58 protein-coding genes, 1 tRNA gene and 1 riboswitch (2 of these 60 cut by a window edge) are annotated in these 54,621 nt (G+C 60.6%); of the genes, 27 read left to right on the top strand and 32 right to left on the bottom strand.

Going from position 1 to position 54,621, the window contains the following annotated elements; all coding sequences use genetic code 11:
• Positions 1–58 carry the 5' portion of a sigma-E factor negative regulatory protein gene (locus tag ACMDB8_RS06230; RefSeq protein WP_056720668.1) on the bottom strand. It extends 530 nt beyond the left edge of the window, so the window shows 58 of its 588 coding nt (coding positions 1–58); it begins with the start codon at positions 56–58; the stop codon falls past the left edge of the window.
• Positions 59–89: 31 nt separating this feature from the next.
• Positions 90–671: an RNA polymerase sigma factor RpoE gene (rpoE, locus tag ACMDB8_RS06225; protein ID WP_003172477.1), complete on the bottom strand. Its 582-nt coding sequence runs from the start codon at positions 669–671 to the stop codon at positions 90–92.
• Positions 672–1,223: 552 nt separating this feature from the next.
• On the opposite strand from rpoE, the gene nadB reads away from it, so the two are divergent.
• Positions 1,224–2,840 carry an L-aspartate oxidase gene (gene nadB, locus ACMDB8_RS06220; RefSeq protein ID WP_056720670.1) on the top strand — a complete coding sequence of 539 codons (1,617 nt, stop codon included), beginning with the start codon at positions 1,224–1,226 and terminating at the stop codon, positions 2,838–2,840.
• Here nadB and ACMDB8_RS06215 read toward each other — a convergent pair.
• Positions 2,809–3,261 (bottom strand): protein YgfX, encoded by a 453-nt coding sequence (locus tag ACMDB8_RS06215; protein WP_056720671.1) that lies wholly within the window; start codon positions 3,259–3,261, stop codon positions 2,809–2,811. The genes nadB and ACMDB8_RS06215 overlap by 32 nt on opposite strands.
• Positions 3,245–3,499 carry a succinate dehydrogenase assembly factor 2 gene (locus tag ACMDB8_RS06210; RefSeq protein WP_007898624.1) on the bottom strand — a complete coding sequence of 85 codons (255 nt, stop codon included), beginning with the start codon at positions 3,497–3,499 and terminating at the stop codon, positions 3,245–3,247. Before ACMDB8_RS06210 ends, ACMDB8_RS06215 begins: the two co-directional genes overlap by 17 nt.
• Positions 3,500–3,648: 149 nt before the next feature.
• On the opposite strand from ACMDB8_RS06210, the gene ACMDB8_RS06205 reads away from it, so the two are divergent.
• Positions 3,649–4,590, top strand: a complete 942-nt coding sequence (locus ACMDB8_RS06205) for a YgfZ/GcvT domain-containing protein (protein WP_409079373.1) — start codon at positions 3,649–3,651, stop codon at positions 4,588–4,590.
• A 34-nt stretch (positions 4,591–4,624) separates the two neighbouring features.
• Positions 4,625–5,446 carry an HDOD domain-containing protein gene (locus tag ACMDB8_RS06200; protein ID WP_056720675.1) on the top strand — a complete coding sequence of 274 codons (822 nt, stop codon included), beginning with the start codon at positions 4,625–4,627 and terminating at the stop codon, positions 5,444–5,446.
• A gap of 41 nt (positions 5,447–5,487) precedes the next feature.
• Here ACMDB8_RS06200 and ACMDB8_RS06195 read toward each other — a convergent pair whose 3' ends face one another.
• Positions 5,488–6,876: a sensor histidine kinase gene (locus ACMDB8_RS06195; protein WP_056720677.1), complete on the bottom strand. Its 1,389-nt coding sequence runs from the start codon at positions 6,874–6,876 to the stop codon at positions 5,488–5,490.
• The gene (locus ACMDB8_RS06190; protein WP_056720678.1) at positions 6,869–7,540 is read right to left on the bottom strand and encodes a response regulator; all 672 of its coding nucleotides are present in this window, start codon (positions 7,538–7,540) and stop codon (positions 6,869–6,871) included. The genes ACMDB8_RS06195 and ACMDB8_RS06190 overlap by 8 nt, the downstream gene beginning before the upstream one ends.
• Positions 7,541–7,982: 442 nt before the next feature.
• Here ACMDB8_RS06190 and ACMDB8_RS06185 point away from each other — a divergent pair, with 442 nt between their 5' ends.
• The 4 genes from ACMDB8_RS06185 to ACMDB8_RS06170 are packed head-to-tail and all read left to right on the top strand — an operon-like array spanning position 7,983 to position 12,028.
• On the top strand, positions 7,983–8,960 hold the full coding sequence (locus ACMDB8_RS06185) for a Bug family tripartite tricarboxylate transporter substrate binding protein (RefSeq protein WP_056720680.1): 978 nt from the start codon (positions 7,983–7,985) through the stop codon (positions 8,958–8,960).
• A 60-nt stretch (positions 8,961–9,020) separates the two neighbouring features.
• Positions 9,021–9,479 (top strand): tripartite tricarboxylate transporter TctB family protein, encoded by a 459-nt coding sequence (locus tag ACMDB8_RS06180; RefSeq protein ID WP_007979809.1) that lies wholly within the window; start codon positions 9,021–9,023, stop codon positions 9,477–9,479.
• A gap of 1 nt (position 9,480) precedes the next feature.
• A complete protein-coding gene (locus ACMDB8_RS06175) occupies positions 9,481–10,995 on the top strand; it encodes a tripartite tricarboxylate transporter permease (RefSeq protein WP_056720684.1) in 1,515 nt (504 codons plus the stop codon).
• Positions 10,988–12,028, top strand: a complete 1,041-nt coding sequence (locus ACMDB8_RS06170; protein ID WP_056720686.1) for an AbrB family transcriptional regulator — start codon at positions 10,988–10,990, stop codon at positions 12,026–12,028. The genes ACMDB8_RS06175 and ACMDB8_RS06170 overlap by 8 nt, the downstream gene beginning before the upstream one ends.
• 157 nt (positions 12,029–12,185) lie before the next feature.
• Here ACMDB8_RS06170 and ung read toward each other — a convergent pair whose 3' ends face one another.
• Entirely contained in the window at positions 12,186–12,878 is a 693-nt protein-coding gene (gene ung / locus ACMDB8_RS06165) for a uracil-DNA glycosylase (protein ID WP_007979816.1), read from the bottom strand.
• Between the two features lie 132 nt (positions 12,879–13,010).
• Here ung and ACMDB8_RS06160 point away from each other — a divergent pair, with 132 nt between their 5' ends.
• A complete protein-coding gene (locus ACMDB8_RS06160) occupies positions 13,011–14,123 on the top strand; it encodes an enoyl-CoA hydratase/isomerase family protein (RefSeq protein ID WP_056720689.1) in 1,113 nt (370 codons plus the stop codon).
• A gap of 66 nt (positions 14,124–14,189) precedes the next feature.
• Here ACMDB8_RS06160 and ACMDB8_RS06155 read toward each other — a convergent pair whose 3' ends face one another.
• On the bottom strand, positions 14,190–14,645 hold the full coding sequence (locus tag ACMDB8_RS06155) for a hypothetical protein (protein WP_082562875.1): 456 nt from the start codon (positions 14,643–14,645) through the stop codon (positions 14,190–14,192).
• Between the two features lie 167 nt (positions 14,646–14,812).
• Positions 14,813–15,061 (bottom strand): hypothetical protein, encoded by a 249-nt coding sequence (locus tag ACMDB8_RS06150; RefSeq protein ID WP_082562876.1) that lies wholly within the window; start codon positions 15,059–15,061, stop codon positions 14,813–14,815.
• Positions 15,062–15,343: 282 nt separating this feature from the next.
• A riboswitch (guanidine-I (ykkC/yxkD leader) is annotated at positions 15,344–15,444 on the top strand.
• Positions 15,445–15,504: 60 nt separating this feature from the next.
• Between ACMDB8_RS06150 and ACMDB8_RS06145 the strand changes: the two genes are divergently transcribed.
• The 14 genes from ACMDB8_RS06145 (at position 15,505) to ACMDB8_RS06080 (ending at position 32,052) form a co-directional block, all read left to right on the top strand.
• Positions 15,505–16,572: a putative urea ABC transporter substrate-binding protein gene (locus ACMDB8_RS06145; protein WP_223541829.1), complete on the top strand. Its 1,068-nt coding sequence runs from the start codon at positions 15,505–15,507 to the stop codon at positions 16,570–16,572.
• A gap of 15 nt (positions 16,573–16,587) precedes the next feature.
• Positions 16,588–17,403: an ABC transporter permease gene (locus ACMDB8_RS06140; RefSeq protein WP_056720695.1), complete on the top strand. Its 816-nt coding sequence runs from the start codon at positions 16,588–16,590 to the stop codon at positions 17,401–17,403.
• Positions 17,400–18,188, top strand: coding sequence for an ABC transporter ATP-binding protein (locus ACMDB8_RS06135; protein WP_056720696.1), 789 nt, complete (start codon positions 17,400–17,402; stop codon positions 18,186–18,188). The genes ACMDB8_RS06140 and ACMDB8_RS06135 overlap by 4 nt, the downstream gene beginning before the upstream one ends.
• 13 nt (positions 18,189–18,201) lie before the next feature.
• A complete protein-coding gene (locus tag ACMDB8_RS06130) occupies positions 18,202–18,927 on the top strand; it encodes an urea amidolyase associated protein UAAP1 (protein ID WP_056720698.1) in 726 nt (241 codons plus the stop codon).
• 11 nt (positions 18,928–18,938) lie between these two features.
• On the top strand, positions 18,939–19,580 hold the full coding sequence (locus ACMDB8_RS06125; protein WP_223462980.1) for an urea amidolyase associated protein UAAP2: 642 nt from the start codon (positions 18,939–18,941) through the stop codon (positions 19,578–19,580).
• A gap of 303 nt (positions 19,581–19,883) precedes the next feature.
• Positions 19,884–23,543 (top strand): urea carboxylase, encoded by a 3,660-nt coding sequence (uca, locus tag ACMDB8_RS06120; RefSeq protein ID WP_409079374.1) that lies wholly within the window; start codon positions 19,884–19,886, stop codon positions 23,541–23,543.
• A 25-nt stretch (positions 23,544–23,568) separates the two neighbouring features.
• Positions 23,569–25,347 carry an allophanate hydrolase gene (atzF, locus tag ACMDB8_RS06115; RefSeq protein ID WP_409079375.1) on the top strand — a complete coding sequence of 593 codons (1,779 nt, stop codon included), beginning with the start codon at positions 23,569–23,571 and terminating at the stop codon, positions 25,345–25,347.
• Positions 25,348–25,567: 220 nt separating this feature from the next.
• Complete coding sequence (locus tag ACMDB8_RS06110; RefSeq protein WP_409079376.1) at positions 25,568–27,061, top strand: sensor domain-containing diguanylate cyclase; 1,494 nt, start codon at positions 25,568–25,570, stop codon at positions 27,059–27,061.
• Positions 27,048–27,263 carry a cysteine-rich CWC family protein gene (locus ACMDB8_RS06105; protein WP_409079377.1) on the top strand — a complete coding sequence of 72 codons (216 nt, stop codon included), beginning with the start codon at positions 27,048–27,050 and terminating at the stop codon, positions 27,261–27,263. The genes ACMDB8_RS06110 and ACMDB8_RS06105 overlap by 14 nt, the downstream gene beginning before the upstream one ends.
• Positions 27,264–27,300: 37 nt before the next feature.
• Positions 27,301–27,993 carry a pseudouridine synthase gene (locus tag ACMDB8_RS06100; protein WP_409079378.1) on the top strand — a complete coding sequence of 231 codons (693 nt, stop codon included), beginning with the start codon at positions 27,301–27,303 and terminating at the stop codon, positions 27,991–27,993.
• A 312-nt stretch (positions 27,994–28,305) separates the two neighbouring features.
• Positions 28,306–29,190 carry an alpha/beta fold hydrolase gene (locus tag ACMDB8_RS06095; RefSeq protein ID WP_056720712.1) on the top strand — a complete coding sequence of 295 codons (885 nt, stop codon included), beginning with the start codon at positions 28,306–28,308 and terminating at the stop codon, positions 29,188–29,190.
• A gap of 179 nt (positions 29,191–29,369) precedes the next feature.
• Positions 29,370–29,443 (top strand) — tRNA-Gly (locus tag ACMDB8_RS06090).
• Positions 29,444–29,774: 331 nt separating this feature from the next.
• Positions 29,775–31,319: a Fic family protein gene (locus tag ACMDB8_RS06085; protein WP_409079379.1), complete on the top strand. Its 1,545-nt coding sequence runs from the start codon at positions 29,775–29,777 to the stop codon at positions 31,317–31,319.
• A gap of 463 nt (positions 31,320–31,782) precedes the next feature.
• Positions 31,783–32,052 carry a hypothetical protein gene (locus tag ACMDB8_RS06080; RefSeq protein ID WP_007997797.1) on the top strand — a complete coding sequence of 90 codons (270 nt, stop codon included), beginning with the start codon at positions 31,783–31,785 and terminating at the stop codon, positions 32,050–32,052.
• 391 nt (positions 32,053–32,443) lie between these two features.
• Here the strand turns inward: ACMDB8_RS06080 and tam are convergent, their stop codons facing one another.
• Positions 32,444–33,214, bottom strand: a complete 771-nt coding sequence (gene tam, locus ACMDB8_RS06075; protein WP_056720718.1) for a trans-aconitate 2-methyltransferase — start codon at positions 33,212–33,214, stop codon at positions 32,444–32,446.
• Between the two features lie 155 nt (positions 33,215–33,369).
• Here tam and ACMDB8_RS06070 point away from each other — a divergent pair, with 155 nt between their 5' ends.
• A complete protein-coding gene (locus ACMDB8_RS06070; protein WP_056720722.1) occupies positions 33,370–33,780 on the top strand; it encodes a low affinity iron permease family protein in 411 nt (136 codons plus the stop codon).
• Between the two features lie 55 nt (positions 33,781–33,835).
• Here the strand turns inward: ACMDB8_RS06070 and ACMDB8_RS06065 are convergent, their stop codons facing one another.
• The 5 genes from ACMDB8_RS06065 to ACMDB8_RS06045 all read right to left on the bottom strand — a co-directional run bounded on the left by ACMDB8_RS06065 (position 33,836) and on the right by ACMDB8_RS06045 (position 37,748).
• On the bottom strand, positions 33,836–34,339 hold the full coding sequence (locus tag ACMDB8_RS06065) for a DUF4142 domain-containing protein (RefSeq protein ID WP_056720724.1): 504 nt from the start codon (positions 34,337–34,339) through the stop codon (positions 33,836–33,838).
• A 72-nt stretch (positions 34,340–34,411) separates the two neighbouring features.
• On the bottom strand, positions 34,412–34,570 hold the full coding sequence (locus ACMDB8_RS06060) for a KGG domain-containing protein (protein WP_082562877.1): 159 nt from the start codon (positions 34,568–34,570) through the stop codon (positions 34,412–34,414).
• 118 nt (positions 34,571–34,688) lie between these two features.
• Positions 34,689–36,035, bottom strand: a complete 1,347-nt coding sequence (locus ACMDB8_RS06055) for a sensor domain-containing protein (RefSeq protein WP_223541824.1) — start codon at positions 36,033–36,035, stop codon at positions 34,689–34,691.
• Positions 36,036–36,114: 79 nt separating this feature from the next.
• Complete coding sequence (locus tag ACMDB8_RS06050) at positions 36,115–36,753, bottom strand: LysE family translocator (RefSeq protein WP_056720727.1); 639 nt, start codon at positions 36,751–36,753, stop codon at positions 36,115–36,117.
• A 59-nt stretch (positions 36,754–36,812) separates the two neighbouring features.
• Entirely contained in the window at positions 36,813–37,748 is a 936-nt protein-coding gene (locus tag ACMDB8_RS06045) for a LysR family transcriptional regulator (protein ID WP_056720729.1), read from the bottom strand.
• Between the two features lie 77 nt (positions 37,749–37,825).
• On the opposite strand from ACMDB8_RS06045, the gene ACMDB8_RS06040 reads away from it, so the two are divergent.
• Positions 37,826–38,314, top strand: a complete 489-nt coding sequence (locus ACMDB8_RS06040) for a DMT family transporter (RefSeq protein WP_056720731.1) — start codon at positions 37,826–37,828, stop codon at positions 38,312–38,314.
• Between the two features lie 78 nt (positions 38,315–38,392).
• Here the strand turns inward: ACMDB8_RS06040 and ACMDB8_RS06035 are convergent, their stop codons facing one another.
• The 4 genes from ACMDB8_RS06035 to ACMDB8_RS06020 all read right to left on the bottom strand — a co-directional run bounded on the left by ACMDB8_RS06035 (position 38,393) and on the right by ACMDB8_RS06020 (position 43,171).
• Positions 38,393–39,724 carry an MFS transporter gene (locus ACMDB8_RS06035; RefSeq protein ID WP_409079380.1) on the bottom strand — a complete coding sequence of 444 codons (1,332 nt, stop codon included), beginning with the start codon at positions 39,722–39,724 and terminating at the stop codon, positions 38,393–38,395.
• Between the two features lie 185 nt (positions 39,725–39,909).
• Entirely contained in the window at positions 39,910–40,836 is a 927-nt protein-coding gene (locus tag ACMDB8_RS06030) for a hydroxymethylglutaryl-CoA lyase (RefSeq protein WP_409079381.1), read from the bottom strand.
• The gene (locus ACMDB8_RS06025; protein ID WP_056720737.1) at positions 40,833–42,026 is read right to left on the bottom strand and encodes a CaiB/BaiF CoA transferase family protein; all 1,194 of its coding nucleotides are present in this window, start codon (positions 42,024–42,026) and stop codon (positions 40,833–40,835) included. Before ACMDB8_RS06025 ends, ACMDB8_RS06030 begins: the two co-directional genes overlap by 4 nt.
• A 236-nt stretch (positions 42,027–42,262) precedes the next feature.
• On the bottom strand, positions 42,263–43,171 hold the full coding sequence (locus ACMDB8_RS06020) for a LysR family transcriptional regulator (RefSeq protein WP_056722260.1): 909 nt from the start codon (positions 43,169–43,171) through the stop codon (positions 42,263–42,265).
• A gap of 130 nt (positions 43,172–43,301) precedes the next feature.
• Between ACMDB8_RS06020 and ACMDB8_RS06015 the strand changes: the two genes are divergently transcribed.
• Positions 43,302–44,321, top strand: coding sequence for a DUF4917 family protein (locus tag ACMDB8_RS06015; protein WP_409079382.1), 1,020 nt, complete (start codon positions 43,302–43,304; stop codon positions 44,319–44,321).
• A 158-nt stretch (positions 44,322–44,479) separates the two neighbouring features.
• Here ACMDB8_RS06015 and ACMDB8_RS06010 read toward each other — a convergent pair whose 3' ends face one another.
• The 6 genes from ACMDB8_RS06010 to ACMDB8_RS05985 form a co-directional block, all read right to left on the bottom strand.
• Positions 44,480–44,824 (bottom strand): YegP family protein, encoded by a 345-nt coding sequence (locus tag ACMDB8_RS06010; RefSeq protein ID WP_056720740.1) that lies wholly within the window; start codon positions 44,822–44,824, stop codon positions 44,480–44,482.
• Positions 44,825–44,909: 85 nt separating this feature from the next.
• Complete coding sequence (locus ACMDB8_RS06005; protein ID WP_008051823.1) at positions 44,910–45,215, bottom strand: ribbon-helix-helix domain-containing protein; 306 nt, start codon at positions 45,213–45,215, stop codon at positions 44,910–44,912.
• Between the two features lie 13 nt (positions 45,216–45,228).
• The gene (locus ACMDB8_RS06000) at positions 45,229–45,810 is read right to left on the bottom strand and encodes a DJ-1/PfpI family protein (RefSeq protein ID WP_008051822.1); all 582 of its coding nucleotides are present in this window, start codon (positions 45,808–45,810) and stop codon (positions 45,229–45,231) included.
• A 134-nt stretch (positions 45,811–45,944) separates the two neighbouring features.
• Positions 45,945–47,162, bottom strand: a complete 1,218-nt coding sequence (locus tag ACMDB8_RS05995; RefSeq protein ID WP_223541820.1) for a class I SAM-dependent methyltransferase — start codon at positions 47,160–47,162, stop codon at positions 45,945–45,947.
• A 132-nt stretch (positions 47,163–47,294) separates the two neighbouring features.
• A complete protein-coding gene (locus tag ACMDB8_RS05990) occupies positions 47,295–47,657 on the bottom strand; it encodes a hypothetical protein (RefSeq protein WP_056720744.1) in 363 nt (120 codons plus the stop codon).
• A 2-nt stretch (positions 47,658–47,659) separates the two neighbouring features.
• Positions 47,660–47,938 (bottom strand): ogr/Delta-like zinc finger family protein, encoded by a 279-nt coding sequence (locus tag ACMDB8_RS05985; RefSeq protein WP_056720750.1) that lies wholly within the window; start codon positions 47,936–47,938, stop codon positions 47,660–47,662.
• A 300-nt stretch (positions 47,939–48,238) separates the two neighbouring features.
• Between ACMDB8_RS05985 and ACMDB8_RS05980 the strand changes: the two genes are divergently transcribed.
• Positions 48,239–48,667 (top strand): helix-turn-helix domain-containing protein, encoded by a 429-nt coding sequence (locus tag ACMDB8_RS05980; protein WP_223541819.1) that lies wholly within the window; start codon positions 48,239–48,241, stop codon positions 48,665–48,667.
• 16 nt (positions 48,668–48,683) lie between these two features.
• On the opposite strand, the gene ACMDB8_RS05975 is transcribed toward ACMDB8_RS05980, so the two are convergent.
• The 6 genes from ACMDB8_RS05975 to ACMDB8_RS05950 form a co-directional block, all read right to left on the bottom strand.
• Positions 48,684–48,965: a phage holin family protein gene (locus ACMDB8_RS05975; protein WP_056720752.1), complete on the bottom strand. Its 282-nt coding sequence runs from the start codon at positions 48,963–48,965 to the stop codon at positions 48,684–48,686.
• The gene (locus tag ACMDB8_RS05970; protein ID WP_056720754.1) at positions 48,962–49,321 is read right to left on the bottom strand and encodes a putative holin; all 360 of its coding nucleotides are present in this window, start codon (positions 49,319–49,321) and stop codon (positions 48,962–48,964) included. The genes ACMDB8_RS05975 and ACMDB8_RS05970 overlap by 4 nt, the downstream gene beginning before the upstream one ends.
• Positions 49,318–49,611 carry a helix-turn-helix domain-containing protein gene (locus tag ACMDB8_RS05965; protein WP_409079383.1) on the bottom strand — a complete coding sequence of 98 codons (294 nt, stop codon included), beginning with the start codon at positions 49,609–49,611 and terminating at the stop codon, positions 49,318–49,320. Before ACMDB8_RS05965 ends, ACMDB8_RS05970 begins: the two co-directional genes overlap by 4 nt.
• Before the next feature lie 131 nt (positions 49,612–49,742).
• Positions 49,743–50,360: a TPM domain-containing protein gene (locus tag ACMDB8_RS05960; RefSeq protein ID WP_409079385.1), complete on the bottom strand. Its 618-nt coding sequence runs from the start codon at positions 50,358–50,360 to the stop codon at positions 49,743–49,745.
• Between the two features lie 28 nt (positions 50,361–50,388).
• A complete protein-coding gene (locus ACMDB8_RS05955; protein ID WP_056720758.1) occupies positions 50,389–51,144 on the bottom strand; it encodes a TPM domain-containing protein in 756 nt (251 codons plus the stop codon).
• Positions 51,145–51,279: 135 nt separating this feature from the next.
• Positions 51,280–51,885, bottom strand: a complete 606-nt coding sequence (locus tag ACMDB8_RS05950; protein ID WP_056720761.1) for a LemA family protein — start codon at positions 51,883–51,885, stop codon at positions 51,280–51,282.
• A gap of 262 nt (positions 51,886–52,147) precedes the next feature.
• On the opposite strand from ACMDB8_RS05950, the gene bglX reads away from it, so the two are divergent.
• A complete protein-coding gene (gene bglX, locus ACMDB8_RS05945) occupies positions 52,148–54,439 on the top strand; it encodes a beta-glucosidase BglX (RefSeq protein ID WP_056720762.1) in 2,292 nt (763 codons plus the stop codon).
• 75 nt (positions 54,440–54,514) lie between these two features.
• Here bglX and ACMDB8_RS05940 read toward each other — a convergent pair whose 3' ends face one another.
• A protein-coding gene (locus ACMDB8_RS05940) for a phospholipase D-like domain-containing protein (protein WP_056720764.1) crosses the window boundary here: on the bottom strand, positions 54,515–54,621 show its final stretch. The gene runs 1,051 nt beyond the window's last position; the window shows 107 of its 1,158 coding nt (coding positions 1,052–1,158); its start codon lies off the right edge, out of view; it ends in the stop codon at positions 54,515–54,517.

The raw sequence follows: 54,621 nt of genomic DNA, 5'->3' as shown, positions 1-54,621 counted from the left end.
CGTCCGCTTCGTTATCCATCACTGCGGACAGCGATTCCTGCAGGGCTTCACGACTCATGGCGTTCCTCTCTTGGCTGTCGCCGCTGTCTTTAGTTTTCCTGCAACAACGGCTGCAGGGCTTTGTCGATGGCCTCCCGGGCGCGGAAGATCCGGGAGCGCACGGTGCCTACCGGACATTGCATGACGCTCGCAATGTCCTCGTAACTCAGACCATCAAACTCACGTAAAGTTAAAGCCGTACGCAAATCTTCCGGCAGTTGCTGAATGGTTCGATGGACGGTGCCCTCGATCTCATCCCGCAGCAAGGCCCGCTCTGGCGACTCGAGATCCTTGAGGCCATGATCGCCATCGTAGAACTCTGCATCCTCGGAACTGACATCGCTATCCGGCGGCCGACGGCCGCGTGAAACCAGATAGTTTTTCGCCGTGTTGATGGCGATGCGGTAAAGCCACGTATAAAACGCGCTGTCTCCGCGAAAATTTCCAAGTGCACGGTATGCCTTGATAAAGGCTTCTTGTGCCACATCCTGGGCTTCATGGGTGTCGTGCACGAAACGCACGATCAACCCGAGAATTTTGTGCTGGTATTTCAGCACTAGCAGATCGAAAGCACGCTTGTCGCCGCGCTGAACGCGTTCGACCAGTTGCTGATCCTCTTCCTGGGTTAGCATGAACACTCCTCGATGAGCTCGGAGGAGGATTGCAGAAGTAAACCACCAGACTTGCAAACATAGACTCGGTCTTTTCGCAAAAGTTCTCCCCCTCCAGGCAAGTTTCCTGCGGGCTCTGATTTGGCACGCACGAAAAGCGCAGCACGAGTTGACCCGGCTGCGCGGATAATCTTGTCATCGGACTCTTCAGCGAGGATCGAACTGCAATCCCGCACTGAAGCCGACACTGTCCCTTGTTTCAGGCAACCGTCTATTGATCTTGGCCCTTTGGCAAAAGTTCCAAATATTTATAGCCGTGCCAACCCGACATTGTGCAACCGTGAAGGGAAAAAGACTGTTAAATCGGCGATACAGTCATTCTCGCGCCCAACGGGCAGAAAAACATCCGACGAAGCGACCGATATTTTGCGTCACGGTAGTTTCACAATGCCATGTCAGCTCGGGTATTGTGCCGCTCCCCCCCTCTATATACTAGTGGGCTGTGCGGCTGCATCGACTCGACAGTCCAGTTGCGCCACCCCCGACCCGGGTCGCTTTGAGCGGAATCCTGAAATGAGCCAACAGTTTCAACACGATGTTCTGGTAATTGGCAGCGGTGCTGCCGGCTTGAGCCTTGCGCTCACCTTGCCCGGTCATTTGCGCATCGCCGTTCTGAGCAAGGGCAACCTCGCCAATGGCTCGACTTTCTGGGCCCAGGGCGGCGTTGCGGCCGTGCTGGATGACACCGACACCGTTGAATCCCATGTCGATGACACTCTCAATGCCGGTGGCGGCCTGTGCCATGAGGACGCAGTGCGTTTTACCGTCGAGCACAGCCGGGAGGCGATTCAATGGCTGATCGACCAGGGCGTGCCCTTTACCCGCGATGAACAGTCGAGTACCGAAGATGGCGGGTTCGAGTTCCACCTCACCCGCGAGGGCGGTCACAGCCATCGGCGCATCATCCATGCCGCCGATGCCACCGGTGCGGCCATTTTCACCACCCTGCTCGACCAGGCAAGGAAACGACCGAACATCGAACTGTTGGAGCAACGGGTTGCGGTTGACCTGATCACCGAGAAACGCCTGGGACTCGAAGGTGATCGCTGCCTCGGCGCCTATGTGCTCAATCGCGGCACTGGCGAAGTCGACACCTACGGCGCCCGTTTTGTGATCCTCGCCTCCGGTGGCGCGGCCAAGGTTTACCTCTACACCAGCAACCCTGACGGCGCCTGCGGTGACGGCATCGCCATGGCCTGGCGTTCGGGCTGCCGGGTGGCGAACCTGGAATTCAACCAGTTCCATCCTACTTGCCTGTATCACCCGCAAGCCAAGAGCTTCCTGATCACCGAAGCCCTGCGAGGCGAAGGTGCGCACCTTAAGCTGCCCAATGGCGAGCGCTTCATGCCGCGCTTCGACCCACGGGCCGAGTTGGCACCACGGGACATCGTCGCCCGGGCCATCGACCATGAAATGAAGCGCCTGGGTGTCGATTGCGTCTACCTGGACATCAGCCACAAACCCGAAGCCTTCATCAAGACGCACTTCCCGACGGTGTACGAACGCTGCCTGGAATTTTCCATCGACATCACCAAACAGCCGATTCCGGTGGTTCCGGCGGCGCACTACACCTGTGGCGGCGTAATGGTCGATCAACAGGGCCGTACCGATGTGCCGGGGCTATATGCCATCGGCGAAACCAGTTTCACCGGCCTGCACGGCGCCAACCGCATGGCCAGCAACTCGCTGCTGGAATGTTTCGTCTATGCCCGCTCGGCGGCCGCGGACATTCTCGAGCAGCTGCCCCGGGTGCCGATGCCGGCCCCCCTTCCCGCCTGGGATGCGAGCCAGGTCACCGATTCCGATGAAGACGTGATCATTGCGCACAACTGGGATGAACTGCGGCGATTCATGTGGGACTACGTTGGCATCGTGCGCACCAACAAGCGCCTGCAACGGGCACAACACCGCGTGCAACTGTTGCTGGATGAAATTGACGAGTTCTACAGCAACTACAAGGTCAGCCGAGACTTGATCGAACTGCGCAACCTGGCCCAAGTGGCAGAGCTGATGATTCTGTCAGCCATGGAGCGCAAGGAAAGCCGTGGCCTGCATTACACCCTCGACTACCCGGACATGCTGCCGGTCGCACTGGACACTATTCTGGTGCCGCCCACCTACGTCGGCTGAATTTGAGCCGGACCCGCAGGCGTCGGTGCACATCCGCCGCCTGCGCATCCCGGGGCACACAAATGGCCCGGACCCGGCGCTCGCCACGCAGTCGAAAACGCAGTACCACCACCATTGGCAGCGCCAGGCTGTCCGGCCTCAGTTGCACGGGCTGCCACCCCCTGGCCCGACTCCACAGCTGCCAGCCATCGGCATCGCGCCGCAAGCCGCAAAAGGCCTGCGGGTGGGTCAGCAGGATTTGCCGGGGCAACAGCCAGACTCCGTGAGCCACGCACAGCACGACGCCGAGCGCGCTGGCCCAGACCGGAATTGACAGTAAAAACAAGGAACCCAACGCGAACAGCTGGGCCAGAAGATATGCCGCCAGCAACTGCCGTGAGGCATGCCAGCGGCATTCGAACCCGTTACTTGGGCTGGACACGATCCAGGATCATGCGAACCATGCGTTGCAGCTCGGGATCTTCCGATTCGGCGCGTTCCATGAACCAGCCGAACATGTCCTGATCTTCGCATTCGAGCAGCCTGACGTAGCAGGCGCGATCCACTTCGTTGAGGTGCGGATAAACCTCTTTCACAAACGGCACCAGCAACACGTCAAGCTCAAGCATGCCGCGGCGGCTGTGCCAGTAGAGGCGATTCAGTTCAACATCTTCGACCATGGAGCGCTCCTCAAATAGGCCGCAAGTATACAGGCCCGCGCCCTATCGAACAGTCGGCTTTGGTCGGCCACCGACGAGCCTTTGTTAACTACCCATTTCGAAGACGGGCCCTTATGATGTCCACCAGACTTTTTATCCTGCGATGACCCATGGCCGATTCAGCTTTTTTCTGCACCCTTTCTCATGAAGGTGTTCTCGCGGTCCGCGGCGCGGACGCCAGCAAATTCCTGCAAGGCCAACTGACCTGCAACCTCAACTACCTGAGCGATTCCCGGGCCAGCCTCGGTGCCCGCTGCACGCAAAAAGGCCGGATGCAATCGAGTTTCCGCATCCTGCTCGAGGATGACGGCGTGGTCCTGGCCATGGCCACCGAATTGCTCGAACCGCAACTGGCGGACCTGAAAAAATACGCGGTGTTTTCCAAGTCGAAATTGACCGACGAAAGTGCCGCCTGGGTCCGCTTCGGCGTTGACCATGGCGACGCCGCACTGGTCAGCCTCGGCCTGGACCTGCCGGCAGAAACCGACAGCGTCGTGCGCAGCGATGGGCTGATCGCTATCCGCGTCTCGCCTGACCGTGCCGAGCTGTGGGTCGCCGCCGGTCAAGCCGGCGCGATCAAAGGCAAGCTTTCGGCGCTGCTGAGCGAAGGCGACCTGAATCAATGGCTGCTGGGCCAGGTCCGCGCAGGGATCGGGCAGGTCATGCCCGGCACCCGCGAGTTGTTCATCCCGCAGATGCTCAACCTGCAAGCGGTTGGTGGCGTGAGTTTCAAGAAAGGTTGCTACACCGGGCAGGAAATCGTCGCGCGGATGCAGTACCTGGGCAAACTCAAGCGCCGCCTGTACCGCCTGCAACTGGCTGCCGACGAACTGCCTGAGCCTGGTACACCGCTGTTTTCCCCGACTCACGGCAGCTCCATCGGCGAAGTGGTGCTGGCGGCCCGCGCCGGGCAGAACATTGAACTCCTGGCTGTGTTGCAAGCCGAAGCAGCAGAAAGTGGAGACATCCACCTGGGCGAGCTCGAAGGGCCGTCCTTGCAGCTGCTCGACCTGCCTTATGAACTGGACCGCGACCGCGAAATCCAGCAATAACGGCAGTATTTGACGCAACAGCTAGAGAGACTAAATGAGCGAGCTGGCGGAAAAGGTCCAACAGGATTTGGTTGAGGCCATCAATAACGATGACCTGGTTCTGCCAACGTTACCGGAAGTGGCCCTGCAGATTCGCAAGGCCGCGGAAAACCCGGAAGTCAGCGTCAGCACCCTGAGCAAAGTGATCGGCCGTGATACCGCGCTGTCGGCACGCCTGATCAAAGTGGTCAACAGCCCACTGTTGCGCGCAGCCCAGGAAGTGACCGACCTGCATACCGCGATCACCCGCCTGGGCATCAACTACAGCTGTAACCTGGCGATCGGCCTGGTCATGGAGCAGATATTCCATGCCCGCTCCGACGTGGTGGAACAGAAGATGCGCGATGTCTGGCGCAAAAGCCTGGAAATCGCCGGCGTCAGCTACGCCTTGTGCCGCCGCTACACCCGACTCAAGCCCGATCAAGCGGCCCTTGGTGGGCTGGTGCACCAGATCGGCGTACTGCCGATCCTGACCTACGCCGAAGATCACTATGAGCTGCTGTCCGACCCGGTCAGCCTCAACCATGTGATCGACCAGATTCATCCGCTGATCGGCGAAAAACTGCTCAAGGTCTGGGAATTTCCAGACATGTTGGTGCAAGTGCCGCGGCTATACCTGGACTTCAAGCGCCAGTCTGCGCAGGTCGACTATGTGGATCTGGTGCAGGTGGCCAGCCTGTATTGTCTACAGGACAGCGATCACCCGCACACCCGTGCCGATGCGCTGAATGTACCGGCCTGCAAGGCACTCGGGATCGACTTTGACGACAAGGCGATGCGTGCCGATCTGGAAGAAACGCGCACGATGTTTTACTGATCAAAGACCGCGTTGCCCCCTTCGTCGGAACAGACGCTGCATCAATCCCCCGCAACAAAACTCACCCGCACCTTCAACCCCGCGGGCTCACCATCGTGCAGACTGATCTGCGCCAGATGCGCGCGGCAGATCTCACCGACAATTGCCAGACCCAATCCGGAACCGGCCACTTGCTGATTGCGTCGGTAAAAGCGCTCGAATACCCGATCGCGTTCTTCAAGCGGTATGCCCGGGCCATCATCTTCGACTTCCAGCACGGCGGGCGCCGAGACCCGCAGAATCACGTTGCCACCTGGCGGCGTGTGGGCCAGTGCGTTATCCACCAGATTGCTCAGCAGCTCGTTCAATAACGTCGGCTCGCCCCGCAGCCAGACCGGTTCATCCGCCTCCAGCGCCAGCGCGATACCACGTTTGTGGGCCAACGGCGCCATGGCCATGCCCAGTTCCCGGGCCAATTGACTCAGATCGAGTAACTGCGCGCCGCCCTCGGCAATCGCCCGGGCGCCATTTTCGACCCGTGCCAGGGAAAGCAACTGATTGGCCAGATGGGTCAAGCGATCGGTGCCTTGGGCGGCGGTTTCCAGCGTGCTGCGCCAGGTATCGGGTTCGGCCGAGCGCATGCCCAGCTCCAGGCGCGCCTTGAGTGCCGCCAGCGGCGTGCGCAACTCGTGAGCGGCATCGGCAATGAATTGCGCCTGCTTCTCGAACTGGCCGCGCAAGCGCTCGGTAAAGTGATTGAGTGCGCGCACCAGCGGCCACAATTCGCGCTGCACTTCCACCAGAGGCAAGGGGCGCAGATCGTCCGGCTGGCGCTCTTCCACCGCCGTGCGCAAACGCTCCAGCGGGCGCAACGCGGCACTCACCGCAAACCACACAAGCATCAACGCACCGATGGCCAGCATGCCCAGGCGCAGCAAGGTGTCGGCCGCCAGGCTGCGGGCCATGCTCACCCGCGCCTCATCGGTTTCCGCTACGCGAATTTCCGCCATGCCGTTCATGTTCGGCTCGCTCACGGGTTTGAGCAGGCTCACCACACGCACGTTCTGCCCACGGTACTGCGCGTTGTAGAAACGTGCCAGCGCCGGATAGTCATCGGTGCGCGGCGTTCCCGGCGGTGGCGCCGGCAGGTTTTCGTAACCGGAAATCAGCTTCTGATTGATGTCGTTGACCAGGTAGAAAATTCGCCCGGCACTGTCGTAGGCAAACGTATCGAGGGCCACGTAGGGCACGTCGGCACTCAGGGTGCCGTCGCGTTGGGAGACGCCGGCAGCGATGGTTCGCGCCGAGGCCAGCAGCGTCCGGTCATAGGCCGTGTCGGCGGCTTCGCGGCCGTTCCAGTAAGCGCTCAAACCACTGGCCAGCATCAACACCACCAGCAGCAGCGCCAGGTTCCACAGCAACCGCCAGCGCAGGCTGCTGGGCTTATGCATCGCGGCTTTCCAGCAAGTAACCGAGGCCGCGGAAAGTCACGATGGCGACCGGCTGGCCGTCGAGTTTCTTGCGCAGGCGGTGCACGTAGATTTCGATGGCATCGGGACTGGCCTCTTCATCGAGACCGAATACTTGAGAAGCCAGTTGCTCCTTGCTCATCACCCGACCGGGGCGCGCAATCAGGGCTTCGAGCACGGCCTGTTCGCGGGAAGTCAGGGTCAGCAATTCTTCGCCAAGGCTGAAACGCCGGGTTTCCAGGTCGTAGGCCAGCACACCGCAACGCTGAATGCGCTCACCGCCCAGCACGCTGCGGCGCAACAAGGCTTTGACCCGGGCTTCGAGTTCGGTCAATTCGAACGGCTTGGCCAGGTAGTCGTCGGCGCCGAGGTTGAGGCCGTGGACCCTATCCTTGACGTCGCTGCGGGCGGTCAGCATCAACACCGGCAGGTTCTTGCCCCGCGCCCGCAAACGCGCCAGCACTTCGAAACCATCCATGCGCGGCAAGCCGACGTCGAGGATCGCCATGGCGTATTCCTCGCTGCCCAGCGCCAGGTCGGCTGCCACGCCATCGTGCAGGACATCCACGGTCAGCCCGGTGCTCTTGAGCGCCTGGGCGACACTTTCGGCGAGCTGCAAATGGTCTTCGACGAGCAGGACACGCATGGATCTTTACCTCGTTCAGGGATGGCCGACGCCATTCTTTGGCGCGGAGTTTACAGCCGCAATTGCCGCTGTGAAGCCCAAAAAACCGTGAAAGCCCGATGAAAGGTTAGCGAAAGGTTGGGGCGTTAGAGTCGCCCCACGGATGGTTTCGACTGCCAACCATCGAATCGTAGTTTGAAAGCGTGCTTTGACATGTAACTACCGAAAAACGCCTCGAAGCGTTTTCGCCAATAAGAACAATAACCGAGGTACTGCATCATGCTGTCCATACAGCTTCAGGCTTACCCGTCCCACCCCTTCTCTCGCTCCCCGATGTTTATGCTTGCCAGCGCCGAAGCCGGCTGCTCGTCGTTCAGTCCGTACGGATTCGAACGCGCCAGCGCCGTGCGAAATCGTCGCACCTGAATCATCCCGAAAAACAAAAACTCCAGTGGAGACAAAAATGAATCGTTCAATGCGCCGTTTCGCCCTCGCCGCCAGCTGTGTGCTGTTCGCCGGCCAACTCATGGCCGAGCCAAAACGCCCGGAATGCATCGCCCCGGCCTCGCCCGGCGGTGGTTTCGACCTGACCTGCAAACTGGCGCAAAGCGCGCTGGTCAACGAAAAACTGCTGAGCAAACCGATGCGCGTGACCTACATGCCCGGCGGTGTCGGCGCGGTGGCGTACAACGCGGTGGTCGCCCAGCGTCCGGCCGATGCCGGCACCCTGGTGGCCTGGTCCAGCGGTTCGCTGTTGAACCTGGCCCAGGGCAAGTTCGGTCGTTTCGATGAAACCAACGTGCGCTGGCTCGCTGCCGTCGGCACCAGCTACGGTGCCATCGCAGTGAAAAGCGATTCGCCCTACAAGACCCTCGACGACCTCGTACAGGCACTGAAGAAAGATCCGAGCAAAGTGGTGATCGGTTCCGGCGGCACCGTCGGCAGCCAGGACTGGATGCAAACCGCGCTGATCGCCAAGGCCGCCGGGATCAACCCCCGTGACCTGCGTTACGTCGCCCTCGAAGGTGGCGGCGAAATCGCCACCGCCCTGCTCGGCGGTCACATTCAGGTCGGCAGCACCGACATTTCCGACTCCATGCCACACATCCAGAGCGGCGACATGCGCCTGTTGGCAGTGTTCGCCGACAAGCGTCTGGACGAGCCGGAAATGAAGGACATTCCGACCGCCCGCGAGCAAGGCTACGACATCGTCTGGCCAGTGGTCCGTGGCTTCTACCTCGGACCAAAAGTCAGCGACGAAGACTATGCCTGGTGGAAATCGGCCTTCGACAAGCTGCTGGCTTCCGAAGACTTCGCCAAGTTGCGCGATCAGCGCGAGCTCTTCCCGTTTGCCATGACCGGCCCGGAACTGGACACCTACGTGAAGAAGCAGGTTGCGGACTACAAAGTGCTGGCCAAAGAGTTCGGCCTGATCCAGTGATCGTCTCTGTCTAGCGGCTGCGGCTCCCCTTTCACGGAGTCGCGGCACAGGAGTTCTCCCATGCTCTTACAACGCATTTTTGCTTCGGTGCTGTTGCTGGCCTGTCTCGGCCTGGCATTGATGGCGTGGCCGTATCAAGCGGCTTTTTCCTACGAACCGGTGGGGCCTCGGGCCTTTCCGCTGTTGATGCTTGGCCTGATGGGCTCGGCGCTGTTGTACATGGTGTTCCGTCCGGCGCCGATCAAGCACAGTGCTGACGAGCCGCCGCTGGATCGCGAAACCCTGACCAAAATCGGCATCTGCGTGGTGCTGTTGCTGGTGTTCGCCGGCACATTCGAACCCCTGGGTTTCATCGTCGCCAGCATCCTGATCGGCGTGCCCATGGCCCGTCTGTATGGCGGTCGCTGGGTGCCAAGCATCGTGATCATCAGCCTGATGGCCGTCGGCCTCTACCTGCTGTTCGACAAGTTGATGGACGTTCCACTGCCGCTGGGCGTGCTCGACGTTCTGGAGAACTGATATGGATACTCTTGGCTATTTGGGTCAGGGTTTCGGCGTCGCGCTGAGCCCGTACAACCTGGTGACCGCGCTGTGCGGCACACTGATCGGCACCGTGGTCGGCCTGTTGCCGGGCCTGGGGCCGATCAACGGCGTGGCACTGTTGATCCCGATCGCATTCGCCCTCGGCCTGCCACCGGAGTCGGCACTGATCCTGCTGGCGGCGGTATATCTGGGATGCGAATACGGCGGCCGGATCAGCTCGATCCTGCTGAACATCCCGGGCGAAGCGTCCACCGTGATGACCACCCTCGACGGTTACCCGATGGCCCGTAAAGGCCTGGCCGGTGTAGCGCTGTCGTTGTCGGCATGGAGCTCGTTCATCGGTGCCTTTATCGCGACCTGCGGCATGGTGCTGTTCGCCCCGCTGCTGGCGAAATGGGCGATTGCCTTCGGCCCCGCGGAATACTTCGTACTGATGGTGTTCGCGATTGTCTGCCTCGGCGGCATGGCCGGCGACCGTCCGCTGAAGACGTTCATCGCGGCACTGATCGGCCTGTTCCTGTCGACCGTCGGCATCGACGCCAACAGCGGTGTGTACCGTTTCACCGGGGACAACATCCACCTGACCGACGGCATCCAGTTCGTCGTGCTGGTGCTGGGCCTGTTCTCTATCAGCGAAATTCTTCTGCTGCTGGAAAAAACCCACCACGGCCAGGAAGCGGTGAAAGCCACCGGGCGCATGATGTTCAACTTCAAGGAAGCGGCGTCGGTGTTCGTGGTGAACATCCGTTGCGGCGTACTGGGTTTCATCATGGGCGTGTTGCCGGGTGCCGGTGCGACCCTGGCCAGTGCCGTCGCCTACATGACCGAGAAACGCATGGCGGGTGCCAAGGGTACTTTCGGGCAAGGTGACATGCGCGGCCTCGCGGCGCCGGAAACCGCCATCGGTGGCGCGGCCTGCGGTGCGCTGGTGCCGATGCTGACCCTCGGCGTTCCAGGTTCCGGCACCACGGCGGTGATGATCGGCGCCCTGTCGCTGTACAACATCACTCCGGGCCCGCTGCTGTTCCAACAGCAGCCGGACATCGTCTGGGGCCTGATCGCTTCGTTGTTCATCGCCAACGTGATGCTGGTGATCCTCAACATCCCGATGATCCGCATCTTCACCCGCATCCTCGCCGTGCCGAACTGGGCACTGGTGCCGGTGATCGCGATCATTACCGGGATTGGCGTCTACGCGGTACACGCGACAACGTTCGATCTGTTCCTGATGATCGGCATCGGCATCTTCGGTTATATCCTGCGCAAGCTGGACTTCCCGCTGTCACCGGTATTGCTGGGCTTCATCCTCGGCGGCCTGATGGAACAGAACCTGCGCCGCGCCCTGTCGATTTCCAACGGTGCGCTGGAAATCCTCTGGTCGAGCCCGATCACCTTCGGTTGCTGGGTGCTGACGGCGATCATGCTGCTGATGCCGCTCATCCGCATCTGGCGCAAACGTTCGGCCGCGCAACGCGTTATTGCCGATGTCTGATCGGTCCCCCCTCAAACTCTGGTGGGGAACCCCGCTGGTCGGCCTGCTGGGCGGTTTCCTCGCCAGCCAGGTCGGCTGGCCTTTGCCGTGGATGGTCGGCTCGTTGCTGGCGATCATCCTCGTGCGCTGCCTGACACCCTGGCAATTGGCCGAAATCCCTGGCGGCCGCAAGTGCGGCCAGTGGATCGTCGGCATCGGTATCGGCCTGCATTTCACTCCAGTGGTGATGGAGCAGGTACTCAGTCATTTCGGCCTGATCTTCTTCGGTGCGTTGGTCACCAGCCTGTCGGCGGTCGTCGGCGTGTGGCTGATGCGCCGCACCGGTGAAGATCGCGCCACGGCGTTCTTTTCCAGCATGCCCGGCGGTTCCGGGGAGATGGTCAACCTCGGCGCCCGCAATGGCGCGGTGCTCAGCCGCGTGGCGGCGGGGCAGAGTCTGCGGGTGTTGGTGGTGGTGCTGTGCGTGCCGGCGGCTTTCAAGTACTTACTGGGCGATGGTGCCCCGGTTTTACATGCCACCGTTGTGGACTGGCGCTGGCTGGCCTTGCTGTTCCCGGCAGGCGCATTGGCCGCCTGGATCTGGGAACGCCTGCGTCAACCCAACCCCTGGCTGTTCGGGCCCTTGCTGGTCAGCGCGGCAGTCAGCATCGGCTGGGATCTGCACATCGGTTTGCCCAATGGTGGCAGCCAGATTGGCCAATGGCTGATCGGTAGCGGTCTGGGCTGTCACTTCAACCGGCAGTTTTTCCGGCGTGCGCCATCGTTCATGGGGCGCACTTTGGTCGGCACGGTGTTGACCATGCTGATCGCCACGGCAGCGGCGTTGGGCTTGAGTGCGCTGACCCATCTGGATCTGCGTTCGCTGACCTTGGGCATGATGCCCGGCGGTATTGCCGAGATGAGCCTGACGGCGGAAACCCTGCAACTGTCGGTGCCGCTGGTGACGGCGATGCAGGTGATGCGGCTGTTGTTTGTGTTGTTTCTGGCGGAGCCGTTGTTCAAGTATTGGAACCGGAATCCGGATTCAGCCTGATAGACCTGTGGCGAGGGAGCTTGCTCCCGCTCGGCTGCGCAGCAGTCGTAAAGCCTGTATGCACGGTGTGTCAGAAGAAATCAGGTTGCAGAAATTGGGGCTGCTTCGCAGCCCAGCGGGAGCAAGCTCCCTCGCCACAAAAATCAGCACACTCCCATCAAACCGGCGGCAACCGCCACTCGATCGGCGACTCGCCATTCTGCTCCAGAAACTTGTTGGTCCGGCTGAAGTGCCCGCAACCGAGGAAGCCGCGATAAGCCGACAGCGGTGACGGGTGCACCGAGGTCAGCACCAGATGCTTGGTGGCATCGATCAGTTTCTGTTTGCTCTGGGCATGGGCGCCCCACAGCATGAACACCAGGTGCGGTTGCTGTTGGCTGACCACTTCAATGACTCGATCAGTGAAAAACTGCCAGCCCTTGTCCTTGTGCGCATTGGCGTTGGCGCGCTCGACGGTCATGGTGGTGTTGAGCATCAGCACGCCCTGATCGGCCCAGCTCTGCAGGTAACCATGGTTGGGGATGTCGATGTTCAGGTCGCGCTTGAGTTCTTTGTAAATGTTCACCAGCGACGGCGGTGCCGGTACGCCCGGCTGCACCGAGAAGCACAGGCCATGGGCCTGGCCCGGGCCGTGATAAGGGTCCTGACCGAGGATCACCACTTTGACCTTGTCCAGTGGCGTTGAATTCAGCGCATTGAAAATCATTGGTCCCGGTGGATAGATCTCCTTGCCGGCCGCCCGCTCCTGTTGCAGGAAGTTTCGCAACTCTGCCATGTAGGGCTGGTCGAATTCGGCACGCAGTGCCTCCTTCCAGCCCGGTTCGAGTTTGATACGGTCATCAGCAGTCATGGTTACATCCGGCAAAAACAATGGGGCGAACCCTAGGAAAGCGCATCACGCTTGTCAATTGATCTGATGCAGATCCGGCACTTTCCCACACAGCGATCATACTTAACCCTCAAATTCCCGATCGAGGTCACGATGAATCTGCACTTCGAAGAACTCACCGGCACCGACGGCGCACGCATCGGCATCGCCAGCCTGGATGCCGAAAAATCCCTGAACGCCCTGTCCCTGCCAATGATCAACGCCCTGCGCGACCGCCTGGAAGCCTGGGCCAAGGACCCGCAGATTGTCTGCGTGCTGTTGCGCGGCAATGGCGCCAAGGCCTTTTGCGCCGGCGGCGAAGTGCGCAGCCTGGTGGAAGCCTGTCGCGTCCATCCGGGCGAAGTACCGCCACTGGCTGCGCAGTTCTTTGCGGCGGAATATCGCCTGGACTTCAAACTTCATACCTACCCGAAACCACTGATCTGCTGGGGCCATGGCTATGTACTCGGCGGCGGCATGGGACTGTTGCAAGGGGCAGGCACCCGCATCGTTACACCGAGCAGCCGCCTGGCCATGCCGGAGATCAGCATCGGCCTGTACCCGGATGTTGGCGCCAGCTGGTTTCTGTCGCGCCTGCCCGGCAAGCTCGGGTTGTTCCTGGGCCTGACCGGAGCGCACATGAACGGCCGCGATGCCATCGACCTGGACCTGGCCGATCGTTTCTTGCTCGATGAGCAGCAGCCGCAATTGATCGAAGGCCTGTTGCAATTGAACTGGCAGGAACAGACACCCATGCAGCTCAACAGCCTGCTCAAGGCCTTGCAGCAGGAAGCCGTGGCACAGATGCCCGAAGCCCAGTGGCTACCGCGCCGACAGCAGATCGACGAACTGCTGGATGTCAGCGACGTGCGTTGCGCCTGGAAGGCCATCAGCGCCTTGCGTGACCATACCGACCTGTTGCTGAGCCGCGCAGCCAAGACCCTGAGCGAAGGCGCGCCGCTGACCGCTCATCTGGTGTGGGAGCAGATCATCCGTGCCCGCCACCTGTCGCTGGCCGAAGTCTTCCAGATGGAATACACCCTGAGCCTCAACTGCTGCCGGCATCCGGAGTTCAGCGAAGGTGTACGAGCCCGGTTGATCGACAAGGACCAGAAGCCGCACTGGCACTGGCCGGACATCAACAACGTGCCGGACGCGGTAGTAGAAGCGCACTTTCACAAGGCGTGGGAAGGTCGACATCCGCTGGCGGATTTGTCGGAATACTGAAGACAGGGCATAAAAATGTGGGAGCGAGCCTGCTCGCTCCCACAGGTTTTGTATTCAGTTTAATGATTAGCGGTGGTTACCCCGCCCATTGCGATAGCCGCGACCGTCGTGACCGCGATAGTCGTTGTTCCCGCTCCCGCGGCTACGGCCGTCCCAGCCATGGTTCTGATGCATGCGGTAGTCACCCCGAGACGGCTGATTGTAACGAGGGGCCGACTGGTAATGGCGCGAGGGTTGATACATCCGCGGCTGCGAGTAATAGCGCGACGGTTGATAGATCCGCGGCTGTGAGTAATAGCGCGGTGTCGGCTGGTAGTAGCGCGCTGGAGGCGCGTAGTACCGGGGCGGCGGTGTGTAATAACCGCCACCATTGGAGTAGTAGGAACTCCCCCCGGCGTAATAGGTTGGCGATGGAGAGGTATAGACCTCGGAACTGTAGTAACTGCCTCCTTCATCGTAATAAGGCACGCACCCACCAAGGGACAATCCAAACACAGCTAGCAGAAGAATTCGACAGAGCATGGCGGCCTCCTGGACCGCGGGTAAGCCACACCAGCGACGCTGGCAGGCGACAGTCAAATGTTCGCTGACTGTCGAAACATCAGACACCGAATTCGGAATCTGGTGCGTCCGCGAAACAAGTAGAAACATCTGGCCGATGAAAGGTTTTTCATCCATTCGCGCCCTGATCAACGATGGCCACCGCGATGTCCACCGCCATGATGCCCACCGCCGTGGCCACGGTAGTAACCATGCCCACCGTAGTAATAGGTGCGATAGCCACCGTAATAACGTGGACCGTAGTAACCGTAGTAATAGGGCGAGTAGTAGCCGGGGTAGTAATAAGGTCCCCCGTAGGGGTCGGCAGGACCGGCGTAGTAGTAGCAGCCAGACAATCCAAGACCAAGCACTGCACCTAACAATAATCGTCGCAACATGGCGGCCTCCGTAAAGACCTGTAACAGCAGTCGAAACACATCGACTGACACCTGTTTTGACTGGCAATCCCCTGCCAAGTGCGACGTTGCACCCTCCTTCTGATCAGCGGCGGACAGGTTCCAATGCGGTGCACCAACGCACCATCACAAGGCAGTGCGCCTTTCCAACCAACACCGTCGACCTTCCTGCCCCCCACGCTAGAGCGCTCGGGCCAACTTGGCACGCCTCTCGCTTTAGTAAAGCCGTGCAGGAGTCACTACAGGTTCGCGGCACCACAATTTGCAATGGCTGACTAGGGTTCCGGCTCGCAATCGCGAGTGACTGGTCCGAGAGTTGGCGACCTCCAGTTGAGGTTACACGGCGGGACAAAAGCCCGGGAGACAAGCCACCGTTAGCGGTGCCGCTGCCTTCCTGTCCGTCCTTGATCAACTGGAGAACCACCATGTCCCAGCTTCGTTTACCCGCCCTGCTCGCCGCGGCGTTCACCGCCTTCGTGAGCTTCTCGTCCCAGGCTGCACAGAAAGACCACTTCAGCGTGTGCTGGACGATCTACGCAGGCTGGATGCCTTGGGAATACGCCGGCAGCCAGGGCATCGTCGACAAATGGGCAAAGAAGTACGGCATCAAGATCGATGTGGTGCAGCTCAACGACTACGTCGAATCCATCAACCAGTACACCGCCGGGCAGTTCGACGGTTGCACCATGACCAACATGGACGCGCTGACCATTCCGGCCGCCGGCGGCGTCGACAGCACCGCGCTGATCGTCAGCGATTTCTCCAACGGCAACGACGGCATCGTGCTCAAGGGCGAAGGCAGGAAAGTCGCCGACCTCAAGGGTATGGACGTCAACCTGGTGGAGCTCTCTGTCTCCCACTACCTGCTGGCCCGGGCCCTGGATTCGGTGGACCTCACCGAAAAAGACCTGAAAGTGGTCAATACCTCCGACGCCGATATCTCGGCCGCCTTCAACACCGATCAGGTCAACGCCGTCACCACCTGGAACCCGATGCTCTCGGACATCAAGGCCAAGCCTGCGGTGACCGAAGTGTTCAACTCCAGCCAGATCCCCGGCGAGATCATGGACATGATGGTGGTCAACTCCCAGACCCTCAAAGACAACCCGGCCCTCGGCAAGGCACTGACCGGCGCCTGGTTCGAAGTGGTCGAGTTGATGAACGCGAAAAACGCCGCCAGCAAAGCGGCCCTGGAGCACATGGCCAAAGCCTCGGGCACTGACCTGGCGGGTTTCCAGGCGCAACTGGACACCACCAGATTGTTCGCCACCCCGAAAGAAGCCCTGGCGTTCAGTACCAGCAAGCAACTGCCGGAAACCATGCGCAAGGTCGCCGAATTTTCCTTCCAGCATGGCTTGCTGGGTGAAGGCGCCAAGGACACCAGCGCGGTCGGCATGGCCTTCGCCAACGGCGTGACCAGCGGCGACAAGGGCAACCTCAAGCTGCGCTTCGACCCGAGTTACGTACAGATGGCCGCCGACGCCAAGCTGTAATCAGGAGAACTGGTTATGCGCCTGATCAACCGTCACCCGGACCGCCCGAGTCGCCTGCTGCTGGTGATCCTGCCGTTCGCCCTGGTGCTGTTCGCCTACTTCACGGGCTCGGCCGAGCGACTGGCGGAAAACCCCAACGACAAGCTGCTGCCCAGCGCCGTGCAGATGACCGATGCGGTGAAACGCCTGGCCTTCGTGGCCGACAGCCGCACCGGCGAATACCTGCTCTGGCAGGACACGGCGTCCAGCTTGCAGCGTCTGGCCATCGGCCTGGGCATCAGCGCCCTGGCCGGGCTGTGCCTGGGCATCGCCGCCGGCACCCTGCCGTTGTTCGGTGCGCCGTTGTCTCCCTTGCTGACCGTGCTGTCGATGGTGCCACCGCTGGCAATCCTGCCGATCCTGTTCATCGTCTTCGGCCTGGGTGAGTTGTCGAAAGTGATGCTGATCGTGATCGGCATTACTCCGGCGCTGGCCCGTGACCTGGAACAGCGCGCCCGGGAAATTCCCGTGGAGTTGCTGATCAAGGCCCAGACCCTCGGCGCCTCTACCTGGACCCTGATGCTGCGAGTGGTGTTGCCGCAACTGCTGCCACGCCTGTTGATCTCGCTGCGACTGATGCTCGGCTCGGCGTGGCTGTTCCTGATTGCCGCCGAAGCCATTGCCTCCACTGACGGCCTCGGCTACCGGATTTTCCTGGTGCGCCGCTACCTGGCGATGGACGTGATTTTGCCCTACGTGGTGTGGATCACCCTGCTCGCCTGGTTGATGGATTGGGGGCTCAAGCAGCTGACCCGTCGCGCGTTCCCTTGGTATGAAGGAGCGGCAAAATGAGCTTCATCACGGTGAAAAACGTCTGGCAGCAATACGCCGATCAAGTGGTGCTCGAAGGCCTCAACCTGAACGTCAACGAAGGTGAGTTCTGCACCCTCGTGGGTGCCTCCGGTTGCGGCAAATCGACCTTCCTGCGCCTGTTGCTCGGCCAGGAACGCGCCAGTCGCGGCGAGATCCTGCTCGACGGCCAGCCCTTGGCCGCAGAGCCGGACGCCAGCCGTGGCGTGGTATTCCAGCGCTACTCGGTGTTTCCCCATCTGAGCGTGCTGGACAACGTCGCCCTCGGCCTCGAACTGCCGCGCTCGCCGTTGCTTGGTCGCCTGTTCGGCAGCGCGAAAAAACAGGCCCGTGAACAGGCTTCGGTGCTGCTGCACAAAGTCGGCCTGGGCCACTCGCTGGACAAGTACCCGGCGCAGCTCTCCGGCGGCATGCAACAACGACTGGCCATTGCCCAGGCGCTGATCATGAAGCCGCGGGTGTTGCTGCTCGACGAACCGTTCGGCGCCCTCGACCCGGGCATCCGCAAAGACATGCACGCCTTGCTCCTGGAGCTGTGGCGCGAGACCCGACTGACGGTGTTCATGGTCACCCATGACCTGTCCGAAGGCTTCAGCCTCGGCACCCGCCTGCTGGTGTTCGACAAGGTCCGCCTCGACCCCCATGCACCCGGCCGCTATGGCGCGCGCATCACCTATGACATCCCTTTGAACAGCGACCGCCGCGCCACCCGTGCCGCCGTCGACGCCCTGCCGGCGCCTTTGGCGGGCACGCTTCGTATCGCTTAGAGGAATTCTGAAAATGACAGATTCGACCCGACTGTTCCCCCCCTTCGCCGAGGAAATGCTCCCCGGCGGCGGCCATCGCTCCTTTGTGCTCAAACGCGGCCAATTGCTGCGCCTGACCGACCTGCGTGGCGGCGCCAACGTCAGCCTGACGTTGCTCAACGCCAATGAAAAAACCGAACGGCTGAACCTGCCCGACAGCCTCAAATGCCAACACACCGCCAAGCTCACCGCCGGCCACTGCCTGTACTCGGACATGGGCCGCGTGCTGGCCGCCATCACCGCCGACACCTGCGGCTGGAGCGACAGCCTCGGCGGCCTGCTCTGCGCAGAAGAAGTGGCGCAAAAGTACGGCGCGGGCCGCTATCAGGAACTGCGCAACGGCTTCTTCCGCAACGGTACCGACAACCTGTTGGTGGAACTGGGCAAGTGGGGGCTGGGCCTGTCCGACCTGCTGATGACCCTCAACCTGTTCAGCCGCGTGAACGTCGATGACGCCGGGCGCTTCCATTTCGTCGAGGGCAATTCCAAGGCTGGCGACTACATCGAGCTGTACGCGCCGATGGACACCCTGGTGGTGCTAACAGCCCTGCAGCACCCGATGGACCCGGCGCCGGAATATGCACCGAAACCGCTGAAGCTCAGCTGGATGAACGCCGACGCCAGCGTCGCCGAACACTGCCGCACCTCGCGCCCCGAAAACGAGCGCGGCTTCATCAACACCGACCGTTTGTTTGCCTGAGGATCGCTGCCATGTCACTCGCTATCGCTACCGTTCACAAGCAACCAGACACCGCGATCTACCGCGCCACCATCCCCGCCGGCGAGCCCTGGCTGATGGAGGTCAAGGCGGGCCAGACTTTGCGCATTCTCGACCTTGAGGGCAATCAGGCCGTCGACACCTTGTTCTACAGCGTCGCCAATCCCAGGGAGCGCTACGACGTGCAGCGCACCCTGCGTCGGCAGAACAGCGTGTACCTGAGCACTGGCAGCGTGCTCTATTCCAACCTCGGCAAGCCGATGCTGACCATCGTCGCCGACACCTGCGGGCGTCACGACACCCTGGGCGGCGCCTGCGCGCAAGAGAGCAACACCGTGCGCTACGCCCTGGAAAAACGCTACATGCACAGCTGCCGCGACAACTACCTGCGCGCCTGTGCTCATGATGGCCGCCTGGGCAAGGGCGACATCGGGCCGAACATCAACTTCTTCATGAACGTACCGGTCACCGCAGACGGCGGCCTGACCTTCGAGGACGGCATCTCGGCACCGGGCAAGTACGTCGACCTGCGGGCAGAAATGGACGTGATCGTGCTGATCTCCAACTGCCCGCAACTGAACAACCCCTGCAACGCCTACAACCCCACCCCTGCGGAGCTGCTGGTATGGAACTGAAACTCCCGAGACTGCGCCGTTGGTTGTTTGCCCTGTGCCAGGCCCGTTCCGGTCAGTGCCTAAAACCGCAAGAACACTGATAACCCTGTGGGAGCGAGCTTGCTCGCGATAGCGGTGTGTCAGTCACCATCAATGTTGAAAGTGCTGACGTCATCGCGAGCAAGCTCGCTCCCACAGGGGTTCGGCGGTGTTGCGAAGTGAACTGTTTTTTCACCGGGGACGGCCCTGGTGCATCAAGAAAAACTGCGGGACGGCCCGCATCCCAGTCGAGGCTGATGCGCTATCGCCTCCGGGGGTTATGCCATGTTCGAAAAAGTCCTGATTGCCAACCGTGGCGCCATTGCCTGCCGCATCCTGCGAACCTTGCGCGAGCTGCAAGTGCAGGGCGTTGCCGTGTACTCCGAAGCCGATGCCGCCAGCCTGCACATCCTGCAAGCCGATGAAGCCCACAGCCTCGGTGAAGGCGCGGCCGTCGGCACTTATCTGGCGCTCGACAAGATCCTCGCCATCGCCAAGTCCACCGGCGCTACCGCGATCCATCCCGGCTACGGCTTTCTTTCGGAAAACGCCGCGTTCGCCGAAGCCTGCAAGGCCGTCAACATCGCCTTCATCGGCCCGACACCCGAACAACTGCGGGTGTTCGGCCTCAAGCACACCGCACGTGCCCTGGCCAGACAACACGGCGTGCCGATGCTCGAAGGCACCGAACTGCTCGATAGCATCGATACCGCGCTGCTGGCCGGTGAGCAGGTCGGCTACCCGGTGATGCTCAAGAGTACCGCTGGCGGTGGCGGCATCGGCATGCGCGTATGCCGCAGTGCGGCGGAGTTGAGCGAATCCTTCGAAGCGGTCAAACGCCTGGGTCAGAACAATTTCAGCGACGCCGGGGTGTTCATCGAGAAGTACATCCAGCGCGCCCGGCACCTGGAAGTGCAGGTATTCGGCGACGGTCAAGGTGAAGTGATCGCCCTCGGCGTGCGTGATTGCTCGGTGCAACGACGCAACCAGAAAGTCCTCGAAGAAACCCCCGCACCAAACCTGCCCGACGGCATGGCCGATGAGTTGTGCGCGGCTGCGATCAAACTGGCCAAGGCGGTGAATTACCGCAGCGCCGGCACCGTGGAGTTTGTGTTCGACAGCGAGGCCCAGCGCTTTTACTTCCTGGAAGTGAACACCCGTTTGCAGGTGGAACACGGTGTCACCGAACAGGTGTGGGGGGTCGACCTGGTGCGCTGGATGGTGCAACTGGCGGCCGGTGATCTGCCGCCCCTGAGCGAACTGATGCAAGGTTTGAAGCCGGTGGGCCATGCGATCCAGGCGCGGTTGTATGCCGAAGATCCGGGCCGCGATTTTCAACCGAGCCCCGGCTTGCTCACCGCCGTGGATTTCCCCGCGGCCAATGGCATTGAACTGCGCGTCGACACCTGGGTCGAGGCTGGCTGCGAGATCCCGCCCTACTTCGACCCGATGATCGCCAAGGTCATCAGTTGGGCGCCGACTCGCGAAGAGGCCCGCACCGATTTGCATCAAGCCCTCGGCGACAGTCAGCTGTATGGCGTGGAAACCAACCGCGATTACCTGCGGCAGATTCTGCTCGATGCGCCTTTCGCCAGCGGCCAGCCGTGGACCCGTTGCCTGGAAGGGCTGATCTATCAGGCCAACACGTTCGAGGTACTCAGCGCCGGCACCCAGACCAGCGTTCAGGACTATCCCGGCCGTCTCGGTTACTGGGCGGTCGGCGTGCCGCCATCGGGGCCGATGGACAGTCGGGCGCTGCGTCTGGGTAACGGTTTGCTGGGCAATGACGAAGGCGCGGCGGCGCTGGAAATCACCATGAGCGGGCCGTTGCTGCGCTTCAATTGCGAGGCGGTGGTGGCGGTGACCGGGGCGGTGATTCCGTTGGCTTTGAACGGCGAAAGCGTACCGATGAACTCGGCACTGCTGATTCCAGCGGGCGCGACGTTGAGCCTTGGCACCATCGCAGGCGCAGGTGCGCGCAGCTATCTGTGCCTGCGTGGCGGCCTGCAGGTACCGGACTATCTGGGCAGCAAAAGCACCTTCACCCTCGGCCAGTTTGGCGGCCACGGTGGTCGCGCGTTGCGAGCCGGCGATGTGTTGCACCTGCCGGCCCTCAATGACCGCAGTGCCGGCCGGCAACTGGCTGAAGAACAGGTCACCGAGTTGCCGGCAGTTCGGCAGATTCGCGTGATCTACGGCCCCCACGGCGCGCCGGAATACTTCACTGAAAACTACATCGGCACCTTCTTCGCCACGCAGTGGGAAGTGCATTTCAACTCCAGCCGCACCGGCGTTCGCCTGATCGGACCGAAGCCTGAGTGGGTGCGTGCCGACGGTGGTGAGGCCGGTTTGCATCCGTCGAACATCCACGACAACCCGTATGCGATCGGTGCGGTGGATTTTACCGGGGACATGCCGGTGATCCTCGGCCCGGATGGCCCGAGCCTTGGCGGGTTCGTGTGCCCGGTGACGGTGATCGAGGCGGATCTCTGGCAGTTGGGGCAGCTCAAGGCTGGGGACAAGGTGCAGTTCTCCCCCGTCGACATCAAGACCGCCCGCCCCCTGGCCTTGAAATGGGATCAATGTGGGAGCGGGCTTGCTCGCGAAGAGGGCGTGTCAGTCAACATTGATGTGTCTGAAGCACCGCTTTCGCGAGCAAGTCGGATCGCCGCACCGCCGCTCCCACAGGGTTTGGTGTCGCCTGTTGTATTGGACATCGGGCAGGACGACACGCGGTTGGTGGCGCGCCTTTCCGGCGACACCCACCTGCTGCTGGAAATCGGCGTCCCGGAACTCGACCTGGTCCTGCGCTTCCGCGCCCACGCCCTGATGCAGGCGCTGGAAAGCAAAGACCTGCATGGCGTGATCGACCTCACCCCCGGCATCCGCTCGCTGCAAATCCACTATCAGCCCGAGCAACTGCCGCTGTCCGACCTGCTCGGCATCGTCGCCGGCGAATGGGACGCCGTGTGCGCCGCCAAGGACCTGCAAGTGCCCTCGCGCATCGTGCATCTGCCGCTTTCCTGGGACGACCCGGCGTGCCAGTTGGCCATCGAGAAATACATGACCACCGTGCGCAAGGACGCGCCGTGGTGCCCGAGCAACCTGGAGTTCATCCGCCGCATCAACGACCTGCCGAACCTCGATGAAGTGCAGCGCACGGTGTTCGACGCCAGTTACCTGGTGATGGGCCTGGGCGACGTCTACCTCGGCGCACCGGTCGCCACTCCGCTCGACCCGCGCCACCGCCTGGTGACCACCAAGTACAACCCGGCGCGCACCTGGACCGCGGAAAACTCAGTAGGCATCGGTGGCGCCTACATGTGCGTCTACGGCATGGAAGGCCCCGGCGGCTATCAGTTTGTCGGGCGCACGTTGCAGATGTGGAACCGCTATCGCGAAGTCGCCGCGTTCGAAGGCAAACCCTGGTTGCTGCGGTTTTTCGACCAGATCCGTTTCTACCCGGTCAGCGCCGATGAACTGCTGCGCATCCGCCGGGATTTCCCCCTCGGGCGCTTCGACCTGAACATCGAGCACAGTCAGTTGAACCTGGCGCAATACCAGGCGTTCCTGGCCCGGGAAGCCGAGACCATCGACGCGTTTCGCGATCAGCAAAAAGGCGCATTCAATGCCGAGCGCGAACGCTGGATCGCCAGTGGCCAGGCGCATTTCGACAGTGAAGAGCTGGCCCCGGAGGCCACCGAAGATGTACCGCTGGAAAACGGCCAGCAGAGCGTCGACAGCCACATCGCCGGCAACCTCTGGCAGGTCCAGGTAGAAACCGGTAGCCGTGTCGCGGCCGGCGATGTGCTGGTGATCCTGGAGTCGATGAAGATGGAAATCCCCCTGCTCGCGCCATTGGCCGGCGTCGTGCGCGAGATTCGCGTGCAACCGGGTTCGGCGGTGCGCGCCGGGCAGCGCGTCGTGGTGCTGGAACTTGACTGAACCCATTTTGAAAAGGACGCATGTCATGAACATCAATCTGCAACTCGACGCCCTGCGCAGCGCTTATCGCGAAGGCCGCACCACGCCACGGCAATTACTGCTGCAACTGCGGGACAAAGCCGCCGCGCTGAACCCGGACTATCACCTGTTCATCCACTTGCTCAGTGTCGATGAACTGGAGCCTTATCTCGCCACCCTCGACGGTCGCGACCTCGACAGCCTGCCGCTGTATGGCGTGCCGTTCGCGATCAAGGACAACATCGACCTGGCGGGCATTCCGACCACGGCGGCGTGCCCGGCATTCGCCTACGTGCCGGAGCGTTCGGCGACCATCGTCGAACAACTGCTGGCCCTTGGTGCGATTCCGCTGGGCAAGACCAACCTCGACCAGTTCGCCACGGGGCTCAACGGCAGCCGCTCACCGTACGGCGCGTGCCCCAACAGCGTATTGCCGGAGTATCCGTCGGGCGGCTCCAGCGCCGGATCGTCACTGGCGGTGGCGCTCGGGGTCGCGAGCTTTGCGCTGGGCACCGACACCGCCGGCTCCGGGCGTGTGCCGGCGGCGTTGAACAACCTGGTCGGCCTGAAGGCCACCAAGGGCCTGATCTCGACAGCCGGCGTGGTTCCGGCCTGTCGCACGCTCGATTGCGTCACCACCTTCACCGCCACGGCGCGGGAAGCCAGTCAGTTACTGGCGCTCACCGCACGCCTCGACCCACGGGACGAATACAGCCGCAGCAACCCGCTGTGGAACGACGGCTCGGCATTCGGTACCCCACGCCCCTTCCGTTTCGGCGTACCCCGTGCACAGGACCTGCAATTCTTCGGTTGCCCTGAAGGCCCGCTGTTGTTCGGTGATGCCATCGACCGCCTCAAGGCCCTCGGCGGCGAAGCGGTGGAACTGGACCTGTCGCCATTTCTGGAGGCCGCGCGCTTGCTCTATGAAGGCCCGTGGGTGGCCGAGCGCTACAGCGTGGCCGGGGAGTTGATGGCGCAAAACCCGGAGGCCGTGTTGCCGGTGATTCGCGCCGTGTTGGCCAAGGCACCCGCCGTCGATGGTGTGCAAACTTTCCGCGCCCAATACCGGCTGCAAGCGCTCAAAGCCCTGTGCGACACAGCGCTGGAAGGCCTGGATTGCGTCGTCACGCCGACCATCGGCCGCCCGGTGACGCTGGCGGAGCTCGAGGCCGAACCGGTGCTGCGCAATTCGGAACTGGGCTACTACACCAACTTCATGAACCTGCTCGACTACGCCGCCGTCGCCGTGCCCAGCGCGTTCATGGACAACGGCCTGCCGTGGGGCGTGACGCTGTTTGGCCGCGCCTTCACCGATCAGTATCTATTGAGCGTGGCGGATGCCCTGCAGCGCCAGCAAGGCCTGGCCGCGCCTGCACCGGCGACGGTTGCCCGCCATGATCGGGCGCGCCTGGTGGTCTGTGGTGCGCACCTGGACGGGTTGGCGTTGAACTGGCAGCTCAAGCAGCGCGGTGCCCGCCTGGTGGAAACGACATTCAGCTCACCGGATTATCAACTCCATGCCCTGGCCGGTGGCCCGCCGTTTCGTCCGGGCATGGTCCGCGTGAAGGATGGCGGCGTGGCGATTGCGGTGGAAGTCTGGGAGTTGCCGAGCAGCGAGTTGGGTTCGTTCCTGACCGGAATTCCGGCGCCACTGGGGTTGGGCAAGGTGCAACTGGCGGACGGTCACTGGGAGAGCGGGTTTATCTGCGAGGCCTATGGGTTGGAGGGCGCGGTGAACATCAGCCATCTGGGCGGGTGGCGGATGTATCTGAAATCACTGGCTTAAACACACTCAACCCTGTGGGAGCGAGCTTGCTCGCGATAGCGTCAGCACATTCACGATTGATGTGACTGACACACCGCCATCGCGAGCAAGCTCGCTCCCACAAGGAGCACCTGCAACCTCCGTGGAACATTGGAACGACCATTCGCGGCGCACATGAAGCAGTTATTTCCCCGCAGTGCCATTAGAATGCAACCATCGGATGACTGCCAATGGAACTACCATGTCGCTTCGCTCGCCGCTGTACTCTCAACGTTCGTTGGTGCTCACGCTGGTCGCGTTGCTGGGCGCTGGTTTCCTCGCCACCTCCTTCCTCAGTTACTACGCCTCCCGGGCCTCGATCCGCGACAACATCGTCAACACCGAACTGCCGCTGACGTCGGACACGGTCTACTCGGAAATCCAGAAAGACCTCGTCAGGCCGATCCTGATTTCCTCGATGATGGCCCGCGACACCTTCATGCGCGACTGGGTGGTCAACGGCGAAAAGGACTCCGACCAGATGACCCGTTACCTCAACGAGGTCATGACCCACTACGGCGCCTACACCGCATTCTTCGTCTCCAACACCAGCCTGACCTACTACCACGCCAAGGGTGTGCTCAAGCAGGTCAAGGCCACCGAGCCCCGCGACGCCTGGTACTTCCGTGTGCGGGACATGAAGGATCCGTACGAGATCAACGTCGACCCGGACCTCGCCAACAAGGACAACCTGACCTTCTTCATCAACTACAAGGTCTACGACTACAACAGCCGATTCATCGGCGCGGCCGGGGTGGGCCTGACCGTTGACGCCGTGATCAAGCTGATCGACAAGTACCAGCAGCGTTATCAACGCAGTGTGTATTTCGTCGACAACTTCGGGCGCCTGGTGCTCACCGGTGCCGAAGGGGGTCCGCAGGGTGCGCATATCGGGCAGAAGCTCGACGAACTCGACAGCATGAAAGACCTGGTCAGCCGGCTGCCCAAACCCCACAGCGGCAGCTATGAATACTCCGTGCAGGGCCAGGGACACTTCCTCAATGTGCGGTTTATCCCGGAGCTGAACTGGTACCTGTTCGTCGACAAACGCGAAGACAGCGCCCTCGGTGACATCCGCCAGTCGCTGTACCTCAACCTGCTGATTTGCCTGCTGGTGACCTTGATCGTGCTGGCCCTGCTCAACCAGGTGATCAAACGCTATCAGGACAAGATCCAGGCCCAGGCCATCCTCGACAGCCTGACCGAACTGCCCAACCGTCGCGGCTTCGACCTGCTGGCCGCGCAGGCCATGCAAGAAGCCCGGCGCGAGCCCAGGCCGCTGACCGCTTTGCTGCTGGACCTCGACCGGTTCAAGGTGTTGAACGACACCTATGGCCACCTGGCCGGCGATCAGGTATTGATTGGCTTTGCCCGGGATCTGAAGAGCTGCCTGCGGCACTCCGACATCGTCTGCCGCTGGGGCGGTGAAGAGTTCATCGTGCTGCTCAAGGACACCGACGGCAGGACTGGCCTGATGATTGCCGAGAAAATTCGTCAGCACGTGGAACAACAGCGCTATGCCTACAACGGCCAGGCCTTGCATGTGACCGTCAGCATTGGCCTCACCACCCTGCAGCCCGATGACACCTTGCACAGCCTGCTGTCACGGGCGGATCATGCGATGTATCGGGCCAAGCAAAGTGGCCGTAACCGAACCTGTGTGGAAATGTCTCACTCCAGCTATGAACCAGCCTGACCTCTGCCCCGCCTGCGGCGCCCCCAACGACTGCACCCTGGCCGATCCGCGAACCGCTGACCGCGCCTGCTGGTGCTACGGCGTCAGCATCGACCCGGCCGTGCTCCAGGCGCTGCCGGCGCAACTGCGCGACGCCTCGTGCCTGTGCCCGCGTTGCGCCGAGGTCGAGGCGCAGTTGCAAGCAGCGCCCGAATCGATCTAGTAAGATGCGCGCCCCTTTATTCACCAATCCTTAAGTCATGCGTGTCGACCGCTTCCTCAGCAACCTGCCGTGCTTCAACCGTAAGCAAGTACGCCTGTTGCTGGTGGAAAAACGCGTCCGGGTTGACGGAAACGTCGTCAGCGACCCGCACAGCGAAGTCCGCGAATTCAGCCGCGTCGAAGTCGACAAAGAGGTGCTGCAAGTCGGCAAACCCCTGCGCCACTTCATGTTGCACAAGCCCGCCGGCTGCGTCAGCGCCACCCGGGATCCGCAACACCCGACCGTGCTCGATTTGATTCATGAACCGGACAAGGACGAACTGCACATCGCCGGACGCCTGGATTTCAATACCACCGGCCTGATGCTGATCACCAACGACGGCAGCTGGTCGCGGCGCCTGACCCAACCGCAGACCAAGCTACCCAAGGTCTATTACGTCGAAACCGAGCAGGACATCGGCCCCGAATACGCGATCACGTTCAGCCAGGGGCTGTACTTCGCCTTCGAAGACCTCACCACGCAACCGGCCGGGCTAGAGCTGCTCGGGCCAAAATGCGCGCGCCTGAGCATCGTCGAAGGCCGTTATCACCAGGTCAAGCGCATGTTCGGCCACTTCAACAACAAGGTGATGCGCCTGCACCGCGAACGCATGGGGCCGCTGCTGCTCGACGACACGTTGAAACCGGGCGAATACCGCCCGCTGAGCGCTGAAGAGATCGGATCGATCTAAGCCAGCGACCGCTCAGCAGAAGTTGTCGAACAATTTACCAAAGGCACTTGCGCATTGATGTGACCCCTGCTTGAATCAGGACGTCGGCCGAAATGTGACCGACGAGTCACCCCATACTTCTAAGAAACTTTTTGCCGGTAGGAACCCAAGGGTTCCGGCCTCATCCGGCAGACTGCCCGCCAATAACAATACCCGTCGACCGGACTGCAATGGATCGACATGGGCCTCTCAAATTCCAGGCGTATGCCTACCTGTCACAAAGCTCGTGCAATCTCATTTGCGCGCATACCCGCTTGCCAGGAGTCTTATGACATGAGGCCAGAAATCGCTGTGCTGGATATACAGGGTCAGTACCGGGTTTACACGGAGTTCTATCGCGCAGACGCCGCAGAGAAGACCATTATCTTGGTCAACGGCTCGATGGCCACGACTGCGTCGTTTGCACAAACCGTGAAAAACCTCCATCCGCAGTTCAACGTCGTCTGCTACGACCAGCCCTACGCGGGCCGGTCAAAAGCCCACAACCTGCATGAAAAAATGCTCACCAAGGAAATCGAAGGGCAGATCCTTATTGAGCTGATCGACCACTTCGCCGCCGAACACGTGCTGTCGTTTTCCTGGGGCGGTGCCGCGACCATGGTCGCGCTTTCCCAACAGCCGCGACGCATTGAAAAAGCGGTGATCAGCTCGTTCTCCCCGGAAATCAACTCGCATATGCTCGATTACCTCGAGCGCGGCGTGGATTACCTCGGCAACCGGGACGGGGACCGGGTCGGCAACCTGGTGAACAGCACCATCGGCAAACACCTGCCAACGTTGTTCAAACGCTTCAATTATCGGCACGTCAGTTCCCTGGCCGAGCATGAATACGGGCAGATGCACTTCCACATCAACGACCTGCTGCAAAGTGATCGCCAGTGCTTTTTCAAAGCTGCGGAGAAAATCAACGTACCGGTGTTATTCATGAACGGCGAATGGGACGAATACACCGCCGCCGATGGCGCCCGATTGTTCGCCAATCACGTGCAACACGCCACCTTCACTACCTTGCAGGCCACCGGGCACTTTCTCGACATGGAACACAAAGCCGCTTGCCGGGACAGCCGCAATGCACTGATGGGCTTCCTGAAGCCGGCACCGCATGAAAGCCGACCGCGTTACCACTACGTCCAGGACCACCATGCATTGTCCATCTGAAACAGCGTCATCGCGAGCAAGCCCCGCCCTGCTGCGTTAAACGTATTCTGCAGGCGCGAGGTTTGCCCGCGATCGACCGTCATGGGGTCCGGGCTTTTTGTCATATCGCGTTAAACCCGCTCCACGTAAAGAAAAACTTCAAATTCGCGGCCGTATCTGGTACAAAGTCACCGCTCTGAGCGGGTGTCGTATAATGGCATTACTCCAGCTTCCCAAGCTGATAACGAGGGTTCGATTCCCTTCACCCGCTCCAATCGAATTTTGATCTCACGTCAGGGTGTTTTTGACGGGGGATGTAGAGACAGAAAAAACCGGCCCAAGTGGCCGGTTTTTTTGTGGGCGTAATTTGATGGCGTCGGATTTGTGGATAGCTTGGTCGGTCACTTTCCGGTTATCGGAGAGTACATTCTTTCTTTCGCGGCTGTGGCGACTACTCTGAAAGCTATTAGCGTTTTTCTCCAAAAATACGAATTCAGTATCAAATTTCATCCAGCATTAGTATTTTTCCACCTACGAAATTATCGTTTCGCCACAATATTGAAGTTCTGTTAGCGTTTTTCCTGTCCCCGTAAAGGATTTCGTCAATGCAAGTCGGTTTCCAGACCCTCGCGAACCGTTACAACATCGCATTGGCGCAGCCTCTGCGCGTACAGTCGATGATTGGCACCGTACGTGTCAGCCGTGAAAGCGCCGGGAACGTGGAGAACAGGTATCCGCCACGCTACCGCCCTGCAGACGATTTCGCAGGGCATTTCGAGTTCGGTCTCAAATACGAAGAGATTCATCTCGAGTTCTTTTCTCGCCTGTTTGCGGCCATAGGCCCGCAGCCTGTTGAAGACTGGTGTCGACGGGAGCCTTTTGGCCAGTATGCGCGTCGCACAGGATTCCTCTACGAATGGCTGACAGGGGAACGTCTGGAGGTGCCTGATGTGACCAATGGCGCCTATGTTGATGTACTTTCACCACAAAATTACCTGACTCGTCGTGAGTCGTTGCGAACGCGGCGCTGGCGAATCAATAACAATCTGCCGGGGACACCCCAGTTCTGCCCCTTGGTTCGTCGTACCGAGCCAGTGCGGGAGGCCTTGCAATTCAATCTGCGTGCGGCATTGGATGAGTTGGATCAAGCCTTTGGTTCCGACATCCTGATGCGAACGGCCAGTTGGCTGACGTTCAAGGAATCGCGCGCGAGTTTTCTCATCGAAAAGGAAGCCGACCAGGCCGATCGCATCCAGCGGTTTGCGCATGTCATTGCCCAGCACTGCGGCCATATAGATGCCCCATTGAGCAACGGCACCCTTCGATCACTGCAAGCCGGCATTCTGGGCCACGATGCCATCGGACTAGGCTTGCGACGCTCCCCTGTCTTCGTGGGACAAGCCACAATGCGCGAAGACATCGTGCATTACATTGCCCCGCACTTTGAAGAACTTACCCCGCTACTGGAAGGCCTCAACGAATTCGAGGTCGCAACGCGTGGTGCCGAGTCAGTGGCGCGTGCCGCGGTGCTTGCATTCGGCTTCGTGTACATCCATCCCATGCGTGACGGTAACGGCCGGATTCATCGCTTCCTGATCAACGACACCTTGATACGAGACGAGGCAGTGCCCGATGGAGTGATCCTGCCCGTGTCAGCCACGATCACCAGCTCGATCGACTTCAGGGCCGGCTACGATCGTACGCTTGAAGTATTCTCACGACCGTTCATGCGCCGTTACGCGGCAGCCTATCGGTTTGGCGAACTGGAGACCTACGAGGACGGAACGCTTAGCAATTTCAACTTCGATGAATACGTAGACGCAAGCTTTGCCTGGCGGTACCCAGACCTGACCGAGCACGTTCTCTACACCGCACGCGTTGTCGAACATACGATTCGTACGGAGATGGCAGATGAGGCCAGAGTACTGGTGATCTTTCAGCGAGCGCAGGAACAACTCAAAGAAGTGCTCGAGATGCCGGATCAGGATGCCAATCGCATCATCCGCTCGATCAAGGAAAACGGTTGGAAGGTCTCCGGCAAGCTGAAAAAAGGGTACCCAATACTTGAAGATGAGCGCATGGCGCAACGTGTTGTGGATGCAGTGCGTTCGGCGTTTGAGGATCAATTGATGGGGGCCGGTGAAGAGTGATCTCCGGTAGAACTGGATAGCTTACATCTGCAACTCAGGAGAAAGCCGGTCCGGGTGACCGGTTTTTTTTGTGCGCGAGATTTGGTGATGCGCCTGTCAACGCTAGTGTTAAGCGCCCACTTTTAAAGGCCCAACGGAGATCAACGCCAGAAAAAGCAACGTCCTACACGACACTGGGAATTGTCCGTACACTTGCGCATTGCTGTGCCTTTGCCATGAGACCTATAGTCCGATCGCGCCCAAATGGCGTATCGGGTTTGGCGACTCGATGGCAAAGCATAGAAACCTCCGAGCTATCTCGGAGCGTTTCTGAACGCACTTGGCTACCTGTTTATGGTGGCTGTGCGTGGGAGACCTATGGGTCTGCCGGTTTGCCTTGTCCCGGTTCGCCAACCTGCGTACAGCTGCCACCCATTGTTTGGCGACACTGAGTGGTAGTTCACCTCAATTCAAGGAATCACTCATGAAAGAGTTCATGGCTTTAACCAGCAATGCCGACGACCTTCCCTCCCTGTATGTCAATACCACCCAACCCCTGCACTCCCTGCTCAGCACCGCCAGCTACAGAATTCGCGCCGTGACGCAGCTTCTTGAAAACCTCGCGATGCGCGGCGACCTGACCTCTGACTCGGTTGTACTCAGTGACTTTGCGTTGCTGTGCTGTGTGCCCTTGCGTGACGGTTGCGATGTACTGGATGTGATCGCTCGCCGAATGGACGCAGAACCGTCCTGACGTCACATCGGCCAAACGCGGTCAGTTAAGAGATAGCGTGGTCGATAGTGGCGAGGGAGCAAGCTCCCTCACCACAGGTTGCAATTACTCGTCGCCTCCCAGACGCTCATATCTTTTGCGTATAGATCACCGCAAGCGAGTAAAGAAGCCGTAGAGCTGCGTTGAGCCCGGCAACAGTTCCCTTATTCTCCCGGCTCATCCTTCGCCTCGAGATCAACATGCACAATTCAGAGTTGGGAATCATGATCATTTCATTGATCGGGTTGTTCGGCTTTGCCTCGTTTGCCTTTGAGTACTTGAGTGCCCGACGCTCAAAAAAGAACAAGCCGCAGTGATTTTTCCAAGCGGTAAAAAGGGACAGTTGACGCTCATCAACTGTCCCTGTTTTGCATCAGCGGGTCGCGACGATAAACAGTCGCGGAAACGGCAACAGCACCGAACCATCGGCCAGGGCCGGATACGCCCGCTCGATAGCAACCTGATATTGCTTCAGATACTGCGCCCGTTCCGCCTCGTCCAGCGGATCGAGAAACGGCCGCAAGCCACTGCCCTTGAACCACTCCACCACGCCAGACGCGCCGCCTGCGAGCGGATGATGGTAAGTGGTGCGCCAGACATCGACGCGGGTGCAACAGGCTTTCAATATCGAATAATAGCCACTGGCATCGGCCATTTCGGTCCTCTGCCCGGCGGCGCCTGCCAGTTTGCCGACCCATGGGCCATCAGCGGCGACTTCGCGCATCAAGCGGTGCGAGTGTTCATTCAGGTTGTCAGGCATCTGGACGGCCAGGCTGCCACCCGGCGCCAGTTTGCTCACCAGCGACGGTAGCAAAGTCGCGTGATCCGGCACCCACTGCAACACCGCGTTGGCGAAAATCACATCGAAGGGACCACTGTCATTCCAGGTGTCGATGTCGGCGATGTCGAACTGCACTTGCGGCAAGCGCTTGCGAGCGGCTTCGATCATGTCGCTGGAACTGTCCAGCCCACGCACCTTGGCATCGGCAAAGCGCTCCACCAGCAACTCGGTGGAGTTGCCGGGCCCGCAACCGATATCGATGGCCGAGCGCACGTCTCCGGCGGGGACGGCCGCCAGCAGGTCACGGGCGGGACGGGTGCGTTCATCTTCAAAAGCGACGTACTGTTTGGCGGACCAACTCATTGCGTTCTCCTGTCGGTGCGTTGTCCTCGGGACGCTACGATACCGCGGTGAGCGCCACCAAATGTTTCAGAAAATCACCTTTTCGGTCATTTCGAATTTTCATCCCGCCGCCACTGTCTGAAAAATCAGGCGCCCCCCTCAAAAGGAACTCGGTCATGAAATTCGCAAAAATCGCGCAGAAACTCGCCCTCTGGGCCGGTAGCCCCAAGACGTTCATGAGCGCGTTGCTCCTGATTTTCCTGTGGGGGCTGAGCGGGCCAATTTTTCATTTCAACGATACGTGGCAGCTGATCATCAATACCTCGACCACCATCATCACGTTCCTGATGGTGTTCCTGATCCAGAACACGCAGAACCGCGACACCGACATCCTGCACTTGAAAGTCGACGAGTTGTTGCGGGTGAACAAGGAGGCGCAAAAGGCCATGCTCGGGCTTGAGGCGTTGGACCTCAAGCAACTGGAGGCGCTGCGCAGGCATTACCGCGCCATGGGCGAGAACCAGGTGTTCGACCTCGATGGCCTGAACCCAACGCATAATCCCAAGCCACATCTGGATCAGTGCTGAACAGAAAAACGGCGCGTGACTCAAGCCCCGCGCCGTTCATGTTCAAATCTTGCGCTCAACTTTTGGCTTGCAGCGCCTTGGCCATTTGCAGATGATTTTGCAATTTAGGCAGGGTTTCTTCGGCGAATGCCTTGATTTGCGGCACGTCGGTGGTCTGCGCCTCCTGCTGCAACTGATCGATGGCTTCCTGGGTGGTCTTCACCTGACTGGCGGTATAGGCCTCGTCGTAGGTCGCCCCGTCCATGACCTGTGGCATCAGGGCTTTGGCCTTTTCGACAATCTCTTCCCGGGGGGCGACCGGTATATCCAGTTGTTTGGCGATTTTCGCCAGGTGCTGGTTCGCGGTGGTACGGTCGTTGATGACGATAATGGTGTAGTCCTTGACCTCTTTGGACTCGGCCTTCTGGTGCGCCAGGCGACTTGCTTCAATATCGGCGATACCTTTTGCCGAGGCCTCGTCGATGAATTCGGCAGTCGACTGGGCAAAGACGCCGCTGGCAAACAGGCCCAGTAACGTGGCAAGACTGGTACTACATAATCGGGTGGCCATCCGGTTCATGGTCGCGCCCTCCTCTTCAAATTCAAGCGGGAGCTTTCGCCCCCGCCTCTCAATCAAAACCACCTGAACCCCTTAGCGGGATTTCTGACCGCCCTTGCGACCCATGTCGGGTTTCGTCGGGTCTTTATCGACGGTCGTGGTAGTGGTTTTCCCTCCCTTGCGACCGGCTTCAGAGGCCTTCGTTCGATCGTTGGCGAAGTTCCCCGAGTTCGAGTTTCTTGAATTAGGCATGATTCTCTTCCTCTTGGTAGTAGTCGCGGCGAGCTTGCGCCCGCATAGAATCTGAATTTGCGCGCTCCAAAAGGTTTAGAAAATTACGTGGATGCCACGACGAACGGTGCCCGGGTTTTCAGACGAGTCGCAGGTGATGCTCGCGTTTGGCGCAGTACATCGCCTCGTCGGCATGCCGGAACAATTGCTTCTCTTCGGTGCCGTGATCGGGGTATCGGGCGACGCCGATACTTGGCTGGATGTTCAGGCTATGCCCGTCCAGTCGCAGGGGCTGGGCCAGGACCTGACGGACTTTTTCAACCACGATATCGGTATCGTCCGCCGCGTGAATGCTGTGCAACAACACCACGAATTCATCACCGCCGATGCGGGCCACGGTGTCGGTTTCCCGCACGCAGCCCTTGAGCCGGTTGGCCACCGCTTGCAGCAACATGTCGCCGACCGCGTGGCCATGGGTGTCGTTGACTTGCTTGAAGCGGTCGAGGTCGACGTACAACAGCGCCATGCGCCCGCCGTCCTCCCGGGCCGCTTGCATTGATACCTTGAGCCGGTCGCGCAGCAGCTCGCGGTTGGGTAACTGGGTCAATTGGTCGTACTGGGCCATGTGTTGCAGGCGGGCGTGCAATTGCTTGCGCTCGATGGCGGTCGCGACCTGGGCACAAACGTATTGCAGCAGTTCCTTGTCTTGCTCGGTGTAGCGCTCGCCGCCCGGAATGCTTTTGACGATCAACGCGCCGATGGTGCCGTTTTGCGAATTCAGCGGCACACCCAACCAACAGGGTGCGTTCTGTTCGTCCTGCAGCATTTCGAAGCCGGCGGGAGGTGGGTACTGATCCGGGGTCAACAGGATCGGCAACCCCGTGCGGATTACCTCGGCACACAGACGCCCGGTCATGGTTCCGGGCTGTTCGGGCTGAGGCTCGTGGTCATCGACGTGATAAGGGAAATTCAGCTGCGCGCAGTGCTCGTCGTACAGCGCCACGGAAAAATTCAGTGCAGGCAACCATTCGCCGATGATCAGGTGGATGCGTTTGAACAACGCCAGCAGATCCTCTGCCGCATGGGCAGCCTCGGAAATCGCATACAACGCTGCCTGCCGGGATTCGGCCTGCTTGCGTTCGGTGATGTCGCGTGCCACCGCGATGCGCAACTGATCGTCCTCGGACCAGCGTGCCGACCAGAGGATGTGCACCACGCTGCCATCTTTGCGCAGGTAGCGGTTTTCAAAGTTGAGCTTGGGCTCGCCGTCCATGATTTCCCGGGCGGCGTCGAGGGTGCGCTGGCGGTCGCCCGGGTGCACCATGTCGATCATCGCCTCGCCGATCATCTCATCGGCGCTGTAGCCGAAAATACGCTCGCACGCCGCGCTGACAAAAACGAAGCGGCCCTGTTTATCCACCGCACAGACGGCATCCAGTAACAGATCGATATAACTCGCCAGCGGCGCGGAATTCCGGTTTTCCATGGTTCAGCGTGGGTGTCCCGATAATACAGCGCTCATCAATCATCCCTGCCCTGTCAGTCTTGCATCCTTGTGATCTCGTTCAAGCCTTGTTCGGCATCAGCCCCGGCAACGCATGTACCAACGCGTTGATGGCAAAACCGATGAACATCACCCCGCACAACCGGGTGATTGCCAATTCATGACGCTGGTACAGGCTGCGCACCCGCCGCGCACCGACAACGCCAATGAGAATGGCGTAGGCGAGCAACCCGCCGACGAAACTCAGTGCGATCAGCCCCGGCAGCATTGACCAGTTGAGCAGTTCCGCGCGGCTCGACAGCAATGCCGTGAACGTTGCCACCGCCACCGGATAGGCCTTGGGGTTGGTCAAGCCAAACACAATGCCGTGCCAGAACGGCTGTCGCGCCGGGCCCTGTGGCGCATCCGCGCTGCTGCGTCGGGCGCGCACCGCACGCCAGCCGAGCCAGAACAGGTACAGGCCACTGAGCACTCCGAGCACGTCGAACGCGGTACTGCCGATCTCCCGCGCACCGACAATCGCGATCAGCGCCGTGCTGCACCACACCACATCGCCGAGCAAATGCCCGCACAGAAACCCCGCCCCGGCCCGTCGTCCATGGGCCGCGCCTATGCCGAACACTGCCAGCACACCCGGCCCCGGGGTGATGCCGTAGATAAAACCCGAGGCAAGCACGGCCATTAGCAACGATGGGGTCATGGAAAGTCCTTATGAACGGCATGGTGAATGGCCACCAGTCTATATCAGGTCTTCAACTGTCAGCTGCCTGATCGCGACAGAAATTCTTCAGCGGTGGCCCCCTGCACGACTCGCTCATTCAACCAGTTCAATGCCTGATCCCCACCCCGCCGTTTATGCCACGCCAACACAAAGGTGAACGACGGAATGTGAAACGGCGGCGGCACGACAACCAATGAAGGCTCACCAATATCGCGCAAGCCGCGCGACGCGACGGTGAGGATCAGGTCGGTGCCGCTAATGAGCTGCGGGGCGACGTTCCAGTGCGGCAGGCTGATGGCGACACGCCGGCGTTCGCGCAAGGCGGTCAGCGCGCGTTCGATCTCCGGGGTGCCGCTGCCGCGCATTTCCAGCAGTACATGGGGCCGAGCCAGGTAGGTGGGCAGGTCGAGACCACCGTCGGCGGGCAAGCTATTGCGGTCCACCAGGCAGGCGTAGTGCTCTTCGAAGAGTGGGGTGCTGCGCAATTCGTTGGGCATTTCCGGGAAAACCCCGGCGGCGACATCAATGTCACCATTGAGCACGCCTTCGAGCATGCTTTCGCGGCTGCCATGGCTGATTTGCAGGTCGATGCCCGGCGCTTCGCGGCGCAAGGTTCGGATCAGTCCCGGCAAGACAATGGCGGCGCCGTAGTCGGACATCGCCAGGCGGAAGGTCCGCCGGGTGGTCGCGGGATCGAAGGCGTTCGGCGCCAGCAGCGCTTGCACCTGGGCCAAGGCTTCGGCCAGCGGTGCCACCAGCTCCAGCGCTCGCGCAGTCGGTACAAGGCCGGCACCGGCGCGAACCAGCAGCGGATCGCCGAGCAGGTCACGCAAGCGCGCCAGCGCATGGCTGACTGCTGGCTGGCTCAAATGCAGACGCTCGGCCGCCCGGGTCACGTGCTGCTCGCTGAGCAAAGCGTCGAGGATCACCAGCAAATTGAGGTCGATGCGTCGTAGATCATTCATTTGCTGCATGTTCTGGATAACAAAACGGAATTTAAATCTGCGCGACGAATACCCTAGAGTCCAGCAAAACCTGTTGGAGATCGATCATGAGTACGTTGCATTGGGCCGGCCTGATAGGGCTGGCGATGATCGCCGGGGCGGTGGTGCCGTTTCAGAGCGCGATCAACGTCAACCTCGGACGCGGGTTGGGCCATCCGTTGTGGGCGACGCTCGCTTCGCTGTTGGTGAGCGTTATCGTGCTGCTGCCGATCATCGTTGCGATGCGCTTGCCATTGCCGTCACTGGCATTCATCAGCAAGGCTCCGCTCTGGATGTGGGCCGGTGGCGCTTTTGGGGTGATCTTTATTTCCCTGGCATTGGTACTGCTGCCCAAGCTGGGTGCCGCGGGGTTCATGGCATTGGCGCTGGCGGGGCAAGTCGTGGCGTCGCTGTTGCTGGATCACTACGGCTGGTTTGGGTTGGTGGAGCGACAGGTCACTTTGCCAAAGGTGGTTGGGGTGGTGCTGTTGATGGCCGGGGTGGTGTTGATTCAGTTCAGTGACGCGGCGCAAAAAGCGATGACAGCGACTTCTTGAAGGTCAAAAGATCGCAGCCTCCGGCAGTTCCTACGGGGATGCGTGGTCCGAGCAGGAGCTGCCGAAGGCTGCGATCTTTTAAAACTTGTCGAGTGTGCGCAACTTCTGCGGCAGCCCCCACAGCAACAGCGCCACCGCGATCAACGCACAGACACCAATGACATACAGCGCCGGTGTGGTGCTGCCGGTCAGGTCCTTGATCCGGCCGACCATCACCGGGCTGACGATGCCGCCGAACTGGCCCAGGGTGTTGATCACCGCGATCCCGCCCGCAGCGCCCGCACCGGCACCGGCCAGCAGTTTCGGCGGCAGGGTCCAGAAGCTCGGGATGGAGGCGATGATCCCGGCACCCAGCAAGCCCAATGCGACAATCAGGAAAGTCGTGTGGTTGGCGAAGACTCCCGCGCAGAAGAACCCGATCGCACCGACCGCCACCAGACCGGCGACAAACTTGCGTCGCTCGCCAGTAGCATCGGACAGGCGTCCGATCACCACCATGCTGATGGCACCACAGATGTATGGGATGGCCGTCAGCAAGCCGATCATCACCGGGCTCTCGGTACCGGCGCTGCGGATCAGTTGCGGCGCCCAGAAATTCAAGCCGTAGGACGCCACCTGAATCAGGAAATAGATCAGGCCCAAGGTCAGGAAACCCGGAATCCGCAGCGCTGCGAGCAGCGATCCACCGCTCTTGTGCGGCTCATGCCGGGCGATGCGGCTGGCCAGCAGGGTCTTCTCCGATGAAGTCAGCCAATGGGCATCTTCGATGCGATCCTTGAGCAGGGTCAGCACCAGCAAACCGAGGCCGATACACGGCACGCCACCGAGCAGGAACAACCAGTGCCAGCCACGCATTTGCAGCACGCCGTCGAGGTGTTGCAGCACCAGGCCCGAGAACGGCGCGCCCACCAGGCCGGCGAACGCCGACGCCAGGAACAGCATCGAGGTGATGCGCCCGCGATAGTGCTGCGGGAACCACAACGTCAGGTAATACAGCACGCCCGGGGCAAAACCGGCCTCCATCGCGCCGATCACGAAGCGCAGCACGTAGAACTGCCATTCGCTGTTGACGAACACCATCAGCGCCGTGGCCAGGCCCCAGGACATCATGATCCGGGCGATCCAGCGCCGGGCGCCGACCTTGTACAGCATCATGTTGCTGGGCACTTCGAAAATTACATAACCGACCACAAACAACCCGGCACCGAGGCCGTAAGCGGTGTCGCTCAGACTCAGGTCGGCCTGCAGTTGAAACTTGGCGAAGCTGATGTTGATGCGGTCGAAAAAGGCGAACAGGTAGCAGACCATGATCAGCGGCATCAGGCGCCAGGCGACTTTGCTGACCAGGGCTTTTTCTTCGTCGTGGCTAACGGCCGTGTTTGCGCCGGCCTCCAGTGCTTTAAGGCTCATTGCAGTTCTCCAGGCGGACTTCCCGTGGGTGTCCGATTGTTTTTGTTGTCTGGTTGAGTATCTCAGCGGTAGTGCTTTTACTGTGGGAGCGAGCTTGCTCGCGATTGCGTCGGGTCAGCCAACATTGATGTTGACTGTGACTCAGTCATCGCGAGCAAGCTCGCTCCCACAGGGGCTCTGCGGTGTCAGGTGGGGATCGGGTGCAAATCGCAATTGCGCCCGGCCTTGGCCAGTTGACCGGGTACGTCATGACCGAGCAGTGCCGGCAGTCCCCGGGACAGTTTCAGCAGCAGCGGCAAATCAATGCCGGTATGAATACCGACTTCATCGCACAGGTTCACCAGATCCTCGGTGCAGATGTTTCCCGATGCCCCCGGCGCAAACGGGCAGCCGCCTAGGCCACCGAGAGCCGCGTCGAAGCGTCGGGCACCGGCCTCATAGGCAGCCAGCACGTTGCACAGCCCAAGGCCGCGGGTATTGTGAAAATGCAGGGTCAGGTCCACTGGCGATACACGCTGCAACACTCGCCGCACCAAGCGCTCGACCTGACGCGGATTGGCCATGCCGGTGGTGTCGGCCAGGGTGATGCCCTGGATGCCGAGTTCCTGATAGGCCTCGACGATTTGCAGTACGCGGTCCTCATCGATCTTGCCCTCGAACGGGCAGCCGAAGGTGGTGGCGATGCTGGCGTTGAGTCGCACAGGACTGTCGCCAACGAATTGCACAATCTCGCCGAACGCGGCCAACGAATCTTCACAGCGCATGCGCATGTTCGCCAGGTTGTGGGTCTGGCTGGCGGACATCACCAGGTTCAGCTCATCGGCACGGCACGCCAGCGCCCGTTGCGCGCCCTTCAGGTTGGGGATCAACGCGACGTAGATCACCCCTGGTTGCCGGGCGATGCCCTTGAACACCAGTTCGCCATCGCGCAGCGCCGCAATGGCCTTGGGCGACACGAACGAACCGGCTTCGATGCGGCTGAATCCGGCCTGCGACAGTTGATCGATCAGGGCAATCTTGTCGTCGGTTTCAACCCAGGTCGGCTCGATTTGCAATCCGTCGCGCGGGGACACTTCCTGCACGATCAGGCTGTCGGAATAATCGCTGATCATTGCACCACTCCTTCGACTTTCAGGCGTTCGATGTCCATCGCGGTCAGGCCCAATTGCGCGAGGATGCCGTCGGTGTGCTGACCCAAACCGGGACCGGACCAATTCACGCCGCCGGGGGTTTCGGAGAGTTTCGGCACGATGCCTGGCATCTTCACCGTGGCGCCACCGGGCAGCTCGGCATTGAGCAGCATGTCCCGCGCCTGATAGTGCGGATCGGCGACGATGTCGGCCACCGAGTAGATGCGGCCGGCCGGGACCTCGGCGGCTTCAAGGGCGGTCAGCACCTCGTCGATAGGCAGGCTGCTGGTCCAGTGGGTAATGGCGGCGTCGAGCAGATTGCTCTTGGCTGCACGCCCGTCGTTGTGGGCGAATTCCGGCGCATCGGCCAGATCGGGGCGGCCGATGGTTTGCATCAGGCGCTTGTAGATCGGATCGCTGTTGCCGGCAATCACCACGTAGGCGCCGTCGGCCGTCAGGTAGGTGTTGGAGGGCGCGATGCCCGGCAAGGCGCCGCCGCTGCGTTCGCGCACATGGCCCAGCATGTCGTATTCCGGCACCAGGCTTTCCATGACGTTGAACACGCTTTCGGCCAGGGACACATCGACGATCTGCCCGCCGCCCTGCCCGGTCTTGACCCTTAGCAGCGACATCAGCGCACCGATCACCGCGTGCAGCGACGCCAGGGAATCGCCAAGGCTCACGCCGACCCGCGCTGGCGGCGAACCGGGGGTACCGGTGGTGTAGCGAATCCCGCCCATGGCTTCGCCTATGGCACCGAAACCGGGACGATCGCGGTACGGGCCGGTCTGGCCGTAACCGGAGATCCGCACCAGTGTGAGGTTGGGATTGAGCGCGTGCAACACGTCCCAACCCAGGCCGAGTTTCTCCAGGGCGCCAGGACGCAGGTTTTCGATCAGCACATCGGCGCTGGTCGCCAGTTGCTTGACCAGTTCGATGCCTTCGGGGGATTTGAGGTTCAGCGCCAGGGACTTCTTGTTGCGCGATTGCAGGTACCACCACAGCGAGGTGCCTTCATGCAGCTTGCGCCATTTGCGCAGGGGATCGCCCTGGCCCATGGCTTCGATCTTGATCACCTCGGCGCCGAACTCGGCCAGCATGCGCGCCGCAAACGGCGCGGCGATCAGCGTGCCGATCTCGATCACTTTGATCGCACTCAAGGGGGCAGTCATCGCGGGGTACCTCTTGTTCTTGGAATATGCGCCAAGGCTAGAGGACAGGGGACTCGGGAATCCAACCTTCAGTTGGCAACGAGCGTTCGCGAAATGCGAACGCTCGGGGAGATTGTCGCGACCTCAGGGCCGCCTTCGCGGGCAAACCCGCTCCCACAGGGATTTTCAGCGCTACACAGATCCAGTCTGGGAGCGGGCTTGCTCGCGAAGAGGCCGGCCTAGTCAGCGAAGAACTATCAGGCTGGCCCCCGCAAATGCTCAAACAACATCCTGCTCACCGGCGACAGTAACGCCTCATCGCGCACCACCAGGATCAAGGCCCGATCGGACCATTCATCCGTCAACGGCACCGCGTGCAAACCCAGTGCCCGGCCAAACAATTCATAAGCCCTGTGCGGCAAAATGCCGATCCCCATGTTGGCCTGGATCATCCGGCACATCGCATCGAACCCCGGCACATGAATACGAACCCGCAGCACCTTGCCGGCCTCGCGCGCCGCCGCGTGGGTGCGCATGTTGATCGAACTGGCGGCATGCAAGCCAACGTAATCACTGCTCAGCGTATCGGCGAACGCCACGCTCGACCGGCCCGCCAATGAATGGTACGGCGGCATCAACACCACCAGCTTGTCCTGGCGATACAGCACGCTGTGCAGGCCCTTGATGTCACTGTCGATGGAACAGATCCCGAAGTCGGCCACCCCGTCGAGCACCCCCTGAATCACCCCGGAGCTGGGGCGCTCTTCGAGATCGGTCTTGACCTGTGGGTGACGTTCGGAAAAATCCCGCAGGTCCTCGGGCAAAAACTGAATGATCGCCGACAGGTTGGCGAGCATCCGCACATAGCCGCGCACACCGTGGCTGTGCTCCCCCAGCTCAAGCCCCATTTTCTCGACGTTAAACAACATCTGCCGGGCATGGTGCAGCAGGGTTTCACCGGCCGGCGTCAGGGACATGCCCTTGGCCTGGCGCACGAACAGGCTGATGCCCAGCGCCTCCTCCAGTTCCATCAAGCGCTTGCTCGCCGCCGAGACTGCAATCGCTTCGCGCGAGGCGGCGCGGGTCAGCGTACCCTCTTCATGCACGGCGACGAACAGTTGCAGGGTGATCAGGTCGAGACGGCGGATCAGGCTTTTTTGCAGCATCGGGTACTCGGCGAGTCGGCTCAGGCGAAGTCGCAGCATAGCGTTCTTCACCCGCGTCGTGCCGTGGTCCGGTCACCGGTCGTGATAAAGTCGCCGCCCACAGACCTTTTGCCGTGAGACGAAGACCGCAATGACCGATTTCCAGGATGTCGATGCTCAACTTGAAGACTGGAACGCCTTGCGCAGCACCGCTTCGTTCAGTGGTTTGCTGGTGGGTAACGGTGCCAGTCGCGCGGTGTGGGACGATTTCGGCTACGAGTCGCTGTTCGAAAACGCCCGCACCGTAGAGGAAAAACCCCTGAGCCCATCCGAGCTGAGCGTGTTCGATGCGATGCAGACCCGCAGTTTCGAGCAGGTACTGAGCGCCTTGAAAACCACCAGTCGGGTCAACAAAGCCCTGGCCGTCAGCTCCGCCGCCCCGCGCAATCGCTACTACGCGATCAAGGAAGCGCTGATCAACACCGTGCATGCAGTGCATATCCCGTGGCGGCTGGTGGTGCCTTCGACACTGGCGACCATCAATCAGGAACTGGCCAGTTACCGCACGGTGTTCACCACCAACTACGACTTGCTCAACTACTGGGCAGTGCAACACCGGCCAGAAGCGATCAGCGATCTGTTCCAGGGGGCCGAGCCCGGTTTCGACCTGAGCGACACCGCCACCGATAAAACCCGTTTGCTGTACCTGCACGGCGGTCTGCATCTGGTGCGCAACCAGGACGGTACGGCGCGCAAGCTGATGTCGACCGAGGGCACGTTGCTGGGCAGTTTCGCCATCAACAACACGATCAAGACCCTCGACGACGTGCCGCTGTTCGTCAACGAAGGGCCGAGTGCGGACAAGCTCAAGACCATCCGCAGTTCGGACTATCTGTCGTTCTGCTACGAGCAACTACTCGGTCACGGCCAGGCGCTGTGCATCTTCGGCCATGCGTTGGGGGAGCAGGACAGCCACATCATCCATGCCTTGCGCCTGGCGAAACCACAGGTGGTGGCAATCTCGATTTACCCGCGCAGCAAGGCCTTCATCCAGCATCAGAAGCGGCATTACGCGAAGGTGTTTGAGGGGACGGGGGTTGAGTTGCGGTTCTTCGATTCCAAGAGCCATGCGTTGGGCGGCACGAAGCTCACGGTTCCTGTCGAGGTTTAGCGGCGACGCGGCTGGCGCCATTGTCGGATCGCATTACCCCTGTGGGAGCGAGCTTGCTCGCGATGAGGCCATTACATTCAACACAGATGTTGATTGTCTGACCGCCATCGCGAGCAAGCTCGCTCCCACAGGATTTGTACTGGATGTGAAGGTAGCGTTCAAAGCACCGGCAAGGTCTTGTCCTTGACCACTTTACTCGGGCCATTAGTTTTCACGCTGGCAATGCCTTTCTCCATGGCGGCATCAGAGGAATAGGCCTCGCTGCTGCCGATGATCTCGTGGTTACCCGCCTTGAGGTTGAAATACGGGTGGCCATCCTTGGTGGTTTTCTTCTCGTAGCGCTCATCCAGCTGGCTGTTGGCCTGGACCGAGGCGATGCCTTTGTCGGCGGCGGCGTGGGTGGTGTACAGCTCGCTGGTCAGAATGGTCTCGGCGTTGGCTGCCTTGAGGACAAACCTGAACTGGCCATTGCTGCTTTTGCTCACTTCATACCATCCGGACATGCTGTTTCTCCTTGGCGATTGAGAGGTTTCGCGCTTCACAGTAAAGACCAAGCCGGGATTTCTGTCGCCTGAACGGCAGTTTTCACTACTTCACCACTGCCCGCACCACCGACAACTCCGGTGCCGACGTCCGTCGCTGGCTCAAATACCGCGTACAACTCACCCGCAGGAACGACGCGAAATTGACCACCTCGCCGCGGTAGTCCATCACCTCTTCATACAGCTTGGCGATCAACTGATTGGTGGTCATGCCGTCGACCTCGGCGATTTCGCTGAGGATGTCCCAGAACTGATTCTCCAGCCGCAGGGTGGTGACCACCCCGCAGATGCGCAGAGAGCGGGAGCGCGATTCATAGAGTATCGGGTCGGCTTTGACGTACAGCTCGCACATGGACACGGCCTCGTTACAGCGTGATTTTGGTACCCAGCAATCCCAGGAAACCGGCCAGCCAGTTCGGGTGCGCAGGCCAGGCCGGAGCCGTGGCCAGATTGCCCTGGACATGGCCGTCCGTCACCGGAATATCGATATACGTACCGCCCGCCAGCCGCACTTCCGGAGCGCAGGCCGGATAAGCGCTGCATTCGCGACCTTCGAGAACACCCGCGGCCGCCAGCAACTGCGCGCCATGGCACACGGCAGCGATCGGCTTGCCGGCCTTGTCGAACGCGCGCACCAGTTCCAGGACTTTTTCGTTCAGGCGCAGGTACTCCGGCGCGCGTCCGCCCGGAATCAGCACCGCGTCATAATCGGCCGCGTTGACCTTGGCGAAATCGAAGTTCAGGGCAAACAGGTGACCGGGTTTTTCACTGTAGGTCTGGTCGCCTTCAAAGTCATGGATCGCCGTGCGCACGGTCTGGCCGGCGGCTTTGTCCGGGCAAACGGCGTGTACCGTGTGGCCGACCATCAGCAATGCCTGGAACGGCACCATCACTTCATAGTCTTCGACGTAATCACCGACCAGCATCAGAATTTTTTTCGCAGCCATGGGGAGAACTCCTCTGGAAGTGGGCGTGCAGGAGTATTCAAGGTAGTCCTTATCCGGTGGGGTGGGTAACAACCGGCTACTACGAATGCACAGGACCACTGTAGGAGCTGCCGCAGGCTGCGATCTTTTTTGGGTCAGCTCAAATAACCGTCAGCGCGCAGCAATGTTTCCAGGCAATGCTCGCTGATGTGATAGAAATCCTTCAACTCCTGAATCTTCGCCAGCAACTGGGCCGGGTCCACCGGCTCGGCGCGCTTGACCGCCAGGATCATCTTGTTCTTGTTGGTGTGATCCAGCGAGATGAACTCGAACACCTTGGTCTCGTAGCCGCAGGCCTCAAGGAACAACGCGCGCAAACTGTCGGTGACCATCTCGGCCTGCTGGCCCAGGTGCAAGCCGTACTGCAGCATCGGCTTGAGCAGCGCCGGGCTCTGGATTTGCAGGCGGATCTGTTTGTGGCAGCACGGCGAGCACATGATGATCGAAGCGCCGGAACGGATGCCGGTGTGGATCGCATAGTCAGTGGCGATATCGCAGGCATGCAGGGCGATCATCACGTCCAGCTCGCTCGGCGCCACGCTGCGCACGTCACCGCACTTGAACACCAGGCCGGGGTGTTCAAGCCTGGCGGCGGCGGTGTTGCACAGGCTGACCATGTCTTCGCGCAGTTCGACGCCGGTCACCTCGCCTTCGGCCTTCAAGGTGTTGCGCAGGTAATCGTGGATGGCGAAGGTCAGGTAGCCCTTGCCCGATCCGAAGTCCGCCACACGCACCGGCTTGTCCAGCGCCAGGGGTGACGACGTCAGCGCATGGCTGAACACTTCGATGAACTTGTTGATCTGCTTCCACTTGCGCGACATCGCCGGGATCAGCTCATGCTGCTTGTTGGTCACACCCAGGTCGGCGAGAAACGGCCGGCTCAGGTCAAGAAAACGGTTTTTCTCACGGTTGTGCTCGGCCGATGGCACTTCGCGCAATTGCTGAGGTTGGCTCTTGAACAGCGATGACTTGCCCTTTTTGCTGTATTCGAGCTGGGCTTCGTCGGTCAACGACAACAAATGCGCATTTTTGAACGACGCCGGCAGCAGCCCGGCAATGCTCGCCACGCCTTCGGCCAGCGGCAGGTTCTTGGTGATATCGCGAGTCTTGTAGCGGTAGACGAAGGACAGGCATGGCTGCGCCTTGACCGTCACCGGCTTGATGATGATCCGCTGCAGGTCCGTTTCATCGCCCACGTACTTGGCCAGCACCAGTTTGATGAACGCGTTGTGCTCCAGGCTCGATTGCAGCAGGTCGATGAACTGGGCGTGATGATCCGGCGCGAGGCTGGCGGGAGTGGCGGTGACGGACATGGAAAAACGGCCTCGGCAATACGAATCGGGGAATGCCGGGTATTTTAGGGGGGACGAGTGTTTTGGGCACGGAGTAATTTTGCGCCAGGCCCCGTTCCCGCCGATCGGGACCTGAATCCAACCATCGCTACATCATGGCTCCACCAGTCGAAGTTTGCGGTTGGTCGGCGAGTTGATGACGAACTTGACGATCAATCCGACCGGCACCGCCCACGTCAGACCGTTGACCGGATCAGTGACCACGGCGACAGTTTCGGAGCTTGCAGCCAGATCCAGACGTCGGCGATCGTTGCTGGACTTGAGTAATCCGTACGCGTGGCTGACCAGCCGCTCCGCCTGGTGCATCGGCATATCCAGACTCTGCAAATGCCTCACCGCACGGCAGAACAACACTTGATCATCAATCACACCCTCGCCTTCATGACGGGCCAGAAACGCCTGAGCTATGGCCAATAGTTCCGCATTCAAATGGGCCTGTTCATCAACCTCCTTCATGCTCAAGGCTCCTGTTGCGCTTGCGCCGCCGGAGCACTCTCGGCGACAGGCTTCGCGGCGCGGCGCAAATCAGGCCCGGCGCACGGCAAATGCACGGCCGGGTTGGGCATGCCACTGGGGGAAAGCTCATGGGTCATTTCGAACTCGGCCCGCACCGACCAGCCACAGGCCTCCGACGTACATTGCAGGTACGCCACCCGCAGGAAAATATGCCGTCCTTCGCTGGTACGTATGCGCATCCTGCTCAGGCAGTGCGGGCACACCATCTTGTAAGTACTCATATATGTTTCCCTTGGGCCATCCGGTGGTAATCGAATTGATCAAACGCAATACTGTTTGAAACACAATTCGTAAAAGTCCGGTGCTGCAAATAACGTCCGCCAGACAAAAGGAAGTGCAACGGGCGGACACGTAATAGATACGAGCCAAGCTCGTAGGAAATCACCCTGATACCATTAGGAAGTTTCGACATCGTATTCTTCTGATTCATAGTTGATGATTGATTACTTACAAGAAAAAAAGTACTCATTACGCATACGTTAAGCACTCAAAAAGCATATGTCAAAAGGAAGAGGCTCAAATTGCGTAGCAAAAAATCACAAGCTGTTTTGGCCCGCCTGAAGCAAGTAACGGGTACAAAAACTGACGCTTCCCTGTCTACTGCACTACAGATCAGCCCCCAGACACTCAGTAGCTGGAAAGGCCGTGACAGCACGCCATACTCATTATGCGTAGACATTGCACAAGCTCGCGGCATCTCCCTTGACTGGTTGCTGCTGGGCGAGGGGCCGATGCTGCGGCAAACCCATGTCAACGCGACTGCAAATGTTGCGGAAACTGCAACAACACAGGAAAACACCATCCTTTCGCTGTGGCGATTGCTTGATGAGGATGACCGCTGCGCAATACAAAGCGCATTGGAGGAAAAGCGACGCCTGAGGGATCTGGAAACGCAACTTTCGGAAATGGCCGCCATCCTGGCAACACTTGGACACTCGAACAAAACCTGACTTGAAGTCCGACGCTTCAATGCTTGAAGGCATGCCACAAAACAATAATGTTGCCACTACTGCGAACAATCATTACGCATGAAAAAACACTCACCCCTGCATGCCATGGGCTCACCGGCAGGAATGTCAGCAATACATCGATGCCGGCATGGCAAAACACTGCGCCACACAAGCTGATCAATATCCTGTCGCGCCAGCTGTAACGCAGCTCGTCGCGCTGGTAACACGCCAGCCTGAACGCACTGATCAGGTGAGCCACCCCCGTCACCCACACCAGGGCCGCCATCTCAAAGGTCATTGCCCTCGCCCTCTGAGATGACGAAGGATGTCACCGAGGCCGGCGCCATCGATCCACTGCATGAGTTTGATGCTGATGGGAATGACCAGCAGCGCGCACAGGAAGGCCGTCACACCGGCGGTCAGAAAAGGCGCCAGTGGCTGGGCGACCGGGGCAAACAGGTAACCGACACCCGCCGACAACAGCCAGGAACCGATGCGTTGCCAGGCCTTGAAGTTGGCGCGAGTGGTCGTGACCAGCCACGCGCCAAGCGTCGCGCCGAACAGGACTTCTCCATTGATAACCGGCAACGTCGCAATACCCAACCCCACCATGAGTCCGCTGATACTGTTGTAGGTCGAATCAGTCAGGCTCATGGATTATCTCGCGACTGCGATGGATCAACAGTGATGGCTCCCGACTCCAGCGCTTTGAACACGGCAGCGTTGCGAGATCTGACGGCAAACTTGCGACGGATATTGGAGAAGTGGAAGTTGATGGTGGATTCCGAGCAACTCTGAATCCTGGCGATCTCCCAGGTGGTCTTGCCTTTGAGGCACCACTCCAGGGCTTGTGTCTCTTTCGTTGTCAGTTGCACTCGCGGAGTAAACATTGCGTTTGCGGGTGCATCCTCCAACCGGGTATCCAGCGATTGTTGTGTTTTCATAAGAACTCCCTCTATACAGAACGCCCATCGCAGGGCGCGCACCATGAGAGAGATGTTGAAGACAAGCTCCGCGGCGGACAACGCTCCGCAACTGTGTCGCGGCGCATTACAAAAGTGGATGAAGCCCTGGCTTAACCCAACACCACCAGACGATTCGGCAGCTCGTTGCGCACATGAGTCACCGGCACATGCACCTTGAGCAACTCGCCACAGGCCTCGACGCAATTGACAAAGCCCTGCAACGTCTGCCCCTGTTTAACCTGCTGGGTGAACGTCGCGACGATCGCGTCCCAGTTCTTGTTGTCCAGGCGACTGGAAATCCCTTCATCCACCAGGATCTCCACATAACGCTCGGCCTCGGAAACGAAAATCAGCATGCCGGTGCTGCCCTCGGTGTGGTGCAGGTTCTGCTCCAGGAACTGCCGACGCGCCAGGTTCGAGGCGCGCCAGTGTCGCACCGAGCGCGGGACCAGATGGGTGGTGACTTTCGGCAGGCGGAACACCAGGCACAGCACGATGAAGATGGCCCACTGCACCAGCAGCAGGCTGTGCAGGGTCAGCCAACCGGTGAAGTAATGCACGATGCCCGGCACCAGCAGCGCCAGCAGGCTGGCCCACAGCAACGGGATGTACGCATAGTCGTCGGCGCGGGCCGCGAGCACGGTCACCAGTTCTGCGTCGGTCTCGCGCTCGACCCGGGCAATGGCCTCGGCCACCTTGCGTTGTTCGTGTTCAGTCAGTAATGCCATGTCGTGAAGTGCCTGCTCGTTTTTATTATCACCAGCCGCCGGACGAACCGCCCCCGCCGAAACTGCCCCCGCCGCCGCTGAAACCTCCCCCTCCACCGCCGCCGCCAAATCCACCACCGCCAAAGCCGCCCCCGGATCCACCGGAGCCGCCCCGGCCGGCAGGAAGGATACCGAGCATCTGGCACACAAAAACAGTCAGGATGAATAACATCACCAAAAACACGAACAACCCGGGATGCCGCGCGATGAAATCCTCCCCCGGATCGCCTCTGGATTCATACGCCGTGGAGGGTTCGTCCAGGGGGTTGCCGCCCAGCACCACCAGCATCGCCGCCACGCCGTCACTGATGCCTTTACTGAAATTGCCGGTCTTGAATGACGGGGTGATGACCTGGTTGATGATCACCGAACTCTGGGCATCGGTCAGGCGATCCTCCAGGCCGTACCCGACTTCGATACGCAGCCGGCGCTCGTCCCGGGCGATGATCAGCAGGGCGCCGTTGTTCTTGTCCTTCTGCCCGATGCCCCAGTGGCGCCCGAGTTGATAACCGAAGTCGGCGATGTCGGTGCCTTGCAAATCCGGCAACGTCACGACCACAAGCTGCTCGCCGGTGGCTTGCTCATGAGCCTGAAGTTGTTGGGTGAGCTGCTGGCGCACCGATGGCTCGATCATCTGCGCATTGTCGACCACCCTCCCGGTCAGCGCCGGAAAGTTCAGCTCGGCCCGGGCAGCGATCGCCACCACCCACAACAACAGCAACAGGACCGTTTTAAACACACGCATTGGCAACCTCTTCCGTTCCAAGCCTGGCTCTGTAGGAGCTGCCGCAGGCTGCGATCTGTTGATCTTGACCTTTAGCGCTCGCGAAAAAATCAAAGTCAAAAGATCGCAGCCTACGGCAGCTCCTACAGGGTTGATTCAGAATTTGACCTCGGGGGCCTTTTCCGAACCCGGCGTGGCTTCGAAGGTCTCGCGTACCGGCAGGTCGCTGTACATCACGGTGTGCCACAGGCGACCGGGGAACGTGCGGATCTCGGTGTTGTACTTCTGCACCGCGAGGATGAAATCGCGACGGGCCACGCTGATGCGGTTCTCTGTGCCTTCAAGCTGCGATTGCAGGGCGAGGAAGTTCTGGTTGGCCTTGAGATCCGGATAACGCTCGGAGACCACCATCAAACGACTCAAGGCGCCGCTGAGCTGATCCTGGGCCTGTTGGTACTGCTTGAGTTTTTCCGGATCATCCAGAGTCGAGGCATCCACCTGGATCGACGTGGCCTTGGCCCGGGCCTCGATGACGGCAGTCAGGGTTTCCTTCTCGTGGGCCGCATAGCCCTTGACGGTTTCCACCAGGTTGGGAATCAGGTCGGCGCGCCGCTGATACTGGTTCTGCACCTGGCCCCAGGCGGCCTTGGCCTGTTCGTCGAGGGTAGGGATGTTGTTGATGCCACAGGCGGTCAGCAACGAGGCCAGCATCAGCAGCGTGACGACCTGCAAACGCGAGCGGTAGGTTGGACTTACATTCATCAGGATGATGCTCCCTTGTGCATTTCATGAAAAAACCGACCGTGAAACCTTCTGGGCCGGCTCTTGGGGCATAATCGCCCGCGCCTCTGGATTGCAACGGGCCGATGGGCTAAAAAGAGGCCCTGCGCGAAAACGCATCCGCCATCTGGCTGTGTTTTTTGGCTCTGGTCTTTTGAGCCGGCACCCGAACAACAATAGACGCTCCCTAAATTTTGGCTGGCCGGCGTGTACATCGCCGTTTGGGCCCTTGAGAAAACTATTCATGAAGAAGCTGTGTTTGCTGGGCCTGTTCGTCAGCCTGGCCAGTCATAACGTATTGGCCGCCACGACGCCCGCACCCCTGGAGAACAAGGAAGCCTTCGTCAGCAACCTGATGAAGCAAATGACCCTCGATGAAAAAATCGGCCAACTGCGCCTGATCAGCATCGGTCCGGAAATGCCGCGCGAAATGATCCGCAAGGAAATCGCGGCCGGCAACATCGGCGGTACGTTCAACTCGATCACCCGCCCGGAAAACCGCCCGATGCAGGACGCGGCCATGCGCAGCCGCCTGAAGATCCCGATGTTCTTCGCCTACGACGTGATCCACGGCCACCGCACCATTTTCCCGATCCCGCTGGCCCTGGCCTCGAGCTGGGACATGGACGCCATCGGCCTGTCCGGGCGCATCGCCGCCAAGGAAGCCGCGGCTGACAGCCTCGACATCACCTTTGCGCCGATGGTCGACATCTCCCGCGATCCGCGCTGGGGCCGTACTTCCGAAGGCTTCGGCGAAGACACCTACCTGGTGTCGCGCATTGCCGGTGTGATGGTCAAGGCGTTCCAGGGCACGGGCGCCAACGCCGCCGACAGCATCATGGCCAGCGTCAAGCACTTCGCCCTGTACGGCGCCGTTGAAGGTGGCCGCGACTACAACGTGGTCGACATGAGCCCGGTCAAGATGTACCAGGACTACCTGCCGCCGTACCGCGCCGCCATCGATGCCGGCGCGGGCGGGGTCATGGTCGCGCTGAACTCGATCAACGGCGTGCCGGCCACCGCCAACACCTGGCTGATGAACGACCTGCTGCGCAAGGAGTGGGGCTTCAAGGGCCTGGCGGTCAGCGACCACGGGGCGATTTTCGAACTGATCAAGCACGGCGTTGCCGCCGACGGTCGCGAAGCGGCGAAGCTGGCGATCAAGGCCGGCATCCACATGAGCATGAACGACACCCTGTACGGCAAAGAGCTGCCAGGGCTGCTGAAGGCCGGCGAGATCCAGCAGAGCGACATCGACAACGCCGTGCGTGCGGTGCTCGGCGCCAAATACGACATGGGCCTGTTCAAGGACCCGTACCTGCGCATTGGCAAGGCCGAGGATGATCCGGTCGACACCTACGCCGACAGCCGCCTGCACCGCGCCGAGGCCCGTGATGTGGCACGCCGCAGCCAGGTGCTGCTGAAAAACAGCAACGAAACCCTGCCCCTGAAGAAAACAGCGAAAATTGCCCTGGTCGGTCCGCTGGCCAAGGCACCGATCGACATGATGGGCAGTTGGGCCGCCGCCGGTCGCCCTGCTCAATCGGTGACCCTGTTCGACGGCATGACCAACGCCCTGGGCGACAAATCGACACTGATCTACGCCCGTGGCGCCAACATCACCAGCGACCCGAAAATCCTCGGTTACCTGAACTTCCTCAACTTCGACGCCCCGGAAGTGGTGGATGACCCGCGCCCGGCGAAGGTGCTGATCGACGAAGCGGTGAAAGCGGCCAAGGATGCTGATGTGGTGGTTGCCGCCGTCGGCGAATCCCGTGGCATGTCCCACGAATCGTCGAGCCGTACCGACCTGAACATCCCGGAAAACCAGCGCGAGCTGATCCGGGCCCTGAAAGCCACCGGCAAACCGCTGGTACTGGTGTTGATGAACGGCCGTCCGCTGACGATCCTCGAAGAGAAGGAACAGGCCGACGCCATCCTGGAAACCTGGTTCAGCGGCACCGAGGGCGGCAACGCCATCGCCGACGTGCTGTTCGGTGACTACAACCCGTCGGGCAAACTGCCGATCAGCATCCCGCGCTCGGTAGGCCAGATTCCGACCTACTACAACCACCTGACCATTGGCCGACCGTTCACCCCGGGCAAGCCGGGCAACTACACCTCGCAGTACTTCGATGACACCACCGGTCCCCTGTACCCGTTCGGTTACGGTCTGAGCTACACCGACTTCAGCCTGAGCGACATGGCCCTGTCGTCGACCACGCTGAACAAGACCGGCAAGCTCGACGCCAGCGTCACAGTGAAAAACACCGGCAAGCGCGACGGCGAAACCGTGGTGCAGTTGTATATCCAGGACGTGGCAGGCTCGATGATCCGCCCGATCAAGGAACTGAAGAACTTCCAGAAGGTGATGATCAAGGCCGGCGAACAGAAAGTCGTGCACTTCACCATCACCGAGGACGATCTGAAGTTCTACAACACCCAGCTCAAGTACGCGGCGGAGCCGGGCAAGTTCAACGTGCAGATCGGCCTGGATTCAGAGGACGTGACGCAGCAGAGTTTTGAGTTGCTGTAATTAATCAAACACCGCAATAACCCTGTGGGAGCGAGCTTGCTCCCACAGTGGTTTGTGGTGGTCAAAAAATACGGGCTATCCCCGTCGATCCAGCAGATTCACCACCACCCGATCCACCCATCCCCACACCCGCTGCTTGACCCGTTTCCACAGCGGTCGGCGCTGCCATTCCTCCAGGCTGA

It is taken from the genome of Pseudomonas monachiensis (genome assembly GCF_047345015.1).
Taxonomy (GTDB): domain Bacteria; phylum Pseudomonadota; class Gammaproteobacteria; order Pseudomonadales; family Pseudomonadaceae; genus Aquipseudomonas; species Aquipseudomonas monachiensis.
Note: the sequence above shows the minus strand (reverse complement) of the source record. Positions and strands in the feature narration are given on the sequence as shown.

Excerpts from the sequence above, each read along its gene's own strand:
- rpoE (WP_003172477.1), bottom strand. The coding sequence starts at position 671 with ATGCTAACCCAGGAAGAGGATCAGCAACTGGTCGAACGCGTTCAGCGC.
- nadB (WP_056720670.1), top strand. The coding sequence starts at position 1,224 with ATGAGCCAACAGTTTCAACACGATGTTCTGGTAATTGGCAGCGGTGCT.
- ACMDB8_RS06210 (WP_007898624.1), bottom strand. The coding sequence starts at position 3,499 with ATGGTCGAAGATGTTGAACTGAATCGCCTCTACTGGCACAGCCGCCGC.
- ACMDB8_RS06205 (WP_409079373.1), top strand. The coding sequence starts at position 3,649 with ATGGCCGATTCAGCTTTTTTCTGCACCCTTTCTCATGAAGGTGTTCTC.
- ACMDB8_RS06200 (WP_056720675.1), top strand. The coding sequence starts at position 4,625 with ATGAGCGAGCTGGCGGAAAAGGTCCAACAGGATTTGGTTGAGGCCATC.
- ACMDB8_RS06195 (WP_056720677.1), bottom strand. The coding sequence starts at position 6,876 with ATGCATAAGCCCAGCAGCCTGCGCTGGCGGTTGCTGTGGAACCTGGCG.
- ACMDB8_RS06190 (WP_056720678.1), bottom strand. The coding sequence starts at position 7,540 with ATGCGTGTCCTGCTCGTCGAAGACCATTTGCAGCTCGCCGAAAGTGTC.
- ACMDB8_RS06185 (WP_056720680.1), top strand. The coding sequence starts at position 7,983 with ATGAATCGTTCAATGCGCCGTTTCGCCCTCGCCGCCAGCTGTGTGCTG.
- ACMDB8_RS06180 (WP_007979809.1), top strand. The coding sequence starts at position 9,021 with ATGCTCTTACAACGCATTTTTGCTTCGGTGCTGTTGCTGGCCTGTCTC.
- ACMDB8_RS06175 (WP_056720684.1), top strand. The coding sequence starts at position 9,481 with ATGGATACTCTTGGCTATTTGGGTCAGGGTTTCGGCGTCGCGCTGAGC.
- ACMDB8_RS06170 (WP_056720686.1), top strand. The coding sequence starts at position 10,988 with ATGTCTGATCGGTCCCCCCTCAAACTCTGGTGGGGAACCCCGCTGGTC.
- ung (WP_007979816.1), bottom strand. The coding sequence starts at position 12,878 with ATGACTGCTGATGACCGTATCAAACTCGAACCGGGCTGGAAGGAGGCA.
- ACMDB8_RS06160 (WP_056720689.1), top strand. The coding sequence starts at position 13,011 with ATGAATCTGCACTTCGAAGAACTCACCGGCACCGACGGCGCACGCATC.
- ACMDB8_RS06155 (WP_082562875.1), bottom strand. The coding sequence starts at position 14,645 with ATGCTCTGTCGAATTCTTCTGCTAGCTGTGTTTGGATTGTCCCTTGGT.
- ACMDB8_RS06150 (WP_082562876.1), bottom strand. The coding sequence starts at position 15,061 with ATGTTGCGACGATTATTGTTAGGTGCAGTGCTTGGTCTTGGATTGTCT.
- ACMDB8_RS06145 (WP_223541829.1), top strand. The coding sequence starts at position 15,505 with ATGTCCCAGCTTCGTTTACCCGCCCTGCTCGCCGCGGCGTTCACCGCC.
- ACMDB8_RS06140 (WP_056720695.1), top strand. The coding sequence starts at position 16,588 with ATGCGCCTGATCAACCGTCACCCGGACCGCCCGAGTCGCCTGCTGCTG.
- ACMDB8_RS06135 (WP_056720696.1), top strand. The coding sequence starts at position 17,400 with ATGAGCTTCATCACGGTGAAAAACGTCTGGCAGCAATACGCCGATCAA.
- ACMDB8_RS06130 (WP_056720698.1), top strand. The coding sequence starts at position 18,202 with ATGACAGATTCGACCCGACTGTTCCCCCCCTTCGCCGAGGAAATGCTC.
- ACMDB8_RS06125 (WP_223462980.1), top strand. The coding sequence starts at position 18,939 with ATGTCACTCGCTATCGCTACCGTTCACAAGCAACCAGACACCGCGATC.
- uca (WP_409079374.1), top strand. The coding sequence starts at position 19,884 with ATGTTCGAAAAAGTCCTGATTGCCAACCGTGGCGCCATTGCCTGCCGC.
- atzF (WP_409079375.1), top strand. The coding sequence starts at position 23,569 with ATGAACATCAATCTGCAACTCGACGCCCTGCGCAGCGCTTATCGCGAA.
- ACMDB8_RS06110 (WP_409079376.1), top strand. The coding sequence starts at position 25,568 with ATGTCGCTTCGCTCGCCGCTGTACTCTCAACGTTCGTTGGTGCTCACG.
- ACMDB8_RS06105 (WP_409079377.1), top strand. The coding sequence starts at position 27,048 with ATGAACCAGCCTGACCTCTGCCCCGCCTGCGGCGCCCCCAACGACTGC.
- ACMDB8_RS06100 (WP_409079378.1), top strand. The coding sequence starts at position 27,301 with ATGCGTGTCGACCGCTTCCTCAGCAACCTGCCGTGCTTCAACCGTAAG.
- ACMDB8_RS06095 (WP_056720712.1), top strand. The coding sequence starts at position 28,306 with ATGAGGCCAGAAATCGCTGTGCTGGATATACAGGGTCAGTACCGGGTT.
- ACMDB8_RS06085 (WP_409079379.1), top strand. The coding sequence starts at position 29,775 with ATGCAAGTCGGTTTCCAGACCCTCGCGAACCGTTACAACATCGCATTG.
- ACMDB8_RS06080 (WP_007997797.1), top strand. The coding sequence starts at position 31,783 with ATGAAAGAGTTCATGGCTTTAACCAGCAATGCCGACGACCTTCCCTCC.
- tam (WP_056720718.1), bottom strand. The coding sequence starts at position 33,214 with ATGAGTTGGTCCGCCAAACAGTACGTCGCTTTTGAAGATGAACGCACC.
- ACMDB8_RS06070 (WP_056720722.1), top strand. The coding sequence starts at position 33,370 with ATGAAATTCGCAAAAATCGCGCAGAAACTCGCCCTCTGGGCCGGTAGC.
- ACMDB8_RS06065 (WP_056720724.1), bottom strand. The coding sequence starts at position 34,339 with ATGAACCGGATGGCCACCCGATTATGTAGTACCAGTCTTGCCACGTTA.
- ACMDB8_RS06060 (WP_082562877.1), bottom strand. The coding sequence starts at position 34,570 with ATGCCTAATTCAAGAAACTCGAACTCGGGGAACTTCGCCAACGATCGA.
- ACMDB8_RS06055 (WP_223541824.1), bottom strand. The coding sequence starts at position 36,035 with ATGGAAAACCGGAATTCCGCGCCGCTGGCGAGTTATATCGATCTGTTA.
- ACMDB8_RS06050 (WP_056720727.1), bottom strand. The coding sequence starts at position 36,753 with ATGACCCCATCGTTGCTAATGGCCGTGCTTGCCTCGGGTTTTATCTAC.
- ACMDB8_RS06045 (WP_056720729.1), bottom strand. The coding sequence starts at position 37,748 with ATGCAGCAAATGAATGATCTACGACGCATCGACCTCAATTTGCTGGTG.
- ACMDB8_RS06040 (WP_056720731.1), top strand. The coding sequence starts at position 37,826 with ATGAGTACGTTGCATTGGGCCGGCCTGATAGGGCTGGCGATGATCGCC.
- ACMDB8_RS06035 (WP_409079380.1), bottom strand. The coding sequence starts at position 39,724 with ATGAGCCTTAAAGCACTGGAGGCCGGCGCAAACACGGCCGTTAGCCAC.
- ACMDB8_RS06030 (WP_409079381.1), bottom strand. The coding sequence starts at position 40,836 with ATGATCAGCGATTATTCCGACAGCCTGATCGTGCAGGAAGTGTCCCCG.
- ACMDB8_RS06025 (WP_056720737.1), bottom strand. The coding sequence starts at position 42,026 with ATGACTGCCCCCTTGAGTGCGATCAAAGTGATCGAGATCGGCACGCTG.
- ACMDB8_RS06020 (WP_056722260.1), bottom strand. The coding sequence starts at position 43,171 with ATGCTGCAAAAAAGCCTGATCCGCCGTCTCGACCTGATCACCCTGCAA.
- ACMDB8_RS06015 (WP_409079382.1), top strand. The coding sequence starts at position 43,302 with ATGACCGATTTCCAGGATGTCGATGCTCAACTTGAAGACTGGAACGCC.
- ACMDB8_RS06010 (WP_056720740.1), bottom strand. The coding sequence starts at position 44,824 with ATGTCCGGATGGTATGAAGTGAGCAAAAGCAGCAATGGCCAGTTCAGG.
- ACMDB8_RS06005 (WP_008051823.1), bottom strand. The coding sequence starts at position 45,215 with ATGTGCGAGCTGTACGTCAAAGCCGACCCGATACTCTATGAATCGCGC.
- ACMDB8_RS06000 (WP_008051822.1), bottom strand. The coding sequence starts at position 45,810 with ATGGCTGCGAAAAAAATTCTGATGCTGGTCGGTGATTACGTCGAAGAC.
- ACMDB8_RS05995 (WP_223541820.1), bottom strand. The coding sequence starts at position 47,162 with ATGTCCGTCACCGCCACTCCCGCCAGCCTCGCGCCGGATCATCACGCC.
- ACMDB8_RS05990 (WP_056720744.1), bottom strand. The coding sequence starts at position 47,657 with ATGAAGGAGGTTGATGAACAGGCCCATTTGAATGCGGAACTATTGGCC.
- ACMDB8_RS05985 (WP_056720750.1), bottom strand. The coding sequence starts at position 47,938 with ATGAGTACTTACAAGATGGTGTGCCCGCACTGCCTGAGCAGGATGCGC.
- ACMDB8_RS05975 (WP_056720752.1), bottom strand. The coding sequence starts at position 48,965 with ATGACCTTTGAGATGGCGGCCCTGGTGTGGGTGACGGGGGTGGCTCAC.
- ACMDB8_RS05970 (WP_056720754.1), bottom strand. The coding sequence starts at position 49,321 with ATGAGCCTGACTGATTCGACCTACAACAGTATCAGCGGACTCATGGTG.
- ACMDB8_RS05965 (WP_409079383.1), bottom strand. The coding sequence starts at position 49,611 with ATGAAAACACAACAATCGCTGGATACCCGGTTGGAGGATGCACCCGCA.
- ACMDB8_RS05960 (WP_409079385.1), bottom strand. The coding sequence starts at position 50,360 with ATGGCATTACTGACTGAACACGAACAACGCAAGGTGGCCGAGGCCATT.
- ACMDB8_RS05955 (WP_056720758.1), bottom strand. The coding sequence starts at position 51,144 with ATGCGTGTGTTTAAAACGGTCCTGTTGCTGTTGTTGTGGGTGGTGGCG.
- ACMDB8_RS05950 (WP_056720761.1), bottom strand. The coding sequence starts at position 51,885 with ATGAATGTAAGTCCAACCTACCGCTCGCGTTTGCAGGTCGTCACGCTG.
- bglX (WP_056720762.1), top strand. The coding sequence starts at position 52,148 with ATGAAGAAGCTGTGTTTGCTGGGCCTGTTCGTCAGCCTGGCCAGTCAT.